We start from the raw sequence: 57,671 nt of genomic DNA on the forward strand, positions 1-57,671 counted from the left end.
TCAGCTGAAGCTACAGGCCGCAAAGGCCAGACTGTATGGCATGAATTTCTATGAGATCAGCATCGAAGAAGCCCAAAAGCTGAACCCGCTGGTCAATTACGACGGCATCCGTTGCGTGATGTTCGAGCCCGATGGCGGCAATGTGGACCCGTCGGGCGTGACCAACGCCTATGCGGTCGGCGCACGTCAACGCGGGGCGCAGATTCACCGTTTCACGCCGGTCACTGCAACCGAGCAGCAGGAGGATGGCAGCTGGATCGTCAGAACGCCAAAAGGCGACATCAGGACACGCTGGGTGGTGAACGCAGCGGGCCTGTGGGGGCGCGAGGTTGCGGCACTGGCTGGGATCGAGTTGCCACTGCAACCTACAGAGCACCAGTATTTCGTAACCGAATCCATGGCGGATGTGAAAAGCCACGGCACCCGCCTGCCATCTGTGTCAGACCGGGATGGCGAGTATTACTTGCGTCAGGAAGGCAACGGCCTGCTGGTCGGCGCTTATGAGAAAGACATGAGGTTCTGGGCCGAAGAAGGCACGCCGCTGGATTTTGCCCACGACCTGTTCCCTGATGATCTGGAACGGATCGAAGAGAACATGATGAACGCGATCGAACGCCTGCCTGCGGTCGGTGAAGCCGGGATCAAGCGTGTCATCAACGGCCCCATGATCTGGTCGCCGGATTCGAACGTTCTGATGGGGCCGGTGCCTGAGGTCGACGGCTATTTCTGCTGCAACGGTATCATCCCCGGCTTCTCGCAATCGGGCGGCATGGGCCTGATGGCGGCGCAGTGGATCATCGAGGGTGAAACGGAATACGACATGTTTGCCTGGGATCTGGCGCGTTTTGACAGCTGGGCCACCAAGGTGTTCACCAAAGCGCGCGTGGCAGATCAGTACAGTCATCGGTTCGCGATCCATTTTCCCAATGAAGAACGCAGCGCCGGTCGTCCGGCACGGGTTCGCCCGATCTATGAGGCGCAGAAGGTCATGGGTGCGGTTTTTGGCCTGAACGCCGGTTGGGAACATCCGCTGTGGTTTGCCGCAACGCCCGGCACCAAAGATACCAATGGCTTTACCCGTCAGAACTGGTGGGGACCGGTGGGTGAGGAATGCAGGATGTTGCGCGACCGTACCGGGATCATCGATATCTCGAACTTCGCCAAGTATCTCTGCAAGGGTCCGGGTGCGGCAGACTGGTTGAACGCCGTCTTTGCCAATACCATGCCCAAAACCGTCGGCAGATCCTGCCTGACCCCGCTGATCTCGAAACGCGGCGGTATTGCAGGCGACTTTACAGTTACCCGCGTGGCTGATGACGAGTTCTGGGTGATTGGCTCGGGCATGGCAGAGCGGTATCACAAGCGCTTCTTCAAACAGGTTCCGCTGCCTGAGGGAACCACTTTCGAAAGCAAAACCGAAACGATGTGCGGCTTTAACGTGGCCGGCCCTAGGTCCCGCGACATCCTGCAACTTCTGACCAACACATCGCTCGCAACCGAAGATTTCCCGTTCATGCGGTCCGCCAAGATTGAGCTGGCGGGAGTTCAGGTTCTTGCCCTGCGCGTCTCCTTTACTGGCGACCTGGGGTGGGAGCTGCATTGCGCCACCCAAGATCAAGCACGACTGTACAATGCCTTGATTGAGGCAGGCAAAGAGTTCGGGGCTGGCCCTGTTGGCAGCCGGGCACTGATGTCTATGCGGGTCGAAAAGGGCTATGGGTCTTGGAGCCGCGAATACAGCCCGGAGTACTGGCCGCATGAAGTGGGTCTTGATCGCCTCTGCAAATTCGAAAAGGACTTCCTCAACAAGGCAGCTGCGCAGAAAGTGTTGCAGAACCCGGCCCGGGAACACCTGGTGGTTCTACACCTGAACGAAGCGGATGTGACAGCATCTAACGCGGATGCAACAGGTGGTGAGCCGATCTTCAAGAACGGTGAAGGGATCGGCCGAGTGACCTCGGGCACCTATGGCTACACTGTCGGAATGTCGTTGGCCTTGGGATATGTAAAAAACGCCCAGCCAGGTGATGAGGTCGAGGTTATGGTTCTGGGGCGACCGCACAGGGCCACAATCCTGCATGAACCGCCCTTTGATGCCGCGGGAAAAGCGCTTAGGGCTTAAAACCGCAATAGCTCAAGGCCTTGTCCTTCGGGGTATTCCGTCACCTCTGCCGGGATGATCGCCAATCCATCCGCTTGTGCAAGCAAAGCAACACGACCACTGTAGGACGGTTCCATCAGACGCACTCGGGGCCGTCCGTCCGGTGTGTGACCGTCAATCTGAACCGGGCGATATTCCTGACGGCCCGCGGTGCGGTGCAAGGGTTCCGACAGAACTGCCTGTACGGCTGCCTGCGGGGTGTGGTGCAGACCGGCGCGGCGCGCCATCATCTGCGATCCGATTATCTGCCAGGCCACAAAAGCAGAAACCGGGTTACCTGGAAGGCCGATGTAAAGTGCACCGCCACGCCGACCAAACATGATCGGCTTGCCCGGTTTCATTGCGACTTTCATCACATCCGTCACGCCACCGATCTCAGTGAACAGACGCGGCATATGATCCTCATCGCCGACAGAAACACCACCGGTCGTGATGATCAGGTCAGAGGTTTCAGTCGCGTCCAGCAAGACCTGTTTCAAAAGCGCGGGGTCATCTTCAACCGGCCCCCGGTCCGTGAGTTCAATCCAGGGCTTCTGCAACAGCGCAAGCAGCATGTAACGGTTCGAGTTATAGATCTGCCCCGGGCCAAGGGGCTCACCCGGTTGGCGCAACTCACTGCCGGTTGAAAAGATCGCAACCTTCAGCTTGCGGAGAACCACGACCTCGCCATACCCGGCGGATGCAAGGGCTGCCACCTCGCGCGGGCCAATCTCGCAGCCGCGCCGCAGGATCGACGCTCCGGCATGAAGGTCTTCACCGGCACGCCGGATATGTTGCCCGGGCTTTGGACGGCGGCTGAAGCGAATTTGCCCCTCTACAACATCACAATCTTCCTGCATGACGATGGCGTCGTAATCAGAAGGAACAGGCGCTCCGGTAAAAATCCTCACCGCGCTGCCGACAGGTGCAGCATGAGACCCGCTGTCCCCCGCCGCGATGCGACCCTCCACCGGCATCTGGAACAGGTCGTCATCGCCAAGATCTGCGGTTCGAACCGCATAACCATCCATTGCCGAATTGTCGAAAGCGGGCATATCGACCTTGCTGAAACAGTCGCGGGCCAATATTCGCCCTATTGCAGCGGCCAAAGGCAGCGTTTCCGTTTCTGTGATCGGATCAGCAGCGGACAGGCCACGGTGCAGGGCCTCATCCACGCTCAGATACATATGCACGTGTCGATCACAGCCGCATCCATCAGCCATATCCAGCCTCCAACTCTGCGAACATATCTTCCACCCATTCTAAGGTGGGCTAGGTTCGCTCAACCGACACGACATCCGCGGTACTGTCATTGACATAGGTCACGTGTCACCGTGTGGCGCGCTTCGAAACCACGGGTTGGCTGGCTAATCGCGACTTAGTATACAGTGGCTTCTCGGATGGCTCTCAGGCCGGGATCAGCTCTTCCTGATATGCAAACAGCGCCGGTTGCCCACCCGTATGCAACAGCACAACCTTCTGACCCTGTTGAATGGTGCCGTTTTCACGTAATTCCAACAAACCCGCAAATGTTTTGGCCGAGTAGACCGGATCCAGAAAAATACCCTCGGCGCGCGCCATCAGTGCAAGCGCCTTCCGTGTGGACGGGCCTATCCGCCCATATCCAGGAGGTAATGCGCCGTCCCATGTGAGGATGTCTTTCATGACCAGAGCCGGGTCAAACTCCATCATACCCGCCAACCGTTCCAATACCTTTTGCAACCGCGCATGTTGCTGGCGACGGTCGCGGCGAACGCAGATGCCGTAAACAGGTGCCGTGTTGCCAGTCAGACGCAGCCCGGCCAGAAACCCGCCGTGGGTCGAACCGCTGCCGGATGGCACCACTGCGACGTCGAAATCGGCGATCTGATCCAGTAGTTCGGCAGCCCCGGCCACATAACCCAACGCCCCCAAGGGCGGATGATCGATGCCCAAGTGAATTACATATGGCTTTCGGCCTTCAGCGATCAGCTGATCTGCCCGCACGTGAAGGGCATTGTCGGCCCCGGCCTCGTCTTCTCCGGTATGGTAGTGCATGTGCTCGGCACCCAGAATCCGGGCCAGAAGAACATTCCCCGAGGAATAATAGTGCTCTCCCATATCGGGCACGCGCTCTTCCAATTGAAGCACGGCCTCCATCCCAAGCTTCGACGCAGCCATGGCAGCCGTGCGCACGAAATTGGACTGCACAGCTCCGGTGATCAGAATGGTGTCTGCCCCCTGTTTCTGTGCCTCACCCATATAGAACTCAAGCTGCCGGGTTTTGTTGCCGCCAAAGCTCAACCCTGTCAGATCATCCCGTTTGATCCACAGTTCCAGACCAAGCTGGTCGGACAGACGATCAAGCCGTTCGACCGGCGTGGCAGCTGTCATCAGTCTCGCGCGGGGATAACCGGCTAGTTTCTGTTCAATCGTCATGTCTGCGTTCCATCACCTCACCCATTCAGGATCGCGCCGAATAGGGCATATCCAGCAAGAATAGTAAGGATAGTGATTGCCGGAAAGATCGCAGACCGGAAATGGCCAGTTTACTGCCCAGAGAAACAGCCACACGGCTCTATTTCTCGCTCGGGTCGCTTTCCGCGTAATTCCGTAATACATCCATGTCTGCAATTTCCGCGTGGTTTCGGTTGATCTTCACCCCGACTGGTTTCAACCTCGAAAACGCTCGGCTCAGGCTTTCGGGTTTCATCCCCAGACGTCCGGCGATCAGCATCTTGTCATACGGCAGTTCAACTTCGCACTGGCCGGCATCGCTATCACACAGATTCAGCAGGAATTCCGCGACACGCTGCGCACCTGTCTGGGCCTTGAGCTGTTCGAGCTGCGCCACAAGGGAATGCAGGTGCGTGAATGTGGCCGCCAGAATCGACACGCAGATTTCCGGATCTTGCTTCATCAGCGACAGCAGCACCGGACTTGGAATGTGCATGATCTCGCAGGGAGATACCGCCTCGGCCGAAACGGGATAGGGCACATTGCGCAGCGCAACGGCTTCACCAAAGCTTTCACCGCGCGTGAAAACACTCACCACGGCTTCGGCACCGGTCGGGGAAATGCGAAACAGCTTGACCCAACCAGCCAGTACAACATGTACGGCCCTGGCTTCTTCCTCTTGCAGAAAGATTGTCTCGCCCCGGTCGTATTGCCGCCAGACGGCCTGACGCAGCAGAGTATCGACGTGTTGCTCTGGCAGGCTTCGCAAGAGCAGTGACTGCCGTGCAACTATCTTTTGTGCCTCGTGTGACAAGAAGGCAGCCCCTTATTCGTCCGTTCCGGGAACACCCCCGGATGATCAACCCCGTGACATGCTATGCCAAAGCCAGCGCGGGGGTGCCACCCTTTTCTCGGTCTCCAACTTGACTATTGTCATGTAAGGGCGCGAACCACTGGCATAGGTTCAACGAAATTTCAGTTATCCGGGGAGCACGCCAGATGGACTTCGAGCAATTTTTTAGCCACAGCCTCGACACTTTGAAAGACGAAGGCAACTACCGGATTTTCATCGACCTGCAACGCCGCTGTGGCGCGTTTCCGAACGCGCGCCAAACCGACGGACCGGTCCAGCGGGATGTGCGGATCTGGTGCTCCAATGACTATCTGGGCATGGGGCAGCACCCTTCGGTGGTCTCTGCCATGCACGACGCACTGGAACGCTGTGGAGCAGGCGCTGGCGGTACGCGCAATATCTCGGGCACCACGCATGATCACGTTCTGCTTGAGGCTGAGCTGGCCGATCTGCATGGGAAAGAAGCGGCATTGCTGTTCACTTCGGGATATGTGTCGAACTGGGCTGCTTTGGGGACATTGGCCGCGCGAATTCCCGGGCTGATCGTGTTTTCTGATGCGCTCAACCACGCCTCGATGATCGAAGGTATCCGGCATTCGCGTGCCCAGAAGGTGATTTGGAAACATAACGACCTGGCGGATTTGGACGCCAAACTGGCCGCAGCTGATCCCAACGCACCCAAGATGATCGCCTTTGAATCGGTTTATTCCATGGATGGCGATATCGCCCCCATCAAGGAAATCTGCGATCTGGCGGACAAGTACGGCGCGATGACCTATCTGGACGAGGTTCATGCCGTCGGCCTTTACGGCCCGCACGGGGGCGGAATTGCCGAACGCGAAGGATTGATGGATCGCCTGACGGTCATCGAAGGCACGTTGGGCAAAGCGTTCGGCGTGGTTGGTGGGTATATCGCAGCCTCAGCCGCGCTGTGTGATTTTGTCCGCAGCTTTGCCAGTGGCTTCATCTTCACCACTGCCCTACCCCCATCGATTGCAGCCGGCGCCGCCGCATCGATCCGGCATTTGAAGCATTCAAGTGCCGAGCGTGATTTGCAAAAAACCCGTGTGGCGCAGGTACGCGCCCTTTTGGATGCAGAAGGCATTCCGCATTTGACCAACCCCAGCCATATCATCCCGGTGAAGGTTGGCGACCCGGTGAAGTGCAAGTTCATTTCAGACACGCTGCTTGAGGAGTTTGGCATCTACATTCAGCCGATCAACTATCCCACAGTTCCAAAAGGAACCGAGCGCCTGCGGATCACACCGTCACCCGTTCATACGGACGAGGATATCGATCATCTGGTGGGCGCATTGTCGGCGCTGTGGCAGCGCTGTCAGATCGCGCGGATGCCAATGGCCGCACAATAACCTAAGCGTCCCTTTGCTTGGTAACCTGCCGCCCCTTTTGGGGCGGCTTTTTTCAGATCAGGTAAAGTGCGAAGATCACGGCAGAGAACCCCGTCAAAACTATGGTGAAACCCCGCAGCCAGCCCGGGCTTTCAGCCAGGTCCAGATATCGGGCCAGGATCACACGGGCTTTGATCAAGGCAAGGAGCAGGATACCACCTGCAATGAGTTCGCCAGGCGTTTTCATCAGGGTTAAAAGCGTTGAGGCCAGACTTAGTGCCAGAAGCACCAGCCATGCGCTGGTGAGTGAGTTCGGACGCCTCCGGAGGGAGTATTTAGCAAAAGATGAAATTGCCGACATCTTGGTTATCCCAGAAGATAAATAACGGGAAACAGCAGGATCCAGACCAGGTCAACCATGTGCCAGAACTGTGCGCCCGCCTCGATGTTACGAGGATCATCGCGCCACGCGACCAGCAGCAGAATGCCCACCCCGGCCAGAACATGCGCCGCGTGAAACCCCGTCAACAGGTAGTAGAACATGAAAAACGGGTGGGTTTCATAGGTAATGCCTTGCCCCGCCTTTCCAGCGTATTCCACGCTTTTGACAACCAGGAATGCAATCCCAAGTACAGCCGCACCTGTCAGGGCCAGCCTGGCCTTGAACCGGAATGCTGCGCGGCGCCAGTTCAGGGCCTGTGCGGCCAGATAACCAGATGTGACCAGTATTGCAGTATTGAAGGCTGCCCCTGTTCGATAAAGATGCGACTGCGCCTCGGCAAAGCCTGCAGGGTCGGTCAGGCGAACGCCCATGAACGCGATCAGCCCGGCACCAAAAACCAGCAGCTCACTGATAATCAGAACCCACATCAGCAATTCGCCCGGAAGCTCGTCGATGAAAGAAGTTTCGCTCATGCTCCGACCAGTTGGCGGTAGATCTGCGGTAGGGCCATGGTCAAGCGGTGTGGGTCAGGAATAACCGCAAACCCACCCTGTCCGAACATGCGCGGGAACCAGCTTTTGCCGGTTTTGTCGATGGTGACGCCAAAAACCGATTGCCCGGCGCGGCGTGCCTCGCGCACGGCCATGCAGGTGTCTTCAATACCGTGGCGCCCTTCGTAATGGTCAAGGTCATTGGGTTTGCCATCGGTGATCACCAGCAACAGGCGGCGTTTGCGGGTCTGGCTTGCCAAATCCTTTGAACAGTGGCGGATCGCGGCCCCAAGCCGTGTGTAATGACCGGGTCGCAGCGATGCGATACGTTGTTCAACTCTGGCGCCCATAGGCTCATCAAACCGTTTGCATCGCTGGATATAGACGCGCTGACGTTTCAGCGAACTGAAGGCATGAATGGCGAAATCGTCGCCGCAGGCGTTCAGGCCCCAGGCCAAAGCGGCCAGAGCTTCACGTTCAATGTCGATCACGGCGCGACCGGTTACGGCACTTTCAGTGGAACGGCTGACATCCAGCAGGATCGAGACTGCCAGGTCGCGCGCCTCGGGGCGGGATTGTTGCCAAATGCGGTCGTTGCTTTCGCCACTGGCCATGCGGTCAGTTTCGGCACGCACGGCGGCTTCGATATCCAGCTGGTCACCGTCCAGATGGCCGCGTGTCATCACACGACCGGGGCGCAGCGCCTCGAACTGGCGTTTGACCGCGCGGATGCGGCGGGCGGTGGCAGGGTCCTTGCCGAAGGCGGCAGCGTCGTCGCGGATATCCGCATCCGACAGCAGGACGTTGACGTGATCTGGCAGATACCGGCCCGAGCGCACGTCCCATTCGGGGTAGAGGATGCGACCGGACAGACGCTCGCGATTCACATCCTCGGGTGCCAGATCAAGGTGCAGCTTCAGCCGCGTTGGGGGGGCTTTTGATATCTGACCAAGGCCAATCTCTTCCTGATCATCGGCCGCTTTCTTGGCGTTGTCGGGATCGTCATCGTCGATGCGGCGGTTGATGTTCAGGAACTCGGCCCAGCTGAGGATGGCTTCGAACTTGTGCAGGATGAAACTGTCGCTGCGCTCGGCTTGATCCGATTTGCGACGGCGGGCGCGGTGGGTTTTCTCACCGGATTCCTCGGGCGGACCTTCGGTTTCGGGGTTTTCCACCTCGTTATGTTCGGAAAAGCCAACCGCGCGCAGTTCGGGCCATAGGGGAACCGGGCGCATAGGCTGATAGCCGCGGGGGGCGATCAGGTCCTCGTCCAGTGTCAGAAGCTGCTCGGCTTTCGCCGACAGCGGTTGAGGGTCACACAGCCTATGTTGGATAAGTTCTTCGACTGCCGCCTCAACCGGTGGCAGGTTGGGGATATCGCGCTGATGCAGCACGCCCTTGCAAAGCTCGGTGTAAAGCGGACGCAGGCCGGGGGCGTCGTCCAGGGTCGCATCAACCATGCTCTGTGCGGCGATCAGTGCGCGCAAGTCGGCGCGCAGCGGATCGTCTTCATCAATTCGTGTTCCGGCATGGGCAGCCGCAGCGGCCAGCCAGACATACAGCGCGCCGTTTGCTTCGCGGGCTGGAAAAACCGCCAGCCGGTCCGGTAGGCGCAGAACTTCACCGTCGAACGAGGCGCGTGGCATCAGTTCTGCCTCTGTCGCCAGACGACGACGCCAACCCAGACGGTGGTGTGAAACCTCGGGCGAGACCGGGCGCAACTCTACGCCCGGACCACCGCCCAGCCCTCGAAAGAGGACGGCCAGCCGCCCCGCGACCTCAGAGAGGTCGACCGCGGCTCCATCGTGCACCAGGGGTGCATCGAGGCGGCTGGCAAGGGTGTGCCACAGTTTCCCGATCGTTTCTTCGGGTTCCCATGGCTCAAAATCGATCTTGACCATCGGCCGGCCTCACCCAAAGACAGCCGTAACAAGATCGAGGAGCCCGCGTTTGATATCCTCGTCATCTGTCAGAGGTTCGATCATGGCGGCAAGGATGGCGCGGTCGGTGGACATGCCTTGTGCGATCAGTGTCGCGGCATAAACAACCAGTCGGGTGGAAACGCCTTCCTCAAGATCCTGACCCTTGAGCCCGCGCAGCTTTCCCGCCAGCCGCACCAGCGGCTTGCAACGTTCCAGCGGCAGACCGCTTTCCTGTGCAACCACTTCGGCTTCCATCTGCGCGGACGGGAAATCGAACTCCAAAGAGATGAAGCGTTGCCGAGTCGAAGGTTTCAGGGTTTTCAGGATATTCTGGTAACCGGGGTTGTACGACGCCACCAGCATGAAGCCAGGTGCGGCCTCAAGCTCTTCGCCGGTGCGGTCGATTGGCAGGATGCGCCGGTCATCGGTCAGCGGGTGCAGAACGACAGTGACGTCTTTACGGGCCTCGACCACCTCGTCGAGGTAGCAAATCGCCCCTTCGCGCACTGCGCGGGTGAGCGGGCCATCGACCCAGACGGTTTCCCCGCCTTTCAGCAGATAACGGCCAATCAGGTCGGCAGCCGCCAGATCATCATGGCAGGCGACGGTATAAAGCGGGCGGCCAAGTTTTGCGGCCATGTGGGCCACAAAGCGGGTCTTTCCGCAGCCCGTCGGACCTTTCAGCAGAACTGGCAAGTCGTTGTTATAAGCCGCGGTGAACACATCGCATTCATCGCCTTGGGGCAGGTAGAAGGGGGCGTTTGCCGCCCCCTCTTTCAGTTTTATGGAGCCATCCATATCCATTACTCCGCGGGGGTTTCAGCGGCGCCGGGTTCAATAACTTCTTTCCGGGGAACCCAGATCGAATAGATGAACAGCAGCGCACCAAGGACCACGACGATACCGGAACCCAGACGCATCCAGTAGAAGATTGCGATCTGGTCTTGTACGTCCATGAAGTAATCTCCGACCACACGTTGCATGTGCGTCTGCACGGTTCCGCCGAAGGTCAGCACGAAGGTCATAAAGACCATACCGCTGGTCATCAGCCAGAACGATCCCATGTTCAGCACCTGATTGTAAGGATCACGGTTCTTGAGGATCGGCATCGCATAGCTGAAGATCGCCAGGTTGAGGCAGACATAGGCACCGTAGAAGGCCAGGTGACCGTGGGCCGCAGTGATCTGTGTGCCGTGGGTATAATAGTTCACCCCGTGCAGCGTATGCAGGAAGCCCCAGACGCCGGCACCAAAGAAGGCAAGCGTTGCACATCCCAGAGACCATAGCAGAGCGGCCTTGTTGGGATGGTCACGACGGCCCTTCCAGACCATGACGAAGGCAAAGGCCATCATTGCGAAGAACGGGATCACCTCGAGGCTTGAGAAGATCGACCCAATCCACTGCCAGTAACCGGGGGTACCGATCCAATAGTAGTGGTGACCTGTTCCAAGAATGCCCGAGAACAGCGCGGCGGCGACAATGACATAGAGCCATTTTTCAACCACCTCACGGTCCACACCAGTCAGCTTCAGCATCAGGTAGGCCAGAATTGAGGCCATGATCAGTTCCCACACACCTTCGACCCACAGGTGGACAACATACCACCAGTATTGCTTGTCCAGGGACAGGTTGCCCGGGTTGTAGAAGGCAAACAGGAACAGCAGCGCCAGACCCCACAGGCCCAACAACAGGATATTGGTGATTGCAGTCTTCTTGCCCTTCAGAACGGTCATCGACACGTTGTAAAGGAACATCAGCGCGGCGACGACGATACCGGCCTTGACCCATTTGGGTTGCTCAAGGAACTCGCGCCCTTCTTTGCCCAGCAGCCAGTTGCCTTCGAACAGGTTGAAGACATAGGTCAGAACCACGCCCAACGTACCGACCACAAGGATGATCAGCTGCAGATAAGCCAACTTGGGCGAATGGATTTCACGCTCGGCTTCTTCCGGAATAAGGAAGTAGGCTGCACCGAAGAAGCCCAGTATCAACCAGACGATCAGCGCGTTGGTGTGCAGCATCCGCACGATGTTGAACGGCAGAAGCTCGCTCAGGAAGTTCGGGAATACATAGATGAAGCCGGCCAGCAGACCGCCGATCACCTGTATCGCGAACAGTGCCATGGCTACCGCAAAGTAGGCATAGGCGATTTTTTGGGATTCGTATTTCATTGCTCCATTCCCCTTCTCAGCCAGCCTCGTTGGGCGGCCAGTCCTGAGCGTCGATATTGTCCGTCCAGATCAGGAAGTTGGTCAGATCCCGGATCTCTTCGTCGCTGAGGTTGAATTGCGGCATCTGCCGACGACCGGGAATGCCGGTGGGTTGTGCCTCCATCCAGCCCTTGAGAGATTCAAAGGCCGATTCCGGGTCGTCCAACACGCCCCAACGTGTCATCACATTGCCGACCTCAGGGGCAAAGTACGCCCCTTCGCCAAGGATCGTGTGACAGTTGATACAGGCGTGTTTTTCCCAAACATGTTTACCCCGAACCACACTTTCGTCGAGCTTCGCGGCATTTTCAGAATTGACGATATACAGGTGTGAATGGGCTGATAGAGCCAGAAAGATGAGGATGAAGAACAGTGACCCGCCATAGAAAATATTGCGAGCCATGCTCTTTGTCATGACTTCTCGCATCGCGCTCTCCTTTGCGCAGATTAGCTAGTGCAGGCAACATGACGTGCGGGTCACAGGGCTGCCTTAACGAAAGTCAAGACTTCTAAAGTATCCTCAGGAACGAGATCAGACATCCGCAAACAGCGAAAATAACGAAATGACCTTGGGATTGCCTTTAAATCTGAGGCAATTGTGAACACTTTCGCGTCGACTTTTTGACATGAAGGACCTATTCAACCACCTGAGAAAAAGGTGAAAAATTCCGTTTCAATGATTGATGGGTGAAAATGGCGAACTATTCCTATATAGGTTATACCCCTGGTGTAATCACGGTGAATACGATTGGGCCGGACACGGTTACGTTGGATGTCAATTTTGATCCCGACACGGATCGACGTTTGTTTAGTGTGACTGACGCAGCTGGTGGTTTTATTCAAAACGGAGGTGGAGCACCTGTTGTCGATACAGGGGATGTTTTCAACGGTGACCGCTTTGACGACGAAGACGGCGATGACCTGACGCAGACCGGTACTATCACCACCCTCGATGGTTCGACCACCTTTTTGAGTGGCTCAATATACCTGGAAGAATCCTACATTCTGTCCAAACCAGGCGGAGGCACAATTACTGTATATCGCGTCGAAGTTGACGGCATATTGGGCGGCTATATTACCTCTGAACCTCTTGTGCCCGGCACGACCTACTCGATGAACATCGTGAATGTCACGCCGACCAATGCGCCCGACACAACTGACCCTGCTGCCATCATTGACGTGCCGTGCTTTGCTGCCGGAACACTTATCATGACGCCAGAAGGTCCGATGCCCATCGAGGATCTGAAGGTGGGTGACATGGTCGTCACTGCGGACAATGGACCGCAACACATACGTTGGATCGGAACGCGAAACCTATCGCATGAAGAGCTGGTGAAAAAACCCAAGCTGCTTCCAATCCTCATCAAGGCCGGGGCCTTGGGGTGTGACTTGCCAAAACGCGACCTGCTTGTTTCGCCACAGCACCGCATGCTGGTTCGATCCCGAATCGCCGTCAGAATGTTTGACGCAGAGGAAATCCTGGTCCCCGCTCGTATTCTTGCCGCCAGCCCTGGTATCAGCGTTGCAGATGACACCGTGTCAGTCACATATTTCCATCTTTTGTTCGACCGCCATGAAATCATCTACGCAGAAGGTGCCCAGTCAGAAAGCCTTTTTGTCGGCGCACAGGCTCTGTCCAGCGTTCCCCCAGAAGCAAGGGCGGAAATCTTCGACCTGTTTCCGGAACTTGAGACCCCAAGGTACGTTCCTCAAGCTGTGCGGCACATACCTGAAAACGGAAGACGCGCGCGTGCGCTCGTGTCCCGCCATGTAAAGAACGAACGCCCCTTGATATTCTGAATAGCAATACGCGGTTAAGGTTCCGTGTCAGCCGTGCTTCGCTGCGCGCGGCCCTGTCAGCGCAGGCCACATGGCAAACAGGTACAACCCGATTGCGGCAATCCATAACCCGTCAGCCGTCAGCATGGCCGTCATATATCCACCTGCCAGCCCGGACCCCAACCAGCGGACCAAAGCCGCCGCCGCCATCAGCCCATATCCGACCGCCATTGGCGACGGTGCAACAAGGGGCCGGCCGCTGTGGCCAAGGGCGGCGCGGCTCATGACGGCAAGGGTCATGCCACCAACGCACCCGATCCCCAAAATGTGAAGCGCGCCGATCTCATTACCATATCCGATGACGGCAGACCCCCACAGCAACAACCCAAGGGCCAGCATCATCAGGCCCAGGTGCAAAGCAATCAGGATCGGCTGCCGCAGCGCCCAACCCGCTCTCCACCGTGCCATGCGCATCAGTTGGGCGCCGCCCAACAGCAACGCGCAGATACCCGCCAAGGAAACACTACCCAAGGTCAGCACCAACAACGGCAGCATAAGGGCAAGCGCCATCACGGCCTTTTCCAGCACCGCGTTTGAAACCGGCCACAGGGCTTCGGGCACACCGTCGCGTTTCATTGCATTGCGCGTAAAGGCTGGAGTGATACGCCCCCCCAGTATCGCTATCATTGAACACAAGGTCAGCAGCCCTGCGCGCACCCCGGTATTCAACGTGTCTGTGGTGAGTCCAATCCATTCCAGATGAACCATCAGGTTGGCCACCCATACCAAACTCAGAAGATAAATAAATATCATGTTCTGTGGCTTGGGCCTGCGTACCAGCTGGCTGGCAATTTTCAGGACAAGAATTGGAACAAAGCTCAGGTCGATAATTGCGACGGTAGTCGGAGAGAGCGACCCTGATAACCACACAGCCAGCCGCCCCGCCATCCAGATCAGCGCTACGACCGTGACAAAACGCGCCCGCACTTCGGGCGTCCCGGTCCAGTTCGGAACTGCCGTCAGAAAGAACCCACCCAGCGCTGCTGTTGCATAGCCAAAAATCATCTCATGGGCATGCCACATAACCGGGGGCATTCCATAACTTTGCTCGTCATAAGGTAAAAGCCCATCCAGTGAGGCCAGCCAAATACCCCAGGCGACACCAGCAAATACGCCATAAAGACCGGCGGAAAGGAAAAATACCCGAAATCCTTCGCTGAAAATGCGCGATATTGCAGATGACATGCCTGCTCTCCATGGCCCATCTCGTCCTTCAACAAGCAGTACTGTCCGACGGGATTGGGGCACTTAACCGAAATCAAGACGTCAAAAACATGTGCGAAAAAAACAGGTTTTATTGCTGAAATCTGCACCTGGTTTTTGTCCAAAGAACGAAGTTAGCGCCGCGCCCGTTGACTTTGGTCAAGGATGACAATCCCGTGATGGATCAGTCTCCGCATTGCCTCACCACGCAAATGGAGAGTGATCATGTCACTTGGAATCAGCTACAACAAGACCGGCCGCGCTTTTGGGGTCGGATTGGCAATGTTGTTGGGCAGCGTCGCTGCTCCAGCTTTTGCCGACGAGCCAACACTTAGCGACGAAGCCTTTGAAGCTTCGAAACAACTGTACTTTGAACAATGTGCAGGCTGCCACGGGGTTTTGCGCAAAGGCGCTACCGGTAAAAACCTGGAACCGCATTGGAAGAAGACCGCAGCCGACGGCACCGTAACCGAAGGCGGCACCCTGAAACTGGGTCAGGAACGCCTTGAGAAAATCATCGCCTGGGGAACTGAAGGCGGGATGAACAACTTCTCGGACATCATGTCTGAGCAGGAAATCAAGGATATGGCGACATACATCATGATGGAGGCCCCAAAGCCGCCTGAAATGTCGCTGGAACAGATGAAGGCAACCCGCAAGGTCTACGTCGAAGAAGCGGACTATCCGACCGAACCGCTGCACGGCCGCAACTGGGAAAACTTCTTTGTCGTCATCGAACGTGACGTCGGCAAGGTTGCAGTCATTGACGGCGACACGAAAGAAGTGCTGACGCATATTCCGACCGGCTATGCCGTGCACGTCCTGAAGGCTTCGGAGCATCACAACATCACCGAACCCGAAACGCCGGGCCGTTTCTGGTATACAATGGGCCGTGACGGCAAGATGACCAAGATCGACCTCTGGCAGACGCCGGACAAGATGCTGGTTTCGGAAGTCAAGATCGCCTATGACGCGCGCGATGTCGCCGTGTCAGGTGACGGCAAATACGTCATCGGCGGTGGGTACTGGCCGCCTCACTTTGCAATCGTTGACGCGCAGACCATGGAGCCGGTCAAAGTCGTATCGACCCGTGGCACCAACGTAGATGGCGAGTATGTGGAAGAAGCCCGTGTGGCCGCTATCTACACCACGCCGAACGAACCCACCTGGATCGTTGCCGTGAAAGAGCTGGGGCAGCTCTGGCAGGTTGACTACACCGACCTCGACAACTTGCGGATCGACAAGATCAACTCGGCCAAATTCCTGCATGACGGGTTCTTCGACCCGACAGGCCGGTACTTCCAAATCGCGGCTAACGCATCGAACAAGATGGTCGTTGTCGATACTGAAACGCACAAGCTTGAGGCGATGATCGACACCGCTGCCCTGCCGCACCCCGGCCCGGGCGCGAACTGGATTGACCCAAACTGCGGACCTGTGGCGGGCACAACCCACCTGGGTGTCGGTACCGTGACAGTCTGGGGCAACGACCCAGAAGGTCATCCGGATCAGGCCTGGAAAACCTGTTACGAGGTGGAAACCGACGGCCCCGGCCTGTTTGTCCGCACCCACCCGAACTCGGATTACATCTGGGCTGATCAGACCAAACACCCCGAGCCGGAAATTCAGCAATCGGTTCAGGTCATCTCGAAAGAGACCGGCGAGATCGTGAAAACCATCCAGATCACCGAAGACGAAGGCAGTGCCGCTGTTCACTTCGAATTCAACGCCGATGGTACCGAGGTCTGGGTTTCCAAGTGGAACCTGTCGGACTCGAAGGAACCCAACGGTCAGATTGTGATCTTCGACGCCAAGACATTGGAAGAGATCGGTCGGATTGACGGACTTTACGCCCCGACCGGCAAATTCAATGTCTACAACCGGTCGAACCACGTCACCTGACGGGTTCGCAACCTAAACCGGAAAGGGCGGGCCCCTCGCCCGCCCTTTCCTCGTTTGACAGATCCGCCAAACTCACCGGCCTGCCACCTAAGGCCAGAAAAGACAGCCAAAACGGAGCCCGGATATGACTTCCGAACCGGATAAGAAAAAACCGATCTGGCGCCGGTATTTCCTGTGGGGAATGCCCGTGGCCGGTATTGCTGCGGCTTTCGCCGCCGGCATCATCTTCTGGGGTGGGTTCAACACCGCCATGGAAGCCACGAATACCAAGGAATTCTGTGTCTCGTGCCACGAGATGCGAGATTTTGTTTATGCGGAATACCAGGGCACGATCCACGACGTGAACCGGTCGGGCGTTGGTGCGGTCTGCTCGGACTGTCACGTGCCCAAGGACTGGACCCACAAAATCATCCGCAAAATAAAAGCCTCGAAAGAGCTTTATGGAAAGATGGTCGGCACCATCAACACCCGCGAGAAATTTGAAGCCAAGCGCATTCATCTTGCCATGAATGAGTGGGAGAGGATGAAATCGACGGACTCGCGTGAATGTCGAAACTGCCATGACTTTGAATCGATGATGCCCGAATTCCAGCGTCCCCGTGCGCGTCAGCAGCACCTGAACGCAATGGAAACCGGTCAGACCTGTATCGACTGCCACAAGGGCATTGCCCACTCGAACATCCGAGACCGCGCAACCGACGAGTATCTGGAGGAGCTTGAGGCGCCAAATCCGGCCTTCATCCGACAAATACCGCCAGAATACCTTGCCAGTCTTGAGCGGATCGAAGCCAAGGAAGCTGCCGAGGCCGAGGCTGAGAAAGCTGCAAAGAAAGCCCAGCAGGAGGCCGTTCAGGCCCAGATTGCGGCAGCAGTTGACGCGGCTGTCGCGGAAGAGCGGGCAACGGCTGCAACCGATGGTTCGACAACACCTGCCGGCAGTGAAAGCGGCGATGTCGGTGGCAACATCGAATGGAATGCGGTGGCCAGTGCGGAACTGAAACTGTTCTATCCAGGCCAGGCGTCCTTTGAATGGGTGCAGAACGGAAAAACCCATGGCGGGGCCCGTCCGCTGACCAAAGGTGGCGATCAATGTTCGACCTGTCATGCCAAGGAACTGGATGCGATTGGTAACAAGATCGTTGCTGGTGGCGAGCTGGAACCCACTCCGATCCCCGGCAAACGCGGTGTGATCGACGCAACCGTTCAGGCGGCACATGATGACGAAAACCTGTACATCCGTCTGCAATGGCCGGATTCAGGGCACAACCCTGCTCCGTTTGTTGATGGCGGCAAAATGGACCCCGAAAACCAAATCAAGGTCGCAATGATGATCACCGGAACCGGCATCGAGCTGGGCGATCAGGTCGGGTGCTGGGCGTCGTGCCACGCCGACAACACCTATATGCCCTTTGCGCCTGAGGCGGATGCAATTGCCGCAAACGGGGATGTTTCCGGTCGCCTGACCGCTCAGGACACCGTGACCAAGTACCTCAGCGAAAGCCGCACCGAGATCGAAATCAAAGGCAGGGGCGGCAAGGCTTTGGGCGGTTGGGACAAGTTGCAGGCCGCAGAACAGATCGAAGAGTATCTGGCTGATGGCACCTATCTTGACCTGATGCGTGTCTACGCGGACGGCAGCGCTACAAATGGCTATCTGCTGGAACAGCGTGTGGTCAATGATGGTGAGATCGCGGCCTCGGCAAACCTGTCAGGTGGCGTGTGGACTGTTGTCTTTACACGTCCGCTGAACTCGGGCGCGCCGGGCGACATTCCACTGGAGGCAGGCCGGACCTATACCGTCGGTTTTGCCATTCATGACGATTTCGCCAACGCAAGGTTCCATCACGTGACGCTGAACACCAGCCTTGCGCTGGATGATGACAGCGCGCTTATCAACGTGGTCAAGCAATAACAGTTTGGGGCCGGTTCACCCGGCCCCAAACACCTTGGAAAGGAGACATGGACCATGAAACCCCACCGCCTTCTTCCCGCGCTGCTGCTTCTTGCCGCGCCAGCCTGGTCAGATGAAACCGCCGAAATCTGTGCTGAAGCCGAAGAGCGTTATGTCGAGCTGTTCGGACACCCCTCGGCCTCGGTCGAGGACGCCAAGGTGGTTTTGATGTACAACTACAATTTCTGCCCGTTCGAACTGACCGTAAAGGCAGGTACAACTGTCCGATGGGTGAACGTCGACAAGCGCACCAGCCACAGTGTGTTGCTGAAAGACGGCAGCGAACCCGAAAGCGACCGGCTGTTCCCGGAAGAAACGGTTGAAATAACCTTCCTGACACCGGGCCCTCAGGATTATCTCTGCGGGCCCCATTGGGAGACACAGAACATGATCGGGATGATCACTGTCGAGCCCTGATCTGAGCTACTCCTACAGACTGAAAACGGAGCGCCGGCGCAAATCCCGCGCTCCTTAACTTATGTCAAGGAGGTTGGTTTTCGATTGCGCCAATCTGCCCTCATGACACGCCCGGCCTACCCAGCAACGTCCCGCAAAAGCATTGGACTCGCGCAGGAAACCCCGGGTTTCGAAGACATTCAGACCCAGCGAGTTTGAACATGAGCGGTAAGGTTTTTCTGATAGGTGCAGGCCCCGGCGACCCTGAACTAATGACGCTGCGTGCCCTGCGAATGCTGCAGGAAGCAGATGTGGTGGTCTATGACAGACTGGTGTCTGCCGACATCCTGAATCTGCACGCCGAAGGCGCGCGGCTGATCCCTGTTGGGAAAGCGCCCAAATGCCACACCGTCCCACAGGACCGGATCAACGAAATCCTTCTGGAAGAGGCCAGCGCAGGTCACACGGTCGCCCGTCTGAAAGGTGGCGATCCGATGATCTTTGGCCGCGGCTCGGAAGAAGCCGCTTATCTGATGGCCCATGGCGTGGCGGTCGAATACGCACCGGGGATAACGGCGGCGCAGGGCGCGTCCTGCTCGACCGGCGTGCCGCTGACCCATCGCGGTCTGGCCACCTCGGTTCAATATGTCACCGGACACCGGCAGGCAGACAAAGTGCTGGATCTGGACTGGAAACGCCTGGCCGACCCAGACACGACGCTGGTGGTCTATATGGGAGTGGCCAACATCGGCCAGATCGCCATGGGGCTGATGACCGAAAACCTGCCGGGATCGACGCCGGTTCTGGCCATCGGAAATGCAACGACACCTAATGAAAGCCGCCTGGTTTCACGGCTGGACCAATTGGCCAACGACGTGCGCACCTCCGGGCTGAAGGCGCCAACGCTTTTCATCATCGGCAAGGTTGTTTCACTTTATGCCGAACAGCCCGTGGCGGACATTCTGGAACGGGCCCATGGCTAAGCTGGGGTGCAGAAAACATGTGCCGTGCCCCGCGCCGAACAGAAATGTGCCTGGCCGCACGGGGTGGGTCGCCCGAACCTTTCTGACAACTGCGGTTCTGGCTGCAACGTCCGCCTTTGCTGCCGATGTTATTGATCCCAACGCACTGAAAAGACTTGTCCATCAGGATTGCGGTTCGTGCCATGGGCTGTCGCTGAAAGGCGGCCTGGGGCCCGATCTGCGCTCGAAAACACTGGAGCATTATGACGCCGAGGTTTTGACCGGCGTCATCCTTGACGGCATCCCCGATACGGCGATGCCCCCGTGGCGGCCTCTGATCAGCGAAGAAGAGGCCGAATGGATTGCCCGATACCTGCTGGAACAGGAGGCACGATGAAATACCTTATCCTCAGCCTTGCGGCGACATTGATGATGACCGCGGCCCAGGCCGAGCCGATGGCGACAGGAGACCTTGGGCTGGTGATCGAACGTGCCAGCGGATCGGTCCTGTTGGTGGACCAGTCCGACCGTGCCGCTCTGGCCCGGATAGAAGGATTGGGCGACCTGTCCCACGCCTCGTTGGTCTATTCACCGGATGAACGTTTTGCCTTTGTCTTTGGCCGCGACGGTGGATTGACCAAGGTTGACATTGTCACCCGCCAGATCGTGAACCGCGTTGTGCAGTCCGGAAACGCCATTGGCGGCGCGATCTCGGACGATGGTACGCTTGTGGCGGTATCGAATTACGAACCCGGCGGTGTGCGCGTGTTTGATGCGCAAACGCTGGAGATGGTGGCTGACATTCCCACTGGCAGCAAAACGATTGGTCTGGTCGACGCGCCGGGCCGCCGCTTCGTTTTCACCATGTGGGACACGGGCGAAACATGGATCGCGGATTTTGCACAGGGGGCGCCTGAGATCACCAGGATCACCGATATCGGCAAGAACCCCTATGACGCGCTAATCACTGCCAATGGCCGCACCTATATCGCCGGCCTGTTTGGCGAGGATGGCCTGACCGCGCTTGACCTGTGGTCCGACAACCCGGAACCGATCCGCGTTCTGCCCGGCTATGGCCGTGGTCAGGAGGAAATGCCGGTCTACAAGATGCCCCATCTGGAAGGTTGGGCGCTGACAGGGTCCGAATTCGTCTTGCCCGCCGTTGGCCACCATGGGGTTTTGTGGGTAGACGCCGCCACTCTGACCGAGACCGGACGCACACAAACCCACGGACAGCCGGTCTTTGCCATGGCCCGCCCGGACGGGCGACAGGTCTGGGTTAACTTTGCCCACCCGCTGAACGATACCATTCAGGTCATCGATACTGTCAGCAAACAGATAATTCACGAGTTCAAGCCCGGCCCGGCCGTTTTGCACATGGAGTTCACACCACGCGGGCACGAAGTCTGGATCAGTGTGCGCGATGCGAACAAGGTCATGGTTTATGACACGCGTAGTTTCGAAAAACTGCGTGAGATCGAGGCCGAAAGCCCGTCCGGCATCTTCTTTACCGCGCGTGCGCACAAAACGGGTCTGTAAGTCATGCAACACATTACAGACCCGATCGACCGTCGCTTACTGGATGAATTTCAGCGCGATTTCCCGGTAATCGAACGCCCGTTTCAGGTTCTTGGAAACGCAGTTGGGCTTGACGAAAGCGAAGTCATCCACCGCCTGACCAGAATGCGCACCACGGGCCGCATCACGCGGGTTGGCGCAACCATTACACCCGGCGTGGTGACGGCCAGTACGCTGGCGGCAGTCTCCGTCCCGGAGGAGCGGCTGGAGGAGGTCGCCGCCCTGATCGACGCCGAACCGGGTGTAAACCACAATTATCAGCGCGAGGACGCCTGGAACCTCTGGTTCGTCGCAACCGGCCCTGATCGGGCACATGTGGATGATACCCTCACACGGATCAGCCGGGTCACCGGGCTGCGTGTTCTGGATTTGCGGCTGGTGCGCCCTTTCAACGTTGATCTCGGGTTCCGCATGATCGGCGGGGTCAAAACCGTGCCCACAGCACGTCAGGTGGATGCGTCTGCGATGCGCGAGGGTGATCGGTGTCTGCTGCAGACGCTGAGCTCGGGTTTGTCTCTGGTCGCCGAACCTTATGCAGATTTGGCACATTCACTGAACCGGGACGTTGATGATGTGATGGCGCGAGTCATCGCGTTGCATACTGCCGGTATCATTTCGCGGCTGGGCGTCATCGTACGTCACCGGGCTCTTGGCTGGTCCGCCAATGCGATGGTTGTCTGGGACTTGCCAGCAGAGCAGATCGACACAGCCGGCCCCGCTTTGGCGGCTTTCCCCGGTGTGACATTGTGTTACGAGCGCAACCCGGTGCCCGGTGTGTGGCCATATCGCCTGTATTCCATGATCCACGCGCGGTCCCGCAGCGAAGCATTGGACGTACTGGCCCGTGCGACGGCCTTGCCCGAACTGACGGGTGCACGGAACAAGGTTCTGTTCTCAACCCGCTGCTTCAAGCAGACTGGTGCGCTGATTCAAACCAAGGAGGTCGCCGCATGACGCTGGACCAAACCGACCGTGCGATTCTGAACCGTATGCAGGACGATCTGCCACTGGTTTCACATCCTTACGCAACTGTCGCCAAAGAACTTGGACTGACCGAGGCCGAATTACTGGCACGCCTGACGCGCATGAAAGAGTCCCGTGTCATCACACGTTTTGGGCCGTTTTTCGATGCCGCAGCAATGGGCGGTGCCTTTTGCCTCTGTGCGATGGCCGTTCCGGCTGGGGAATTCGAAGCGGTCCTGACCAAAGTCAATGCACATCCCGAGGTCGCCCATAATTATGAACGTACGCACCGGCTGAACATGTGGTTCGTTTTGGCCACGGAAACGCCCGAAGGGATCGAGGCCGCAGCCGATGCAATCGAACGGGAAACGGGGATCGAGGTTCTTTGTTTCCCCAAACTTCAGGAATTCTACATCGGCTTTCGGGTGGCGGCATGATCGACGCAACAGACAGACAGATTATCCAAGCACTGCAGGGCGGATTGCCGCTGGTTACCGCCCCATATGCTCAGGTTGCTGATGATCTGGGGATGCAGGAAGCCGACCTGCTTGAGAGGCTGTCAGCCCTCAAAGCACGCGGCGTAATCCGCCGCATCGCAGCCGCCCCTAACCACTACAAGCTGGGAATGACCTCGAACGGCATGACTGTCTGGGATGTCGAAGATGACCGCATCGCCGAATTGGGCGCTCAGATCGGTGCTCTACCCTTTGTCACCCATTGCTATGAACGCCCGCGCGCCTTGCCCGACTGGCCCTATAACCTGTTTGCCATGGTTCACGGTTCGGATCGGGATGAAGTCGAGGAAAAACGCGCCCAGATCACTGCGATCTTGGGTGACGCCTGCCGGGCCAAGGATATCCTCTATTCCACGCGCATCCTGAAAAAGACCGGTTTGCGCCTGAAAAAGAAAGGCTGAGACGATGTTTCGCCTGACCGAATACATGCACCAGCTGGTCAAACCGACCCCGGTGCGAAAACGCCGCCCCGGCCCTGTGAAGCCGGTGGTGATCTGGAACCTGACGCGGCGCTGCAATCTGAAGTGCCGTCATTGCTATACCGTCTCGGCGGATGTTGCGTTCCCGGGCGAGCTCAGCCACGAGCAAGCCATGGTAACCCTTGAGGATCTGGGCCAGTTTCGCGTCCCGGCCCTGATCCTCTCGGGTGGGGAACCACTGGACAGGTTCGATTTCTTCGACATTGCCAAACGTGCCCGAAACCTTGTGCCGATGCTGGCGCTGTCGACCAACGGGACACGAATTCATGATGAGACCGCCGACATGATTGCCGATGTCGGATTCAACTATGTTGGCATCTCGTTGGATGGGATCGGGGCCACGAATGACTGGTTCCGCGGTGTTGAAGGGGCTTTTGCAGACGCCCTGCGCGGTGTGCGTGAATGCAAGAGGCGCGGCATCAAGGTTGGCTTGCGGTTTTGCCTGACCGAAGGCACGCAGCATCACCTGCCGGACCTGCTTCAGCTATGCGACGACGAGGGCGTCGACAAGTTCTACCTTTCGCATCTGGTTTATGCCGGGCGCGGTGACAAGAACCGCGGCGAGGATGCCGAACATCAGCGCACCCGCAAGGGAATGGATCTGCTGTTGGAGCGCGCGTGGGAGGCTGCCTCGGGCGGTCGCCCGCTGGACATCGTGACCGGCAACAATGACGCAGATGCGGGGTATTTCCTGAACTGGATTCGTACGCATTTCGACGCTGACAAGGCCGCGCATGTCCGCGAGCATCTGGCCGCTTGGGGAGGAAATTCCAGCGGTTTGGGCGTGGCCAATATCGATAATCTGGGCCGGGTCCATCCTGACACGTACTGGTCCGATTACACAGTAGGCAACGTTAAGACGACATCGTTTTCCGAGCTTTGGACCAGCGACGATCCGATGCTGGCTATGCTGCGCACGCGTCCGCGCCCCCTTAAAGGGCGCTGTGGGGCTTGCGAGCTAAAGGATGTCTGCGGTGGCAACACCCGCATCCGAGCCCTGCAACTGACCGGTGATCCCTGGGCCGAAGATCCGGCCTGTTACCTGACAAACGAAGAAATCGGTGTTGACGACGCAGGCGAGCGTCTGCAGGTTACGCCGTTCCGGGGGAAAAGCCATGATCCGGCGCATCAATTCTTTTAGTTCCGTCTGCTCTGAGCCTTCGACATGGGCGCCAGAGACACCTAAGGGGGCCTCCGGCGGGAGTATTTTTGAAAAGATGAAGCTCGTGTTGATGTGTTCTGTGCTGGGCGCTAGTGGTGCCTGGGCGGATGCACCAACGGATTATGCTGAACATTGTGCGTCCTGCCACGGTGAAAACCGCTTGGGCGGCGTCGGCCCGGCCTTGATCCCCGAGACGCTCCAGCGCATGCGCGGGCCCCGCATCGCAGCGGTAATAGCCGAAGGGCGCGCGGCGACGCAAATGCCTGCTTTCTCGCACGAACTTGACGCTTTGCAGATTGAAGAGCTGGCCGGCTGGCTAAAATCACCGCTGGAAACCGACCCCGAATGGGGCGAGGCCCATATCATGAACAGCCGCACGCTGGATGACGGTTACATCCCCGTTGAGGCGCCAGTGTGGTCAAGTGACCCGATGAACATCACCCTGGTGGTCGAAACCGGGGATCATCATGTCAGTGTGCTGGACGGTGACACGTTTGAGGTTCTGGACCGGTTCGAGACACCCTTCGCGGTTCACGGCGGGCCGAAGTTCAGCCCGGACGGGCGTTACGTATTCATCATGTCCCGGGATGGCTGGGTTCAGAAATACGACATCTGGGCCCTGCAACAGGTGGGGCGCGTACGGGCAGGGCTTAACAGCCGTAACATCGCAATGTCCGGCGACGGCAAGTGGCTGGCCGTTGCGAATTATTTGCCCAACAGTCTGACTTTGCTGTCGACCGAAGACCTGTCGGTGGCAAAAGTCATTGCGATCAAAGGAAAAGCGGGAAAATCCAGCCGCGTATCCGCGGTGTATCAGGCCCCCCCGCGTGAGAGCTTTGTTCTGGCGCTCAAGGATGTTCCCGAGATCTGGGAGGTCTTCTACGGAGCCAACCCGCCGCAATCCGGGCTGGGTCACGACTTTCGCATCGAAGGGCAGTTCAAGAACCCCGATCCTTTCCCGGTGCGCAAGATCACAACGCCCGACTATCTGGACGATTTCTTTTTCGATCAGAGCTATGAATACGTCATGGGTGCCGCGCGCGATGGCAAGGGCGGACAGGTGATCGACCTTGTTATTGGGCACAAGGTGGCCGATCTGGACTTGCCGGGGATGCCGCATCTAGGCTCGGGGATTACGTGGAAGCATGGCGATACGACCGTTATGGCCACGCCGCATCTGACTGACGGCACGGTGTCGGTGATCGACATGGGGACTTGGGAAACCGTCAAGCGGATCAAGACCGAAGGGCCGGGATTCTTCATGCGGAGCCACGAGAATTCGCCTTACGTCTGGGCCGATGTCTTCTTTGGCCCCAACAAGGATGCCATGCATGTGATCGACAAGCAAAGCCTTGAAATCATAAAGACTTTGCGCCCTGCCCCGGGCAAGACCGTGGCACATGTAGAGTTCACAAAGGATGGCCGCCACGCGCTTGTATCGATCTGGGAAGATGACGGCGCGGTGATCGTTTATGACGCACAGACGCTGGAAGAAGTGCGCCGCCTGCCGATGCGTAAACCATCTGGGAAGTACAATGTCTGGAACAAAATCACCTTCTCGGAAGGCACCAGCCACTGAGGGCAAATGGCCGGTCTGGAAACTGGCCATTCTGCTTTATCCAGCCACCATGTTGACCGTGGCTATTAACCTGTTTCTGGCCGGGCTGATCCTGCACAGTGCCGGATTCTCAGCGATAAAACCGGTTCCGGCGATCCTGTGGTCAATCCCGTTGGGCGTTCCGGCGACATGGTTGGCCGGGCGCTGGGTTCGAGGGTTGATGGATGAAGCTGACGGGTAGCTGCAAATTCGCGAGCACCTGATCTAAGTCAAGTCTCCGCCTAACAGAATCCCATAGGGTTCGGGAAAGAACGCCGAGTTGGATTCTCAATGCCCACCTTCCACCCCTCGCATAGCTTGTTTGATCGCGTGTCCCGTGCGGTGTGTGGTTTGGTGGGCATTTTCCTGTTGCTTTTGCAAATGCTTGGTCCGGTGCTGGCGAGTCCCGGTGAGAGCATGTGGGTGGAGATCTGCTCGGAGGCGGGCGCGGTCTGGGTCCAAGTTGACCTTGAAGAAGGGGACGACGATCCAACCGCGCCCTGCCCGAAATGCGCGGACTGTGCGCTTTGTGCGGTGACGACGTCAGCACCGATGCCGGGCGCTTTGCTGTCCGCAAGCGTCGGAAATGTTCAAAATGTACGCAATGAACATGGGGAGCAGTGCATTTTGTACAGCCCCAAACACCTGTGGCCCGAAACCCGGGGGCCCCCGTTTGCGACCCGAGAAGAATCTGAACGCGCCCCGCGCGCGTCCATGGCGTCTACCCAATTGATCGGAGGTGCGCCGTGGTCGTAAGTCGCGCAATCCATTTCCTTCTGGCCCTCGTTCTGTCCTGCAGTGTTGCAATCAGTGCACGCGCCGACAGTCTTGCCAGCTTTCTTCCCGACATTGATCCGGCTGACCTGGCCCCGGGTGCCGACGCGTTTGGCCCGGCACGTAGCGACGTGAAGGTTGCCCCGGTCCTTCGGGGTGGCGAGACGATCGCATGGGCTTTTCTGACTTCGGACTTTGTCGGCACGACCGGCTATTCCGGCAAACCCATTCACGTGGTTGCCGCCATTGATGCGGACGCTGTTCTGACCGGCGTTCAGCTGGTCAAGCATTCCGAACCCATCGTGCTGATCGGCATTCCCAATTCGCGCATGGTCGAACTGACCGAAGGCTATGCGGGCCTTGACCTGAAACGAGAGGCCGAGACCGGGGGTGAGGGGCATGACCTCGACATTATCTCGGGCGCGACCGTGACGATCATGGTGATCGATGACAGCCTTGTGCGCGGCGGGATCAAAGTGGCCCGCGCGCTGGGGCTGGGTGGATTGTCTCCGGTACAAGCTGGAGGTCCGCAACGCGAAGTCGATATGGCGCAGGATGCCATTTACGACTGGACCACATTGTCGGGAGACGGCTCGGTCCGGCGGATGACGCTGGATGTCGGGCAGGTCAATGCCGCCTTTGAAGCCACAGGGGATCAGCGCGCGATCAAGCGACCCGAACCGGGCGAGCCGGATGACACCTTCATCGACATGCATATGGCGCTTGTTTCGGTCCCGTCGATCGGCAAGTCGCTGCTGGGTGAGGCTGAATACCAGAACCTGACCAACTGGCTGGATGAGGGCGAACAGGCCATTCTGGTTCTGGGCCGCGGGGCCTATAGCTTCAAGGGATCCGGCTATGTCCGGGGTGGGATATTTGACCGGATTCAACTCATCCAGGGCGACAGCTCGGTGCGGTTCTTTGACAAGCAGCAGCGCCGTCTGGGTGAGGTTGCAGCGCCAGATGCCCCCAGCTTTACCGAACTGGATATCTTCAAGATCCCCGCTGATGCCGAGTTTGACCCGGCCGAGCCGTTCCGCCTGCAATTGCTGGTGCAGCGTGCCGTCGGGGCGGTTGAAAAGACCTTTCTGACCTTCGATCTGGGATACAAGCTGCCGGAACAGTACCTGTTGCCCGTCACCACCCCATCGGTTGTGGATGATGCAACCGGCGAAGCGGCCGCCAAGGCGGCCCTGTGGCAGCGTATCTGGAAGGATCGCACCGTCGAGATCGCCGGGCTTGGTGTCATGCTGCTGGTGTTGACGGCGACGTTCTTCTTCCAGTTCCACGCCACGATGAATGCGCGCGTCTTTTACTGGTTCCGCATCGGGTACCTGACGATGACCCTGTTCTTCATCGGCTGGTATGCCAATGCGCAGCTGAGCGTGGTGAACCTGATGGCGCTGGCGGGCAGTTTACGCACGGGGTTCTCGTGGGACGCGTTCCTGCTGGATCCGCTGGTCTTTATCCAGTGGTTTGCCGTGGCCGCCGCCCTGTTGTTCTGGGGTCGTGGAGCCTATTGCGGCTGGCTGTGCCCGTTTGGCGCGCTTCAGGAGCTGACCAATAAGATCGCACGGGCGTTTAAAGTGCCGCAATGGACTTTGCCCTGGGGTCTGAACGAGCGGCTCTGGCCTGCGAAATACATGATCTTTTTGGGTCTTTTTGGTCTGAGTTTCGTGTCGATCCCGCTGGCCGAGCAATATGCCGAGATCGAGCCGTTCAAGACCGCGATCATTCTGAAATTCATGCGCGACTGGCCGTTTGTGGTCTTTGCGCTGGTCCTGCTGGGGATCGGGCTGTTCATCGAACGGTTCTATTGCCGCTATCTTTGCCCGCTGGGCGGAGCGCTGGCGATCCCTGCCCGTATCCGCATGTTCGACTGGCTGCGCCGCTACAACGATTGTGGCACGCCCTGTCAGACCTGCGCCAATGAATGCCCCGTTCAGGCGATCCACCCCACTGGTGAGATCAATCCGAACGAGTGCGTCACCTGCCTGCATTGTCAGGTGCTCTATCAGTCCGAGGACAAATGTCCCGTCGTTATCCGCCAACTGAAACGGCGGGCCAAGACCGGGTCGGTCACACCTAAGACCCCCCTCGGGCAACCACCGGCGAACCATCCAAACGCCAAACCGAAAACCGTTTCCTAAAAGGAGGAACGACCATGTCGGACCAAGAAAACAAACTGAACATCACGCGCCGCGGTATGCTGGGGGCCACTGCCACCGGTGCCGTCATCGCCGGGACCGGTCTGGGATCGACCCTGATGACCGCGAAAGAGGCCAGCGCTGCCGCCAAGCAGCATCTGGAGCCGGGCGAGCTGGACGAATATTACGGCTTCTGGTCGTCGGGCCAGACCGGCGAACTGCGCATTCTAGGCGTGCCGTCCATGCGCGAGCTGATGCGGGTGCCGGTGTTCAACCGCTGCTCGGCCACGGGCTGGGGCCAGACCAACGAGTCGCTGAAGGTTCTGACCGAGGGCCTGCTGCCTGAAACCAAGGAGTTCCTGGCTGCAAACGGCAAGGTCACCTATGACAACGGCGACCTGCACCACCCGCATATGTCGTTCACCGACGGCACCTATGATGGCCGTTATCTGTTCATGAACGACAAGGCCAACACCCGCGTGGCCCGTGTGCGCTGTGACGTGATGAAATGCGACAAGATCATCGAGATCCCGAACGCGCATGACATCCACGGCCTGCGTCCGCAGAAATTCCCGCGCACCGGCTATGTCTTTGCCAACGGTGAGCACGAGGCCCCGCTGGTCAATGACGGCCAGATCCTTGATGATCCGTCACAATATGTAAACATCTTTACTGCCATCGACGGCGACACCATGGAAGTTGCATGGCAGGTGATGGTGTCGGGTAACCTCGATAACACCGACTGCGACTATCAGGGCAAATACGCCTTCTCGACCTCGTATAACTCGGAAATGGGTATGAACCTGGCCGAGATGACCGAGAACGAGCTGGACCATGTGGTCGTGTTCAACCTCAAAGGTATCGAAGAGGCCGTAGCGGCCGGGAACTATCAGGAACTGAACGGCGTCAAGGTCGTGGACGGGCGTAAAGAGGCGGGTGGAAACCTGACCCGGTACATCCCGATCCCGAACTCGCCACACGGTGTGAACGCAGCGCCTGACAAGAAACACATCATGATCAACGGCAAGCTGTCGCCGACCGTGTCCGTGATCGATGTGGAAAAGGTCGATGCGCTGTTCAGCGAAAACGCCGATCCGCGTTCCGCTGTTGTCGCCGAGCCGCAGCTGGGTCTTGGCCCGCTTCACACGGCGTTCGACGGCAAGGGCAACGCTTATACCACCCTGTTCCTGGACAGCCAGGTGGTGAAGTGGGACATCGCCAAGGCGATCGAGGCCTATGCGGGTGCTGATGTTGACCCGATCGTCGACAAGGTCGACGTGCATTACCAGCCGGGCCACAACTCGACCTCGATGGGTGAAACTGCCGAAGCCGATGGCAAGTGGCTGATTTCGATGAACAAGTTTTCGAAAGACCGCTTCCTGAACGTAGGCCCGCTGAAGCCCGAAAATGAGCAGCTGATCGATATTTCCGGCGACAAGATGAAGGTGGTCCATGACGGCCCGACCTTTGCCGAGCCGCATGACTCGATCATTGTTCACCGGTCCAAGGTGAACCCGGTGAATGTCTGGGACCGCAACGACCCAATGTGGGAAGAGGCGCGCGCGCAGGCTGCCGCTGACGGCGTCGATCTGGACGAAGGTGCCGAGGAACCGATCCGGGACGGCAACAAGGTGCGGGTCTACATGACCTCGACCGCGCCCGTGTTCAGCATGGAGAAGTTCACCGTCAAACAGGGTGACGAAGTGACCGTTTATGTCACCAACCTGGATGACGTGGACGATGTGACCCACGGCTTCTGCCTGTCGAACTTCGGTATCGCGATGGAAGTTGCACCGCAGGCCACGGCCTCGGTCACGTTCATTGCCGACCGTCCGGGCGTGCACTGGTTCTATTGCCAGTGGTTCTGCCACGCGCTGCACATGGAGATGCGCGGCCGGATGTTTGTTGAGCCGCGGAGCGCATAAACATGCGTTGGCCCCTGCTCATACCGCTCCTGCTCGGCTCGCCCCTTTGGGCGGCGGACTGGGATGTGCCCAACCGGGCGGGGGCCATCAACGAGATACTGGCGCAGGCGGCGGATGGGGACACCCTTCGCCTGAGCCCCGGCGATTACGTCGAGCAGTTGGTTCTGGACCGGCCCGTGACCCTCGACGGGCTGGGACAGGCCACCATCGACGGACAAGGCCAAGGCAGCGTGATCACAGTGACCGGGCCGGGCGTGACCCTGCGCGGGCTTACGGTGATCGGATCAGGCTCGGATCATGACGGGATCGACAGCGGCATCCAGCTGACCAAGACGGCGCGCGCGCCGGTGGTCGAGGATAACGTGCTGCTGGGCAATCTTTACGGCATCGACATACACGGTGCGAAGGACAGCATCGTACGACGCAACCGGATTGAAGGGCGGCAGGATCGCCACATGAACGCGCGTGGCAATGGTGTCTATGTCTGGAACGCGCCGGGTGCGGTGGTTGAAGGCAATGACATCCGCTATGGCCGCGACGGGATCTTTGTGAACTCGTCCAAGAAGAATACCTTTACCGGCAACCTGTTCCGCGATCTGCGGTTTGCCGTTCACTACATGTATGCCGACGACTCGGTCGTCAGCGACAATGTCTCGATCGGCAACGATCTGGGCTATGCGGTGATGTTCACGACCAATGTGCGGGTCGCCAACAATGTCTCGATCGGGGACCGCGAACATGGCGTGATGCTGAATTACGCCAACAAGAGCGTCATCACCGGCAATGTGGTGAAAGGTGCCAAGGAAAAATGCACCTTCCTCTATAACTCGAACAAGAACGAATTCACCGACAACTGGTTCGAGGGATGTGGCATCGGTATCCACTTTACCGCTGGCAGCGAACGCAACCGCATTGTTGGCAATTCATTCATCGGAAACCGGACGCAGGTGAAATACGTCTCGACCAAGTGGGTCGAGTGGTCCGAAGACGGGCGCGGCAATTACTGGTCCGATTTTGCCGCCTATGATGTGGATGGCAACGGTATCGCCGATGTCCCCTATCGACCCAATGACAGTATGGACCATGTGCTGTGGACCCAACCCGCAGCCAAATTGCTGCTCGGCTCGCCTGCCGTGCAGCTGGTGCGCTGGTCGCAATCGGCCTTCCCGGCACTGTTGCCGGGGGGTGTGATGGACAGCAACCCATTGATGCAAGCCCCTGAACCCCCAGCTATGAAAAAGGTGCCTCATGACGGATAAGGCCCTGTCAACTGACCATGTCAGCAAGAACCGGGGGAAAACCCGCGTTCTTGACGATATCACCCTGTCCCTTGCCCCCGGTCAGCGCGTGGCGCTGCTGGGCCATAACGGCGCGGGAAAGTCGACCCTGATCAAATCCATCCTTGGCCTGACGCCCATTCGGGACGGAGCCATTCGGATCGGGGGTGCCACCCCCGGCAGCGCGCAGGCGCGACGGGATACGGCCTATCTGCCCGAGGCGGTCTCGTTTCACCCGGCGTTGACCGGGCGCGAGCAGCTGACGCTGTTTGCAAAACTGTCCGGGTCAAAAGCCGATGTTCCCGGCCTGCTGGAGCGCGTTGGCCTGAGCGACGCATTGGACCGCCGGATCGGTGCCTATTCCAAGGGGATGCGGCAACGACTGGGGCTGGCGCAGGTGCTGCTGGGACAGCCGAAAGTGGCGCTGCTAGACGAGCCGACATCCGGCCTGGACCCGATCTCGCGGCAGGACCTTTATGCCATCATTGATGAATTGGCCGCGCAGGGTACCGCCGTGCTGATTGCCAGCCATGCTTTGACCGAGGTTGAGGCGCGCACCGACCGGATCGCCATCATGCGCAAGGGTCGGATGGTCGCCGATGACACGCTGAACAACCTCTCGGCGCTGGCCGGGCTGCCGATCCGCCTGAAGGTGCGTGCCAGCGCCAATGCGGATGCCTTGGCCGCCGAACTGGGCGGCAACCGGATCAACGGCGCGTCCGTTGAGCTGCTCTGCACACCCGAAGACAAGATGGAGGCCCTGCGCCGGATCGCCGGGTTGGGCGATGCGGTGGCGGATGTGGAAATGACACCGCCCAAGCTGGAGGACCTTTATCGCCACTATGCACAGGAGGAGAGGACATGACCCGCTTCCTTGCCATCACCCGAACTGAAATGCTGATCCTGCGCCGCAACCGCTGGCTGTTGGTTGCCACGCTGATCATGGTGCTGTTCGCCTTGGCGCTGACCTTTGCGGGCAGTGCGCCCACCGGCACATTGGGTGTCGATATGCTGACCGTATCGGTCGCGTCGATGACCACGTTGTCGGTCTATCTTGCGCCTTTGCTGGCGCTGATGATTTCCTTCGATGCCATCGCGGGCGATGTGGACCGGGGCAGCCTGTCGCTGCTGCTGTCCTATCCGGCCGGGCGCGGGGAAATCCTGTTGGGCAAGTTCTGCGCCCATCTGGCCGCGCTGGCCTTTGCCATGACCGTCGGTTTTGGCACCGCAGGTGCGGTAGCCGCGTACTTTGGTGGTGCGGGGCCGGAAAGCCTGATGGCGCTGGTGCGACTTGTCCTGACCTCGATCCTGCTGGGCGCCGTGTTTCTGGCGCTTGGATACCTGCTGTCCGCTTTGGCGAGGGGCGCCACGGCGGCGGCGGGTCTGTCGGCCGGGCTTTGGCTGGTTTTTGTCGTCCTTTATGATCTGGGCCTGTTGGGGGCTGTCGTCATGGACAAGGGCGGCGCCTTCACCCAATCCGTCTTTCCATGGGTGATGGTGGCCAACCCGGCCGATGCTTTCCGTTTGTGGAACATCGCCGCGACCGAGGGTGTTGCCATGGCTTCGGGCATGACCGGGGCCGCACAGGCCCTGCCGGTCTGGGCCGCGCCCGCGTCGCTGCTGATCTGGCCGGTGCTGGGCTTTGCCCTTGCAAGGCTGGCTTTCCGGAGGGTTGAGCCATGAGACGTCTTGCCCTGATCGCATTGCTCGCACTGGCGGCCTGCAAGGAAGAGCTGGCCGAGGCCCCCGACCCGGTCGATCTGACACCCGATGCGCTGAGCTATTTCTGCCAGATGAATGTCGCCGAACATGGCGGCCCCAAGGGGCAGGTTCATCTGGAAGGCTATCCGGCCCCGCTTTTCTTTGCACAGGTGCGGGACATGGTGGCCTATCTGAAAAGCCCCGAGCGCGATGCGGATATCACGGCCATCTATGTCAGCGATATGGGCGTTGCGCCAAGCTGGCGGCAGCCGGGGATTTCGAACTGGATCGCTGCGGATGGTGCGACTTTTGTGGTTGGTGCCGATGTGGCCGGCGGCATGGGCGCGCGCGAAGTGGTGCCTTTTGCCGATCCTGCCGATGCCCAGGTTTTCGCGGATACCTATGGCGGGACCGCGATGCGCCTGCCCGACATTCCTGATGCCGAAGTGCTTGGCCCGGTCGATCTTGATCTGAAGTTGGAGACCCCCGTATGACCGCCCTGTCCCGTCGCCGATTTCTAATCATTTCGGCCGCCTGTGCGGCCTCCCCGGCCATGGCCTTTGACACGCACTGGCGCGGCACCGCCCTTGGGGCTGCCGCCAGCCTGCGGCTGGTCGGGCTGACAGATGCCGAGGCCGCACCAATCATTGCCGCCGTCGAGGGTGAGGTGACCCGGCTGGAGGATATCTTCAGCCTGTACCGTCCGCAGTCACAGCTGAGCCGCCTGAACCGCGACGGTGTTTTGACCGAACCCGCGCCTGAGCTGTTGAATGTGCTGAGCCTGAGCAGTGCGCTGCATCAGGCATCCGGCGGCGCATTCGACCCCAGCATTCAGCCCCTGTGGTATGCCTTGGCAACAGGCGCTGGCCCCGAAGATCTGGCTGCCGCCCGCGCTGCTGTGGGCTGGGAACGGGTGTCTTTCGATGCCGCGTCGGTGCGACTGCCGGTGCCGGGTCAGTCGGCCCTGACGCTGAACGGTATCGCCCAGGGAGCGATCACGGATCGGATCGCTGCGCTGCTGCGTGGCTTTGGCCTGCGTGATGTTCTGGTCGACATGGGAGAGGTTGCCGCCTTGGGTGTGCGTGGCGACGGCACGCCCTGGAAAGCCGGGTTGGCCGCGCCGGACCAGCGGGTTTTGAAACGGGTCGCGCTGCGTGACCGCGCGGTCGCGACATCATCGTCGCTGGGGACGCAGCTGGGACAGGGTTTGGGCCACATCATCACCCCGGACGGGCCTGCAAACCGGGACAGAACGGTTTCGGTTTCTGCCCCTGACGCGGTGATCGCAGATGGGCTGTCTACTGCGATATGCGCGGCGCCCGAAAGCCAAGTAGCTGAAATCTTGAGATATTTTATCGGAGCCCGTGTCGAGCTGAATGTATGACGCATGGTCGCAAATCTCAGGTGGGTCAGGAAAATTCACCAAGAACATGATATTCGCGAAAAACATGATATAGGTCAATTCGTGCGCTGCTTCGCGCAGTTAGGAAGTAAGGACGCGAACCAATCTATCCACACTCGAGTCGCCAGCCATGAGCCAGTTGACCAGCAGACGCGCTTTTCTGAGCGCACGTATCCTACGGGAGGATCCTGATGCGATTCGACCGCCGGGCGCGGGCGTGACAGGCTTTGCCGATCTGTGCACAGGCTGTGAAGACTGCGCCGGGGCCTGCCCGGAAGACATCATCACATTCGACGACAGCGGCTTTCCGGTTCTGGATCTTTCCGCAGGCGGCTGCACCTTATGCGGTGCATGTGCCGAAATCTGCCCGACCCCGGCGCTGTTGCCCGAGCGTGTGGCCGAGTGGCCGTGGCGCGCACGGATCGAGGCCGCAAGCTGCCTGTCGATGAACGGGGTGAGCTGCCGCCTGTGCCAGGACACTTGCGAACAGGAAGCCATCCGCTTTCGCCTGCAACTGGGCGGGCGGGCTGAACCGGCGCTTGAAACCGAAACCTGTATCGGATGCGGCATATGTTCTGCCGCCTGCCCTGCCGGGGCCATCACGATGCACCGCCCCGCCCCTTTGCACCCGGAGGTGACCCAATGAATATCTGTGGCTGTCTTGTCCACATCGCCCCCGATCACACCGACGCCGCGCGCGCGGCGATAACCGGCACCGATGGCGTCGAGCTTCATGCGGAGGCCGAGGATGGCCGGTTCGTCGTGGTTGTCGAGGATACAGCCGACCGGCTGGCCTCGGAAACCATCATGGATCTGCACCAGATCCCCGGCGTGATCTCATTGTCGCTGACCTATCACCATTTCGAAGATCCCGCGGAGGTTGCTCCGCGTCCTGATGCTCCAAGCCAACCGTCCAGCAGGAGGCCCATGCAATGACCATCTCTGAATCCCGTCGTACATTCCTGAAAGCGTCCGCAGCGGCTGCCACGGCCTCGGCTGCCGGCATCCCACTGGCCGCTGGTTCGGCCAGCGCTCAGGCCGCCGCGTCTGATATCCGCTGGGACAAGGCCGCCTGCCGGTTCTGCGGTACGGGCTGTTCGGTTCTGGTGGGCACCAAGGATGGCCGCGTAGTCGCAACGCAGGGCGACCCGGATGCGCCGGTCAACCGGGGTCTGAACTGTATCAAGGGCTATTTCCTGTCCAAGATCATGTATGGCAAGGACCGCCTGACCACGCCGCTTTTGCGCAAAACCAACGGCGAATATGACAAGAATGGCGAGTTTGAACCGGTCAGCTGGGACGAAGCCTTTGACGTCATGGCTGCCAAGTGGAAAGAGGCGCTGGCCAAGAAAGGCCCGACCAGCGTGGGCATGTTCGGTTCCGGTCAGTGGACCGTCTGGGAAGGTTATGCGGCGGCCAAGATGATGAAGGCCGGGTTCCGGTCGAACAACATCGACCCCAACGCGCGTCACTGCATGGCGTCGGCCGTGGTCGGCTTTATCCGCACCTTCGGCATCGACGAGCCTATGGGCTGCTATGACGACCTTGAGCACGCGGATACGTTTGTTCTGTGGGGGTCGAACATGGCCGAGATGCACCCGATCCTGTGGTCGCGTCTGACCGATACGCGCCTGACCAAGCCGGGATGCGAAGTGCATGTTCTGTCGACCTTCGAGCACCGCTCGTTCGAGCTGGCCGACAATGGCATGGTGTTCAACCCGCAGACCGATCTGGCGATCCTGAACTATATCGCCAATTACATCATCCAGAATGGCGCGGTGAACGAAGAGTTCGTCAAGAACCACGTCAATATCACCAAAACAGCCACCGATATCGGTTATGGCCTGCGCGACAATCATCCGCTGCAACAAGAGGCCGCGAACCCCAATGTCGGCAAGATGGAACCGATCAGCTTTGAGGAATATGCCGAGGCGGTATCGGAATACACGCTGGAATACACTTCGGAACTGTCCGGTGTTCCGGCGGACAAGCTGGAGCGTCTGGCCCAGCAATATGCCGACCCGAACCGCAAGGTCATGAGTCTGTGGACCATGGGGTTCAACCAGCATACCCGCGGGTCGTGGGTGAACTCGTTGATGTACAACGTGCACCTGCTGGTGGGCAAGATTTCCGAGCCCGGAAACTCGCCCTTCTCGCTGACCGGTCAGCCGTCGGCCTGCGGGACCGCGCGTGAGGTTGGCACCTTTGCCCACCGTCTGCCTGCCGACATGGTTGTCATGAATGACGAGCACCGCAAGATTTGTGAAACCGCCTGGAACGTGCCTGCGGGTACCATTCCGGCCAAGCCCGGCTTTCACGCCGTGCTGCAGCACCGCAAGCTGAAGGATGGCGATCTGAACGCCTATTGGGTGCAGTGCAACAACAACATGCAGGCCGCACCGAACATCAACGAAGAAGGCTATCCCGGGTATCGCAACCCCGAAAACTTCATCACTGTATCAGACCCCTACCCGACCGTCACGGCCGTGTCCGCCGACCTGATCCTGCCTACCGCCATGTGGGTCGAGAAGGAAGGTGCCTATGGCAACGCGGAACGCCGTACCCAATTCTGGCGGCAGCAGGTCAAGGCACCCGGCGAGGCCAAGTCGGACATGTGGCAGGTGATGGAATTCTCGAAACGCTTTACAGTCGAAGAGGTTTGGGGCGAAGAGTTGCTGGCCACCATGCCAGAGCATCGCGGCAAGACCATGTACGAGGTTCTGTTCGCCAATGGCAGCGTCGACAAGTTCCCGCTGTCCGAAACGGCCGAGGGCTTTGACAACGACGAATCCGAGCATTTCGGGTTCTACGTTCAGAAGGGTCTGTTCGAGGAATATGCCAATTTCGGGCGCGGCCACGCGCACGATCTGGCGCCTTTCGAAATGTACCACCAGGCGCGCGGTATGCGCTGGCCGGTCGTGGATGGCAAGGAAACGCTGTATCGTTTCCGCGAAGGCTATGACCCTTATGTGCCCGAGGGCGCGGGCGTGAAGTTCTATGGCAAGAAGGATGGCAAGGCGAGCATCATCTTTGCGCCTTACGAACCTGCGGCCGAGGAACCGGATGCTGAATATGATCTGTGGCTGTGCACCGGTCGCGTGCTGGAACACTGGCATTCGGGGTCGATGACGCGCCGTGTGCCAGAGCTGCACCGCGCCTACCCAGCGGCTGTGGTTTACATGCATCCGCAGGACGCCAAGGATCGGGATCTGCGCCGGGGTCAGGAGATTGTTCTGTCCACCCGTCGGGGCGAGGTCACCAGCCGGGTCGAGACCCGTGGGCGCAACAAGGTGCCGCGCGGTCTGGTGTTCATGCCGTGGTTTGATGAAGGCCAGCTGACCAACAAGCTGACGCTGGACGCGACCTGCCCGCTGTCGAAAGAGACCGACTTCAAGAAATGCGCCTGCAAGGTCGAGCGCGCATAGGCAACAAGGATCGTACGGGTAAATCCTCATGTCTTTTGCCGACAAACCCCTTTCGCCGCAGCGGCGCCGGTTCCTGCAGGATTCGGCGCGGGCGGCGGGCGGCTGCGTGGTCGCCGGGACGGTGCTGGCCTATCTGGCCCGCGACGCCCGCGCCCTGCCAGCCGAGGCTTTGCGCCCGCCCGGCGCGCTGCCGGAAAAGGAGTTTCTGTCGGCCTGCATCCGCTGCGGATTATGCGTGCGGGATTGCCCATACGATACCCTGAAACTGGCCGAGTTGGGCTCGGACGCGGTGGCGACAGGAACGCCCTTTTTCACCGCCCGGGATATTCCCTGTGAGATGTGCGACGACATCCCTTGTGTCGCCGCATGTCCGACCGGGGCACTGGACCCCGCGTTGGACAATATCGACAATGCGAAGATGGGGGTCGCGGTTCTGGTCGATCAGGAGAACTGCCTGAACTTCCTCGGGTTGCGCTGCGATGTCTGTTACCGCGTCTGCCCCGTCATCGACGAGGCGATCACGCTGGACACCACGCACAACACGCGGTCGGGCCATCACGCGATGTTCATCCCGACCGTCCACGCCGACCGCTGCACCGGTTGCGGCATGTGCGAGAAAAGCTGTGTTCTGCCCGAAGCCGCCATCAAGGTGCTGCCTGCCCGGCTGGCGCGGGGCAGTTCGGCAGAGCATTACCGCAAGGGCTGGGAAGAAAAGGCCGCGAAAGGCGCGCCGGTGGTCGAGGGGATCATCGATCTGCCGGACCGTTTGCCCGGACCGGGCACGGACAATCTGGTCACGCCCGGCGGCTTTGCGCCGGGATATGATCTGCCGGGGGTGGGACAATGAGCGCCCGCACAGATATGCCCACAGGTCACGAGGCCATCGCCAGCAAGGGCTGGATCGGCGCGCATCGCTATCTGCTGCTGCGCCGTGCAAGCCAGCTGTTCTTTCTGGTTCTGTTTCTGCTGGGCCCATGGTTCGGCATCTGGATCGTTCAGGGCACGCTGGCCGGGTCGCTGACGCTGGACGTGCTGCCTTTGACCGATCCGTTCATCCTGTTGCAGAGCATGGTTGCAGGCCACTGGCCCGAGGTGACGGCACTGATCGGCGGGGCGATCGTTCTGGTGATCTACGCGCTGATCGGCGGGCGGGTCTATTGTTCCTGGGTCTGCCCGATCAATCCGGTGACGGATGCGGCCAACTGGCTGCATCGCAAGCTGGACCTGCCGAAGGGCTGGCAACCAAAGCGCGGCACGCGCCTGTGGATTCTGGCAACCGTCCTGCTTGTTTCGGGTCTGAGCGGCATGATTGCGTGGGAACTGATCAACCCGATCACCATGCTACATCGCGGGCTGGTCTTTGGAATGGGCTTTGTCTGGGCCCTGATCGCCGCCATCTTTGTCTTTGACGTCTTCGTCTCGCGCCACGGATGGTGCGGGCACCTGTGCCCGGTGGGCGCGTTCTATGGCCTGATCGGAGCAAAAAGCCTGCTGCGGATCAGCGCCACAAACCGCGCCGCCTGCGATGACTGCATGGATTGTTACGCGATCTGCCCGGAAAATCAGGTGATCTCGCCAGCGCTGAAGGGCAAACCGGGAAGTACCCCGCTGATCCTGTCACCCGACTGCACGAATTGTGGCCGCTGCATCGATGTCTGCGCGGTCGACGTCTTTACCTTTACTCACCGGTTCGACGACCACGTCGTCCAACCTTTCGATCCAGTTGCCGCGCCCGAGCCGCGCGCCGCCAGACCTATCTAGGGGAGTGCCAAGATGAAAAAATCGATCGTTACAGGCGGAATTGCCCTTCTACCCGTATTATTGCTGAGCGGTTGGGCCGTCGCGCAATCTGCTCAGGTTGAATCCCTGCGTGGTGCGGACGTGGATGAGCCGGTGCCGCTGGACCAGATTCACCGCAATGTCGAAGGGCGGCAGCAGCGCAATTACCGGCAGCAACCGCCATTGATCCCGCATTCGGTCGAACAGTACCAGATCGACATCCGTACCAACCAGTGCCTGTCCTGCCATGACTGGACCAAAGCCGGTGACCGCAACGCACCAACGCTGTCGATGACCCATTATCTGGACCGCGAAGGCCGCGAACTGGATCGGATCGCCGGAACGCGGTATTTCTGCAACCAGTGCCACGTACCGCAGGCCGACGCCCCGCCGCTGGTCGACAACGTGTTCCAGCCCTCCGCCGGCAATTGATCCAACGCAAGACTGAAAGGAGCACCGACATGGCCGACTCCCCTGAAAACCGCGGCTTGCTTGGTCGCCTCTGGAACGCGATCTGGACGCCGACGGTGTTGTTCAGTTCAGGCTTTCTGGTCCTGGCCGGATTTCTGGCCGGTATCCTGTTCTGGGGTGGATTTCACTGGACCCTTGAGCTGACGAATACCGAAGAATTCTGTACTTCGTGCCACACGATGGAAACGAACCTGGGCGAATATCGCGAAACGGTCCATTACAACAACCATTCCGGCGTTCGTGCGATCTGTTCCGACTGCCACGTGCCGGATGAATGGAGCCACAAGATCAAAGCCAAGATCATGGCCGTCAAAGACGTCTATCATGAGCTGGCCGGAACCATCAGCACACCCGAGCAATACGAGGCGCATCGCCTGAGCATGGCTTCGGCCGTGTGGAAGAAGATGAAGGAATCGGACAGCCGCGAATGCCGCAACTGTCATAACTTCGACTACATGGACTTTACCATTCAGGAAACACGGGCCGCGTCGGAACACCAGCGCGCCATTGACACCGGCATGACATGTATCGACTGCCATCAGGGCATCGCGCATAATCTGCCCGCAAACTATCTGGAACAGTACCAGAAAATAAGCGAGGCCGTGGAGGGCGAGGTTCTGCAGGAACATGCATCCGCCTCTGGCGACGACATTCGCGCGTTTCTGAACAACAGCTCGAATTGATGTGGGGACGGACATGCTAGACTTACTTGGAACAATCGGCGCCAATGTCCTGGGCCTGCCCGGCATACTAGGGCTGGCGCTTGGAATGATGACCCGCAAGCTGTGGTTGGGCGCGGCACTGGGGGCCGTTGTCGGCATGCTGGAAACGCTGGTTTTTGCGGGCTTTCAGTTTGCTCATGTGGAAGCGGTGGAACTGGGCATCTCGGTTCTGGTCGGGCTTTGCGCGGGCAGCCTTGGCACTGCCATCCGCCTGAAAGGCGCAACCGTCTGAAGAAGATACCGGTTCTGCCCATTTGGTGGAACCGGTATCCTGTCAGGTAAACTTTCCAGCGCCAAAGCGGATGCTTGTGTCGCACGCGACGCGACTATTGACGTAGGGGAAGCGCTTAAGGCGCGCGTCAGTGTCGAAAATCGGCAGGGTCTGATTTTCGCATTTCCACAACTTCGATAAAAGCGCACGAGGCCCTAGCGCCTATGGGAAAACACCCTTCCCCATTACGCGCGGCAAGGCAGTATGCCGGGCCCAGTTTTGCGCGTGAAAAATCAATATGAAACTGAAAGCCAATGATTTGACACGAAAAACTCAAAGTGGAGTGGAATTTCAACGCTACATCTGCCACAGCAGATAACAAGTTAACAATGGTGTCCCTGCGTCATGTGGATTGAACGTAAATTCCTCTCTATTTTTGCTTATACAAATACAATATGTTTTGAGGGGAGTAAGGGGAGAAGGAAAATGGGCGGGGGCGCAGAACGATGACGGGGGTCCTTGAGGCATCGCCGCGTATCTCAAAAGTTCTTCGACTGGCTGATCTGGAAAACCATGCCACCCTGTTTCGGCAGGAAGGCGTGGATGATGATATTCTGGACGAGTTGACAGATCCCGAACTGCGCGATCTGGGGCTAACGGTTGGCGAAAGAAAGCGGTTTCGCAAGGCGCAGGCCCGTCTGAAATCTGAGGAGGCATCGACCCGGCAGGAGCTTAGGTCCGAAGCCGAGCGGCGACAGCTTACGCTGGTTTTCTGCGATCTAGTGGGGTCCACGCAGCTGGCCCAGCGGTATGACCCGGAAGACCTGATGCAGATCATGAACCTGTATCTGGATACGGCGATCGGCACCCTGAAACAGCATGGCTGTCACCTGGCCTACAGGCAGGGTGACGGGATCATGGTCTATTTCGGATATCCAAAAGCCATGGAGGACGATGCCGAACGCGCCGTTCGCGCCGTGCTGGAGACCATTGAAGCCGTACAAAACCTTGAAAACAGGTTTGGCGAAAAACTGGATCTGCGGGCGGGAATTGCCACCGGTATGGTCGTTGTGGGGGTGGTCTCGTCGACAAGTCTTGGGTCGCAGGACTTTCTGGTCGGTGAAACCGCGAACCTCGCATCCCGCCTGCAAGGTCTGGCCGAGCCGGGCGAGGTGGTCGTTTCCGCAGAGACGTGGCGGTTGACACAAGGCGCATTCGAATTCGAGCCCCGTGGCAGCCACAACCTGAAAGGATTTGACAATCAGCGCACTGTCTATCGCGCCATTTCCGAAAGCGTCGCGACCAGCCGGTTCGATGCGCGTGTCGGACAGTCAGCTGTTGATCTTGTCGCCCGGGGCGACGATCTTTCAGTCCTAACGCAGCTTTGGAAAGATGCACAGGCGGGGTCCGGCAGGTTCGCGTTTGTCGGCGGCGCCGCAGGCATTGGCAAGTCGCGGCTGATCAAGTCCCTGTCTGAAACAATTGGCGTCAAACCCTTTACGTTGCAGTGTATTCCGCATCTGGCCAGCCTTCCGCTTCATCCGATCGTGGGAGAGTTGAGGCGGGTTTCAGGCGACAAGTCCGATGATAGCATCCGGCGCGCGATTTCCGACTTTGTTCAGGCCGCCTCTCGTCTGAGCGACACGGATTTGCCTGTTCTTCTGGATATGGCCGGGGTCGAAACGGGCGCAGCGCCGGATCCCGACCCCCTGAAGAAGGCCCGCAAGTCGCTGGACGTTTTGTTGCGCAGCATTGGCAGCCTGTGCGACAGGCGCGGCACCTTGCTGCTGGTGGTGGAGGACGTGCACTGGGCTGACGCAACCACGCTGGACGTGCTGGAGGCGCTGGCATCAGGACTGGACGGGTTCCCGATACTGGTGGTCCTGTCGCATCGCCCTGAATATGAGCCGCCAGAGCATTACGAAGGCCGCGCGGCCCGCATCGATCTGACGCCTCTGGCCAGCAGTGAAGCCTCGGAACTGGTCCGGCGCGTGGCCGAGCCATACAGTTTACCGGTCATCCTGATCAGGCAGATTGTCGAGAAAGCCGATGGCGTGCCGCTTTACATCGAAGAGATGACCAAGGCGGTTCTGGACCAGCTGCCGCAAGATGCGCCGATCAACGCCGAGGTTCTGGATGCCCTGAGTATCCCCGCAACCCTTCAGGATTCGTTGATGTCGCGTCTTGACCGGATGGAAAACGCCAAGCCCATTGCGCAGCTTGGGTCTGTTATCGGGCGCAGTTTCACCTCGGCGATGATCCAGGCGGTGGCGCAGGAAGACATGGATGTGGAAAGCGCGCTGATGCAGCTTATGGCGGCTGGCGTTGTGCTGATCACGGGCGAAGCCGGAACGGCCACCTATACGTTCAACCACGCGCTGGTTCAGGATACGGCCTATAACTCGCTGCTGCGCGAAGACCGGCAGAAGGTTCACCTGAAAATCGCCCGGGCCTTGCTGGCCGGACATAACGCATTCGGAAGCCCCGCCCCCGATACCGTGGCGCATCACTGCGACCATGGCGGGTTGAAGGATGAGGCGGTGTCCAACTGGTTTACGGCAGGTGAACAAGCCCTGTCGCGATTGGCGAACCTGCCTGCGATCTCTGCCTTTCGCGCGGCCCTGCGCAATATCGGAACGATGCCCGCCAATGCCGAGCGTGACGGGTTCGAGCTTCGGGTGCAGATGAATATCCTGCCGGCTTACATGGCGATTTATGGATGGTCCTCCGATCAGGTCGGAGAGACAGCCGCCCGCGCGATGGAGCTTGCCCATGCCTTGGGCGATGGCGAAACCCTTTTTGCGGCCACCTTCTGCCGCTGGACCAATTTCTTTGTCGCGGGCCAGATGAACCGCGCAATGGAGATGGGACAAGCCCTGGACGCGATGGCCGGTATGAGCGGCGACACTGTTCCCAACGTGCTGGCAGCCCGCGCGCTGAGTTTCACGCATTACTTCCGTGGGGAATTTGCGGATTGCGAGCAGCAGCTTGACCGTGCCTTTGCCCTGATCACGCCCGAGCTGGACATGGCCATGATGCCAATGACCCAGTCCTCGACCACGGCGTCATTGCTGGCCATTCAGGGGTGCCTGCTGTGGCAGCAGGGCAAGTTCGATGAGGCGGAGGCCGCGCGCTTGAAAGCCATCGACGTCAGCCGGGCACTGAACCACGCGCCCAACCTTGTCTACATCATGGGCGCGTGCAGCATGTTCCTGCCCTACGCAGGCGAATGGGACCGGCTGGACGTCACTATGAAGGAAGCCCGCAAGATCGCCGACGAGGAAGGGTTCCTGTATCTTCACGCCATGCAGGATATCTACATGGGTCTTGCGCAGGCGGGAAAAGGCGACATCGAGGGCGTTCCGGCCCATATCGAAGCGTGCATGAACCTGATCTCAAAGTCTGGTGGAAACTTTACTTTTCCACAGAATCAGATTGTTCTGTCTGAGTTGATGATCGATCAGGGGGATATTGATCAGGCCCTGGACCGGCTGGAAACCGTGTGTACCCCCGGTTGGGAACGAGGAGAAACGCTGAACAAACCGGAATATCACCGCGTGCGGGCCAAGGCCTTTGCTGCCAAGGGTGATCGGGACAGCGCGATTGCCGAGGTTGAACTGGCATTGGCGCTTGCCAGCGAATGTGGTGCCGTTGTTCAGGAACAACGCGCCGGGGCACTACTGGACAGTTTGACGAAAGCCGAATGAACGAGACGGACTGCCCGGCCAAACAGGGCAGCATCACCAAGAGGGATTTACAATGACCGATGCATTGGATTGGAACACCGAACAGTGGAATGCCGTTAACAAGGCCGTCCATGATGAGGCGCTGCGCGCGCGGGTGGCTGCGAGTATTCTGCCGCTTTATGGGCCGCTGCCAGCGGACACGCAATCTGTTCCCCTGAACAAGCTGGGTCTGATTGACAACGCGTCAGGCGCGGCCAAACGTCTGGAAGTAAATGATTATGACACCCTGCGGCTGACGACGGTTTCCGTCAACGTCTACCTGAAAGGCGCGCAGGTGGCTGATCCGGAACTGGCCGCGGCCATGATCATGTTCCGCCGGGCCGCCGCCGTCGTGGCCAAGGTTGAGGATGACATCATTTTCAACGGCCAGCCGGGCACCGGCGAAGCGCCCAGACATGCCGGTGGCGCACCTGCCGATCTGCCGCCGATCTACACCGTCAGCGGGGGCGGTAAATATCCGGGGCTGTTGGAGGCTGGCGAAGGTCAGTCCATATCGATCAACGGGAAGAAAAAGCCCTGTTCCGGCCCCGAGGTTTTCGAGGCCGTGGTCGCGGGCATCAATAAACTGGAAGCTCACGGATACCTTGGGCCTTTTGCCTGCGTGATGGGCAATGGGCTGTTTCAGGCCGTGACCACGCCGATTGAGAACTCGATGGTGCTGCCGCGTGACAGTATTCTTCCGTTCCTTGACGGCCCGCTGCTGCGATCGGGCACCCTGCCCGCAAACAAGGCTGCACTTGTATCACTGCAAGGTGCGCCGGTCGAGATTGTCGTGCCTTCGGATATCGCGGTGAAATATCTGCAAACCTCGTCTGACGGCGAACATATCTTCCGCGTTCAGCAGAAATTCCATCTGAGGATCAAGGAAGCACAGGCGATCTGCACCATCACGTGTTGACCGGAGATCTGGTCATGGGGGAGTTTACAGACCGGGGCGTGACATTGCGTTGGTCCGAGCTGATCAACGAAAATGGGCTTAATCGGGTGCTGATCGAAGCCGGACCCGCCGTGTCTTCGCATGACGTGGTGCGCGTGATCTGTTCCGAAGATGGCGGCCCCGAGCGCGCCATTCGCGGCTGGCCCTTGCAATGCGACCCCAAGACCGGGTTTCAGCAGTTTGCAGCCATGCTGCCATCTGTGACCCAGGAAAAGACATTGACCTGGCGACCGGTGCTGACGACCGGTGGTCGCGAATATGATCCCGGCCGCGGAAAGGCCCCCGAACCTGCGCCGCCACGCCCGGCAAAGCCAATCACGCAAGTGCCCGCGCTGGAACATGTGGGCAGGTTTGTGGTGCCGTTCAACGACGAGTTCTATCCTTCGGGTGAAACGCCCGACGGTATCTGGCTGCATTTCGGGATCAAAAACGGCGGAACGGTTGACGGGCCTCATCTGAAGGGGACGATCGATCCGCTGGGGGGCGACTGGATGCGCGTGCGGTCCGACGGTGTGGGGCTTTTGCACGCCCGAGCGCTTATTCAACCGGTTGAAGGAGGCGCGCCGATCCTGTTTGAAGATACCGGCGTGTGTGACTTTGGGCCGGATGGGTATGCCGGGCTGGCGAAGGGCAATCTGCCCGCCTCGGCCCCGGTCCGGCTGGCACCGCGATACCTGACATCAAACCCGAATTATGCCTGGATGAACAGGTTGCAGGGTTTCGGCGTCGGGGAAGCAAGCCTGTCCGATATCACCCTGCGCTTTGACGTCTATTCCGCGAAAGGAACATCCGATGGCTGAAAAGGTTGTCATACTGGGCGGTGGCGTGGCCGGAATGAGCGCCGCGCATGAGCTGATCGAGCGCGGGTACGAGGTCGAGATTCACGAGCGCCAGCTGATCCCCGGCGGCAAGGCACGCAGCATCCCCGTGATGAAGGGCGAAGGCGATCACGGGTCCAAGGCGAAACACATCAAGGCGCTTGAAAAATGGGCCGAGATGGACGGTGCCAGTTATCCCCCCGGCGTAAAACGCCCCTGGCTGCCCGGCGAGCACGGGTTCCGGTTCTTTCCGAATTTCTACCGCCATATCACCGATACGATGGCACGCACGCCCTATTACGGCAAAGGCACCTGTTACGATAATCTGATGCCCACCACTCAGGTTCTGGTCAGCCAGTTCGATGACCCAGGCATCATCGTTCCCGAACGGTTTCCCCGCACGCTGAAAGACGTGGCCGACGTGCTCAAGACGGTTGCATTCACGCTCTCGCCCCGGGACCAGATCGCCTATGAGGATGTCGAACATTTCATCGCCTGCATGTGGCGCATCGCGACATCCTGCAAGGAGCGCCGGTTCGATGAATATGAACGCATCGGGTGGTGGGATTTCATCGGTGCCGAGCAGCGCTCGGAAGCGTATCAGAAGTTTCTGGCGATTGGCCTGACCCGTTCGCTGGTGGCCGCCAAGGCGACAACTGCCAGTACAAAGACCGTGGGCGACATTGCGGTTCAACTTCAGCTGGGTATCGCGACGCCCGAGCCACATGGCAACCGGTTGTTGAACGGCCCCACCAACCTTGTCTGGATACAACCGTGGCTGGATTACCTCAAAAGCAAGGGGGTCGTGTACAAGTTCAACTCAAAGGTCACGGGCATCGACTGCCAGGATGGCCGCATCGTCAGCGCGACGGTTGAACAGGATGGCGAAGAAAAGCAGGTCACCGGGGATTGGTTCATCAGTGCGATGCCGATCGAACGGATCGCGCCCCTCATCACCCCTGCGATGACGGCAATCGACCCGTCTCTGGCCAAGCTGCCCCTGCTGGCCGAAGACGTGCAATGGATGAACGGAATTCAGTTCTATCTGACCAAGGATGTTGAACTGACCCATGGCCATGTCATTTTCATTGACAGCCCCTGGGCCCTGACCGCGGTTTCACAAAAGCAGTTCTGGTCGGCCATCAACTTTGAAAACTGGGCAGAAGGCAAGACCAAGGGCCTGCTTTCAATAGATATCTCGGAATGGGACAAGCCGGGGCTGAACGGAAAAACCGCGCGTGATTGTAGCCGCGAGGAGATTGCGCACGAGGTTTGGGAACAGCTCAAGCGCAGCGTCAACGTGGATGGCCAGACCGTCCTGCGCGACGAGGACATGCATTACTGGTTCCTTGATCCGGATATTGTGCAGGATCCCAACGACCCCAAGCGCCAAACCAATGTGGAGCCGCTGTTGGTCAACCGCATCAACAGCTGGCGGTTGCGCCCTGAGGCGGCCACGTTGATCCCGAACTTCATGCTGGCGTCGGATTATGTGCGCACCTACACCGACCTTGCCACCATGGAAGGGGCAAACGAAGCGGCACGTCGGGCGGTCAATGCCATCCTGCAACGCGGCGGATCAAAAGCAGAGCCCTGCCAAATCTGGGATCTGCACGAGCCGGATATCCTGAAACCGCTGCGCGCCTATGATTTTGCCCGCTATCAGGCCGGCCTACCCTGGGACAACCGGTTTGCGGTTGCGGTCGAAGCCGCGCTGAGGATGGGACAGGATTCCGTGGGTGTTGAGCGTGGCGGCGAAGGGCCTCTTGCCGTCATTGCAAAACCGGCTACGGAATACTCAAAACCCGGCGGGATTACCGAAGACCCTGCGATTGCGGACGCGTTGCGCATGATCTGCCCTCCGAAAGAGCTGCTTGACCTGATCGTGGCCTACGAGCCGACGGCTGATCTTCCGATCCCCGGAGAGGAGATTGCAGAGGATGTTGCCTTTGATCTGGGCCGGGACAGCGGCCAGTCGGGGGTGTTGTCCAAAGCCTTGCCGCTGACGGATGCACCTTTTTCGGCGGCCGGACCCAACCTTGCCGAGACGGGCAGGAACGAGACCAAAACCCGTGTGATCATCACCCAGAAGGGATGACCCTTTGGCCACTGGCACAGCACATTTGGATCCTGCGGCACAGCAGGATTTTCTAAAAACGCTGACCTCTTACGGGGATCGGGCCCGTGAGACGCTTTTGCAGCTGTTGCCGACGGGCGAGCCGCAGGCCTATTTGTACGGGCCGATGCGAGATTACATTGAAACCTCGGGCAAGGGGTTGCGGCCCGCACTGTTGCTGGCCACCTGCGAGGCTTTCGGCGGTGACAGCGAGACCGCGAGGGTGTCAGCCGCTGTTCTTGAACTGCTGCACAACGCGTTTCTGATCCATGACGATATCGAGGATCAAAGCGATTTCAGGCGCGGGCGCGCGTGTATGCACAAGCGTCTTGGGGTCCCTTTGGCCATCAATACCGGTGACGGGATGCAATCGCTGGCCCTGCGCCTGTTGCGCCAGAACCTTGGGCCACTTGGCCCTGAAACCGGCATGCGCGTGGTGGACGAGTTTGATCATCTGTTGCAGCAGTCCATTGAAGGTCAGGCACTGGAGCTTGGCTGGATACGGGACAACCGGCTGAACGTGGATGCATCGGATTATCTGACGATGTGTCTGAAAAAGACCTGCTGGTACAGCTTCATTCACCCCATGCGCATCGGGGCGCTGATTGCCCGACCGCATGATGTCGCGTCCGGGGTGTTGAACCTGGACGATTTCAACGCGTTTGGGTTTTTTCTGGGCGCCGCGTTTCAGATACAGGATGATGTTCTGAACCTCGTGGGCTCGCAGGACAAATATGGCAAAGAGATCGGCGGGGACATCTACGAAGGCAAACGCACGCTGATGCTAGGGCGGCTTAGCTTGCAGGCGGACGAGCCCGAAAAAGCACGCCTGTCGGATATGCTGTCAAACCCGCGCGACAGCCGCTCGACGCAGGATGTGGGCTGGGTTCTGGATCGCATGGATCACTATGGCTGCATCAGATATGCACAGGACGCGGCCAATGACTTGCTGGCCTCGGCCCGTCAGGAGTTTGCGCAGGTTTTTGCGGCCACCGAAGAAGTACCCCGCGCGTTTCTGGGCCATTTCATGGACTACCTCGTAACCCGTCAGGTTTGAGCGTTCGCCACCTCATACATCACGAGGATCGAAGTTTGCACTGTACCCGTGCAGGCAATCCGGCCGTGATATTCGCCGGGATCGGCAAGGTCCGGCACGGTTACAATGACGGCAACATCCGTTGACTCGCCGGGGTTTAGCTGGATTTGCCGGGGAACAACATTAACCCGGTTTGCTGGAAGAGTGTCGCCGTTCCGGTTGATCAGGTCACCCGGTTCGAACTGTAATGCGACAGGCCCGCCACCGTTTGGTGCGTCAAAGGACAGCAAAATGGTCGCGGTGCCGCCGGGGTAGCAAGTTTTGCGGCACGCAAATGGCCCCTCAAGCGGCTGTTTCGTGCCCCGTTCAGCCCCAAGCACGCGGCGTGCGATATCCGAGATCGGTTGCGCGTCCGGCTGCGGAGCGATCGGGCTGACCGGAAGCGGCGTGCTAACGTATGGTTTTCGTTCGAAATAAGGCATACCCAACTGTGCACCTGTGACGCGGATCAGTAAATGGGAAATTTACCGGATCCGCGCGACAAACACACCGTGTTTCTATTTGCCTTTCCAGACCGGATCACGTTTTTCAGCAAATGCACGCGCGCCTTCAAGCTGGTCCTCACTGGAATAGAGGACATCCACGCTGCGCAATTGCCGTTTGGTGATGCGGTTCATGGCGTCCTGAAACTTGGCGTCTTCAGCATCGCGCACGATTTCCTTGATGGCCGCATAGACCAGCGGCGGCCCTGACGCCAGCAGGCGGGCGAGTTCCCACGCGCGGTCCATCAGCTGATCAGCGGCAATAATCTCATTCACCAGACCCCAGCGGTTGGCTTCCTCGGCATCAAACCAGCGGCCTGTCAGCAGCAGCTCCATCGCGATGTGATAGGGGATGCGCTTGGGCAACTTGACGCTGGCGGCATCCGCAACAGTGCCCGAGCGGATTTCCGGCAAGGCAAAAGTGGCGTGATCAGCGGCAAGAATCATGTCCGCGGACAAGGCCAGCTCCAGCCCGCCACCGCAGGCGATACCGTTGACGGCGGCAATCACGGGCTTGTTCAGGTCGCGCAGCTCTTGCAGGCCTCCGAACCCACCGACGCCGTAATCTCCGTCCACCGCGTCGCCGTCGGCGGCAGCTTTCAGATCCCAGCCGGGGCAAAAGAATTTTTCGCCCGCACCGGTCAGGATGGCCACACGCAGGTCCGGGTCGTCGCGGAATTCAGCAAAGACTTCGCCCATTCTGCGGCTGGTGATCAGATCAATCGCGTTTGCCTTGGGGCGTTCCAGCGTGACCTCGAGGATTGAACCATCGCGGCGGGTTTTGATCGGGTCCATATCTCAGGCCTTTCTTATCAGGGCGTCCACGGCAACAGCCTTGTCCGGCGTGCACAGGAGCGGGTTAATCTCGACCTCGCCAAGCGTGTCGGCATTTTGCATGACATAGGTCTGAACGGCCTCGACCGCGGCAACAATCGCATCCATATCAGCCGCCGGTTGGCCGCGATAGCCCGCCAGCAGTGGGGCGATCTTCAATTGACCGAGGGCGGAGCGGATGTCTCCGGGCGGGCTGGGCACCAGCAAGGATACCGTGTCGCGCAGCAGTTCGGTCAGCACGCCCCCTGCCCCAAGGGTCAGAACAAACCCATGCGCAGGGTCACGCACCACGCCAATCAGAAGCTCGGCAACGGTTCCGGTGACCATCTCTTCGATCAGGATGTCTTCGGTGCCGATATCAGCCGCGACAGCCGCGACGTCGCCGGCCCGGATGCCCAGCCGAACGGCGCTGTGTTCGGATTTATGCGCAAGCCCGACACCCTTGACGGCAAAGGGGCCTTCCATCTGGTCCGCTGCGGCACGGGCAGCTTCCGCGCCCCGCACCGTCCGGTTTTGCGGGATGCGTAGGCCGCATTCCGCCAGCGCCGCCTTCGAGGCGCCTTCGGTCAGGATTTGGGTTGGTTCCATCATACCCGGCTGCAAAACGGGCGTTGCGGATGGGGCCTTGACCTGCCCTGCGGCGCGGGTCGCCGACAGCGCCTCGCGCAGCCCCATGAAGGGTACAACACCCCCGACCATCAGCTTTTGTGCGATGTCTTCCGGTAAAAGTTCCGGCAAGGTGGCGACAATCGCGAACCGGGCGCCGGTTTCTGCCCGTACGTTCAACGCTGCCTGCGTTGCGCAGGCCCAATCGGTGGAGTCGGTGGTCGGGTAGTCGACGATCGAGAATGTCATGTCGATATCGTCGCCCGTCATGCCCGACCAAGCCCGCGTCATCGCCAGTTCGTCACGCCAGATATAGGTGTGATAATCCAGCGGGTTGTTCAGCGCGACCATGGGCCCGAGCGCGCTGCGCAGGCGGGTCAGCTTTTCACCGCTCAGCCGTGGAAATTGCAGCCCAGTGCCAACGGCCATATCGGCAATCAGGCTCGCCTCGCCCCCCGAACAGCTGATCGAGGCGATGTTGCCCCCCGGCAGCGGCCCGTAGCAGTGCAACAGTTTGAGTGTTTCAAGGAAGTCAGGCAGCGCCGAAAGGCGTGGAATGCCAAGCCGGTCAAGCAGCGCCTGCGCCCCGGCATCGCTGCCCGCCAGTGACGCGGTATGGGAAACGGTTGCCGCCTGCGCCTGTTCCGATGCGCCGACCTTGAGGGCAACCAGCGGGACGCCTTTTGCATGGGCTTTGGCGGCCAGTGCTTCCCATTCGCGGACGTTCTTGAAGCCTTCGATATGCAGGCCCACTGCGGTCACGCGCGGGTCATCGATCAGGGCCGAGGCGATCTGCGCCTGACTGGTCTGAGCCATATTTCCGCAGGTCACCATATAGGCAATCGGCAGCCCGCGTTTCTGCATGGTCAGGTTGATCGAGATGTTCGAGCTTTGCGTCAGGATCGCCACGCCCTTGTCGACGGGCACAACCCCGTGCTGATCCGGCCACAGCAATGCCCCGTCCAGCGCGTTGATGAAGCCATAGCAGTTCGGGCCCAGAATGGGCATGTCACCGGCCGCGTTGATCAGTTGATCCTGCAAATCCCCGCCGGTGTCGTCCTCGGCCACGGCTTCGGAAAAGCCCGAGGCGAAGCAGACAGCGCCACCCGCACCCATGCTGGACAGGACTTGAACCGCTTCAACCGTGGCGTGGCGGTTGATGCCGATGAAAACCGCGTCAGGTGCGTCGGGCAGGTCTTCGATATGGCCATAAACCTTGTGGCCCGAAATGTCAGAAGCCTTGGGATGGACCGGCCAGATCTGACCAGCATATCCCATGCGTTCGGATTGCAGAATAACCTGTTGGCACCATGCACCGCCGCCAATGACAGCGATGGATTTCGGGCGCAGCAGCCGGGTCAGGTCTTTGGTCATGGTCAGGCGCCCAGCGGACGCAGAAGATCGCGGCTGATGATGTGGCGCTGAATCTCGCTCGTGCCGTCCCAGATCCGTTCGACCCGGGCGTCGCGCCAAAACCGTTCGATCGGGAAATCATCCATCAGGCCCATGCCGCCGAAGATTTGCAGCGTCGTGTCGGTGACCCGCGCCAATGCCTCGGAGGCATAGAGCTTGGCCGAGGCGATCTCGCGGTTTGCGGGCAGGTTCTGATCCAGACGCCAAGCGGCGGCAAGGGTCAGCCAGTCGGCGGCGTCAATCTCGGTGATCATGTCGGCAATCTGAAAGCCCACACCCTGAAACTTGCCGATGGGCTGGCCGAATTGCTTGCGCTCGGCGGCGTAGTTCAGCGCATAATCAAAGCAGCGCCGCGCGCGCCCGACCGAAAAGGCCGCAACCGTCAGCCGGGTCGCGTAGAGCCATTCGTTCATCACGGCAAAGCCGCCATCGACCTCGCCCAGAACCTGCGCATCAGACAGGCGACAATTATCGAAATACAGGATACAGTTTTTATAACCCCTGTGGCTGACGGATTTGTAGCCGTCGCGCACTTCAAAGCCCGGTGTGCCGCGATCCACCAGGAAGGTGGTGATGCGTTTTTTGGGGCCTTTCGGGGTCTCATCCACGCCGGTGGCAACGAAGACAATGAAGAAATCGGCGTGTTCCGCGCCCGAGATGAAATGTTTCGATCCGTTGACGACCCAGTCGCCACCGTCGCGCACTGCCTGACATTTCATGCCGCGCACGTCCGATCCGGCATCCGGTTCGGTCATCGCCAGGGCGTCCATCTTTTCCCCGCGCACAGCGGGCAGCAGATAGCGTTCGCGCTGTTCGTCGTTGCAGGCCATGAGGATGTTCTGCGGGCGGCCAAAGAAATGCGTCAGCGCCATCGACCCACGGCCCAGTTCACGCTCGACCAGCGTAAAATCCAGATGCGACAGGCCCGCGCCGCCCACTTCTTCGGGGAAGTTGCAGGCATAGAACCCAAGATCGATACATTTCTGCTTGATCTCATTGCCAAGCTCCAGCGGGACCGTTCCGCTGCGTTCCACCGCGTCTTCATGCGGGTAGATTTCTTTTTCTACAAAGCTGCGGACCGTCGAGACGATCATGTCCTGTTCTTCTGTCAGACCAAACTGCATGGCGCGTGTTCCCTGGATCGGTGGTTGACCAACCAAACGCCATCGCTCATGGTCACGACATGCAGAGATAGATCAGTTTCATGCTAAATTCGAAAATATTATCGCAGCAGTACAATGTCCTTCTGTTCAACGGGTTCTCGAACCATTGCCTTGCGAACATGGTCGAACCGTTGCGGGCGGCGAACACCCTGTCGCAGCAGGCGTTATATGCGTGGCGCTTCTGTTCGCTTGACGGCAACCCTGTTCAAAGCTCAAGCGGCCTTGTCGTCACCCCGAACGGGGCCATCGGCGATCAACAGGGGGATTTTCTTGTTGTCATGCCGTCATATGGATACCTGAAGCTGGATACGCGGTCGACCATGCGTGCCGTGCTGGCAGCGGCCAAGAAACACAAGCATCTGGCCGGGCTGGATACGGGAAGCTGGCTGCTTGCCAGTGCCGGATTGCTGGATGACCACAGGGCGACCATTCATTGGGACGAGTTTTCGCGGTTCGAGGAAAGGTTTCCGGCGGTGGAGGCCGTGCGGGAAAGGTTTGTCATTGATGGCAATCGGCTGACCTGTTCCGGAGCCATGGCAGCCTTCGATCTGGCCCTGACCTTGATCCGCCGGGATCACGGCCCGCTGCTGGCGATGGAGGTCGAGCACCTGTTCATGAGCCGGAACGGGCGTGGCCATTATGACCTGCCTTTGAAATCCGAGGACACGCTGGTCAATCGCGCGCTGACTGTCATGCAGGCGCATCTTGAAGCACCGCTGTCTGTCCGGAGTGTGGCCCGGAAAATCGGATGTTCACAGAAAAGGCTCGAAACGCGTGTTCAGGCGGAACTGAAAACAACTCCGCAAGCGCTGTACCGGCGTCTGCGCCTGAACCGCGCGCGTAATCTGGCCGAGGATACGGAACAATCCATCGCCGAGATCGCGGGGCGCTGTGGATACGAAAACGCCAGTGCCATGACCCGTGCGTTCAAGGCCGAGTTCGGTCAGACGCCGACCGCATTTCGGAACGGAAACCTGTCGGGGCAGTGAACCGGGATTGGCAGGGTTCCGGTTTCAGGTGTCGAACTCGGAAACATCCCTTGCTTTTGTCGTAGCGATTTAAGGCAGCATCCGTTTGCTGGTCAAAATGTGACAAACGTTTTAGGGAGGCAATTTTCGCGAAACGCGGACAGCCGATTTATGTTAGCGCCGTAGTCCGCCCGTCAAAGCGCTGGAGAATATGCGTGGACAGTGCGCCCACGCAAGTCAGTTTTGGTGCGGGCGATCAGGCCGCAGCGATCTGGCTTGCCTTTTCAACCAGCACTTCGGCCTGACGGATCGAGGCATAGTCGATCAGACGGCCATCCAGAGACACGGCACCTTTCCCATCCGCCTCGGCCTCGGCCATGGCGACAAGGATACGCCGTGCCTTGGTAACTTCGGCATCCGAGGGCGACATCACCTCATTGGCAAGTGCGATCTGGCTGGGGTGGATGGCCCATTTCCCCTCGCACCCCAAAACGGCGGCACGTTTTGCGGCGGCCTTGTAACCGTCGGGATCCTGAAAATCGCCAAAAGGCCCATCAATCGGACGCAGCCCGTTGGCGCGCGCCGCAACCACCATGCGGGCAAGGGCGTAGTGCCACATGTCGCCCCAGTGGTTCAGGCGGCCTCCGTCGGCATCCGGGTCGGTCAGAACCGAATAGTCCGGGTTTACACCCCCGATGATTGTGGTCCGCGCGCGAGTCGAGGCGGCATAATCCGCGACACCAAAATGAAGGCTTTCATTGCGCTTTGATGCGGCCGCGATCGCGCTGACATTCTGCATACCAAGCGCGGTTTCGATGATGTGTTCGAACCCGATCCGTTTCTTGTATCCCTTGGCGTCTTCGATCTGGGTCACCAGCATGTCGACCGCATATACATCTGCAGCTGTCCCGACTTTTGGGATCATGATCAGGTCCAGACGCTGGCCCGCCTGTTCGACGACATCCACGACATCCCGGTACATGTAATGGGTATCCAGACCATTGATCCGCACCGACATGGTCTTGTTGCCCCAGTCGATATCGTTCAGCGCCTGAATGATGTTCCTGCGCGCCTGTTCCTTTTCATCGGGCGCGACGGCGTCTTCCAGATCGAGAAAGATGACATCCACGTCCGATTTCGCGGCCTTCTCAAACATTCCGGGCTGGCTGCCGGGCACGGCAAGCTCGCTGCGGTTCAGGCGGGCGGGGGCTTGTTCAATTGGGTGAAAGCTCATGGTTGGGACCTTTCGGCTTACAGGTTCGGGTAGA

The 57,671-nt window shown here is 59.2% G+C and carries 51 protein-coding genes; 36 read left to right on the forward strand and 15 right to left on the reverse strand.

The genetic code is table 11. From position 1 onward, the window contains the following. Window positions 1-2,122 (forward strand): GcvT family protein (locus AC2FLZ_RS11845; protein ID WP_496882198.1); only part of this gene is annotated, 2,122 nt, incomplete at its 5' end. On the opposite strand, the gene AC2FLZ_RS11850 is transcribed toward AC2FLZ_RS11845, so the two are convergent. The 3 genes from AC2FLZ_RS11850 to AC2FLZ_RS11860 form a co-directional block, all read right to left on the reverse strand. Then, a complete protein-coding gene (locus AC2FLZ_RS11850) occupies window positions 2,119-3,363 on the reverse strand; it encodes a molybdopterin molybdotransferase MoeA (protein ID WP_496882199.1) in 1,245 nt (414 codons plus the stop codon). The two genes, AC2FLZ_RS11845 and AC2FLZ_RS11850, sit on opposite strands and share 4 nt — an antisense overlap. A 184-nt stretch (window positions 3,364-3,547) precedes the next feature. Beyond that, entirely contained in the window at window positions 3,548-4,558 is a 1,011-nt protein-coding gene (locus tag AC2FLZ_RS11855) for a D-cysteine desulfhydrase family protein (RefSeq protein WP_480555366.1), read from the reverse strand. Between the two features lie 139 nt (window positions 4,559-4,697). Then, a complete protein-coding gene (locus AC2FLZ_RS11860; RefSeq protein ID WP_480477349.1) occupies window positions 4,698-5,390 on the reverse strand; it encodes a Crp/Fnr family transcriptional regulator in 693 nt (230 codons plus the stop codon). A gap of 185 nt (window positions 5,391-5,575) precedes the next feature. On the opposite strand from AC2FLZ_RS11860, the gene hemA reads away from it, so the two are divergent. Beyond that, window positions 5,576-6,799, forward strand: a complete 1,224-nt coding sequence (gene hemA / locus AC2FLZ_RS11865; protein WP_496882200.1) for a 5-aminolevulinate synthase — start codon at window positions 5,576-5,578, stop codon at window positions 6,797-6,799. Between the two features lie 52 nt (window positions 6,800-6,851). Here hemA and AC2FLZ_RS11870 read toward each other — a convergent pair whose 3' ends face one another. Genes AC2FLZ_RS11870 through AC2FLZ_RS11895 form a run of 6 tightly spaced genes read right to left on the reverse strand, consistent with a single transcriptional unit; the run spans window position 6,852 to window position 12,270 of the window. Then, window positions 6,852-7,139 carry a cytochrome C oxidase subunit IV family protein gene (locus AC2FLZ_RS11870; protein ID WP_480606839.1) on the reverse strand — a complete coding sequence of 96 codons (288 nt, stop codon included), beginning with the start codon at window positions 7,137-7,139 and terminating at the stop codon, window positions 6,852-6,854. Window positions 7,140-7,144: 5 nt separating this feature from the next. Continuing rightward, window positions 7,145-7,693, reverse strand: coding sequence for a cytochrome c oxidase subunit 3 (locus AC2FLZ_RS11875; RefSeq protein ID WP_480477355.1), 549 nt, complete (start codon window positions 7,691-7,693; stop codon window positions 7,145-7,147). Further along, window positions 7,690-9,612 carry a nitric oxide reductase activation protein NorD gene (locus AC2FLZ_RS11880; RefSeq protein WP_480606841.1) on the reverse strand — a complete coding sequence of 641 codons (1,923 nt, stop codon included), beginning with the start codon at window positions 9,610-9,612 and terminating at the stop codon, window positions 7,690-7,692. The genes AC2FLZ_RS11875 and AC2FLZ_RS11880 overlap by 4 nt, the downstream gene beginning before the upstream one ends. 9 nt (window positions 9,613-9,621) lie before the next feature. Next, window positions 9,622-10,431: a CbbQ/NirQ/NorQ/GpvN family protein gene (locus AC2FLZ_RS11885; RefSeq protein ID WP_480477359.1), complete on the reverse strand. Its 810-nt coding sequence runs from the start codon at window positions 10,429-10,431 to the stop codon at window positions 9,622-9,624. A gap of 5 nt (window positions 10,432-10,436) precedes the next feature. Further along, window positions 10,437-11,804, reverse strand: a complete 1,368-nt coding sequence (locus AC2FLZ_RS11890) for a cbb3-type cytochrome c oxidase subunit I (RefSeq protein ID WP_480477361.1) — start codon at window positions 11,802-11,804, stop codon at window positions 10,437-10,439. A gap of 16 nt (window positions 11,805-11,820) precedes the next feature. Continuing rightward, the gene (locus AC2FLZ_RS11895; protein WP_209597154.1) at window positions 11,821-12,270 is read right to left on the reverse strand and encodes a c-type cytochrome; all 450 of its coding nucleotides are present in this window, start codon (window positions 12,268-12,270) and stop codon (window positions 11,821-11,823) included. 266 nt (window positions 12,271-12,536) lie between these two features. Between AC2FLZ_RS11895 and AC2FLZ_RS11900 the strand changes: the two genes are divergently transcribed. Beyond that, window positions 12,537-13,643, forward strand: a complete 1,107-nt coding sequence (locus AC2FLZ_RS11900) for a Hint domain-containing protein (RefSeq protein WP_496882201.1) — start codon at window positions 12,537-12,539, stop codon at window positions 13,641-13,643. 27 nt (window positions 13,644-13,670) lie between these two features. Here AC2FLZ_RS11900 and AC2FLZ_RS11905 read toward each other — a convergent pair whose 3' ends face one another. Further along, window positions 13,671-14,867, reverse strand: a complete 1,197-nt coding sequence (locus AC2FLZ_RS11905; RefSeq protein WP_480555370.1) for an NnrS family protein — start codon at window positions 14,865-14,867, stop codon at window positions 13,671-13,673. A gap of 243 nt (window positions 14,868-15,110) precedes the next feature. Between AC2FLZ_RS11905 and AC2FLZ_RS11910 the strand changes: the two genes are divergently transcribed. From AC2FLZ_RS11910 to AC2FLZ_RS12065, 32 genes are all read left to right on the forward strand, one after another. Then, entirely contained in the window at window positions 15,111-16,787 is a 1,677-nt protein-coding gene (locus AC2FLZ_RS11910; protein WP_480477367.1) for a cytochrome D1 domain-containing protein, read from the forward strand. A 124-nt stretch (window positions 16,788-16,911) separates the two neighbouring features. Further along, entirely contained in the window at window positions 16,912-18,699 is a 1,788-nt protein-coding gene (locus tag AC2FLZ_RS11915) for a NapC/NirT family cytochrome c (protein ID WP_496715973.1), read from the forward strand. A gap of 54 nt (window positions 18,700-18,753) precedes the next feature. Then, the gene (locus AC2FLZ_RS11920; RefSeq protein ID WP_480520494.1) at window positions 18,754-19,155 is read left to right on the forward strand and encodes a cupredoxin domain-containing protein; all 402 of its coding nucleotides are present in this window, start codon (window positions 18,754-18,756) and stop codon (window positions 19,153-19,155) included. A 200-nt stretch (window positions 19,156-19,355) separates the two neighbouring features. Beyond that, window positions 19,356-20,117 carry a uroporphyrinogen-III C-methyltransferase gene (cobA, locus tag AC2FLZ_RS11925; protein WP_480477373.1) on the forward strand — a complete coding sequence of 254 codons (762 nt, stop codon included), beginning with the start codon at window positions 19,356-19,358 and terminating at the stop codon, window positions 20,115-20,117. A 46-nt stretch (window positions 20,118-20,163) separates the two neighbouring features. Continuing rightward, window positions 20,164-20,493 carry a c-type cytochrome gene (locus AC2FLZ_RS11930; protein WP_480477375.1) on the forward strand — a complete coding sequence of 110 codons (330 nt, stop codon included), beginning with the start codon at window positions 20,164-20,166 and terminating at the stop codon, window positions 20,491-20,493. Next, window positions 20,490-21,635: a cytochrome D1 domain-containing protein gene (locus tag AC2FLZ_RS11935; protein ID WP_496882202.1), complete on the forward strand. Its 1,146-nt coding sequence runs from the start codon at window positions 20,490-20,492 to the stop codon at window positions 21,633-21,635. Before AC2FLZ_RS11930 ends, AC2FLZ_RS11935 begins: the two co-directional genes overlap by 4 nt. Before the next feature lie 3 nt (window positions 21,636-21,638). Further along, complete coding sequence (gene ahbB, locus AC2FLZ_RS11940) at window positions 21,639-22,628, forward strand: siroheme decarboxylase subunit beta (protein WP_480520490.1); 990 nt, start codon at window positions 21,639-21,641, stop codon at window positions 22,626-22,628. Then, window positions 22,625-23,074 carry an Lrp/AsnC family transcriptional regulator gene (locus AC2FLZ_RS11945; RefSeq protein ID WP_480520488.1) on the forward strand — a complete coding sequence of 150 codons (450 nt, stop codon included), beginning with the start codon at window positions 22,625-22,627 and terminating at the stop codon, window positions 23,072-23,074. The genes ahbB (AC2FLZ_RS11940) and AC2FLZ_RS11945 overlap by 4 nt, the downstream gene beginning before the upstream one ends. Next, the gene (gene ahbB / locus AC2FLZ_RS11950) at window positions 23,071-23,553 is read left to right on the forward strand and encodes a siroheme decarboxylase subunit beta (RefSeq protein ID WP_480494078.1); all 483 of its coding nucleotides are present in this window, start codon (window positions 23,071-23,073) and stop codon (window positions 23,551-23,553) included. The genes AC2FLZ_RS11945 and ahbB (AC2FLZ_RS11950) overlap by 4 nt, the downstream gene beginning before the upstream one ends. A gap of 4 nt (window positions 23,554-23,557) precedes the next feature. Then, window positions 23,558-24,772, forward strand: coding sequence for a heme d1 biosynthesis radical SAM protein NirJ (gene nirJ / locus AC2FLZ_RS11955; protein ID WP_496715975.1), 1,215 nt, complete (start codon window positions 23,558-23,560; stop codon window positions 24,770-24,772). Window positions 24,773-24,863: 91 nt separating this feature from the next. Then, on the forward strand, window positions 24,864-26,372 hold the full coding sequence (locus tag AC2FLZ_RS11960) for a cytochrome D1 domain-containing protein (protein ID WP_496882203.1): 1,509 nt from the start codon (window positions 24,864-24,866) through the stop codon (window positions 26,370-26,372). Beyond that, window positions 26,329-26,592, forward strand: a complete 264-nt coding sequence (locus AC2FLZ_RS11965; RefSeq protein ID WP_480606857.1) for a hypothetical protein — start codon at window positions 26,329-26,331, stop codon at window positions 26,590-26,592. Before AC2FLZ_RS11960 ends, AC2FLZ_RS11965 begins: the two co-directional genes overlap by 44 nt. Window positions 26,593-27,136: 544 nt before the next feature. Continuing rightward, complete coding sequence (locus AC2FLZ_RS11970) at window positions 27,137-29,314, forward strand: 4Fe-4S binding protein (RefSeq protein ID WP_496715860.1); 2,178 nt, start codon at window positions 27,137-27,139, stop codon at window positions 29,312-29,314. 14 nt (window positions 29,315-29,328) lie between these two features. Then, window positions 29,329-31,236 carry a TAT-dependent nitrous-oxide reductase gene (gene nosZ, locus AC2FLZ_RS11975; protein WP_480484303.1) on the forward strand — a complete coding sequence of 636 codons (1,908 nt, stop codon included), beginning with the start codon at window positions 29,329-29,331 and terminating at the stop codon, window positions 31,234-31,236. Between the two features lie 2 nt (window positions 31,237-31,238). Next, entirely contained in the window at window positions 31,239-32,495 is a 1,257-nt protein-coding gene (locus AC2FLZ_RS11980) for a nitrous oxide reductase family maturation protein NosD (protein WP_480477393.1), read from the forward strand. Continuing rightward, a complete protein-coding gene (locus AC2FLZ_RS11985) occupies window positions 32,485-33,378 on the forward strand; it encodes an ABC transporter ATP-binding protein (protein WP_496882204.1) in 894 nt (297 codons plus the stop codon). Before AC2FLZ_RS11980 ends, AC2FLZ_RS11985 begins: the two co-directional genes overlap by 11 nt. Beyond that, window positions 33,375-34,196 (forward strand): ABC transporter permease, encoded by an 822-nt coding sequence (locus AC2FLZ_RS11990; protein WP_480477397.1) that lies wholly within the window; start codon window positions 33,375-33,377, stop codon window positions 34,194-34,196. The genes AC2FLZ_RS11985 and AC2FLZ_RS11990 overlap by 4 nt, the downstream gene beginning before the upstream one ends. Further along, window positions 34,193-34,708, forward strand: coding sequence for a nitrous oxide reductase accessory protein NosL (locus tag AC2FLZ_RS11995; protein WP_480625443.1), 516 nt, complete (start codon window positions 34,193-34,195; stop codon window positions 34,706-34,708). The genes AC2FLZ_RS11990 and AC2FLZ_RS11995 overlap by 4 nt, the downstream gene beginning before the upstream one ends. Further along, complete coding sequence (locus AC2FLZ_RS12000; RefSeq protein WP_480623129.1) at window positions 34,705-35,598, forward strand: FAD:protein FMN transferase; 894 nt, start codon at window positions 34,705-34,707, stop codon at window positions 35,596-35,598. The genes AC2FLZ_RS11995 and AC2FLZ_RS12000 overlap by 4 nt, the downstream gene beginning before the upstream one ends. A gap of 148 nt (window positions 35,599-35,746) precedes the next feature. Further along, a complete protein-coding gene (napF, locus tag AC2FLZ_RS12005; protein ID WP_480520467.1) occupies window positions 35,747-36,262 on the forward strand; it encodes a ferredoxin-type protein NapF in 516 nt (171 codons plus the stop codon). After that, entirely contained in the window at window positions 36,259-36,552 is a 294-nt protein-coding gene (locus tag AC2FLZ_RS12010; RefSeq protein WP_480520465.1) for a chaperone NapD, read from the forward strand. Before napF ends, AC2FLZ_RS12010 begins: the two co-directional genes overlap by 4 nt. Beyond that, on the forward strand, window positions 36,549-39,041 hold the full coding sequence (napA, locus tag AC2FLZ_RS12015) for a nitrate reductase catalytic subunit NapA (RefSeq protein ID WP_496882205.1): 2,493 nt from the start codon (window positions 36,549-36,551) through the stop codon (window positions 39,039-39,041). Before AC2FLZ_RS12010 ends, napA begins: the two co-directional genes overlap by 4 nt. A gap of 28 nt (window positions 39,042-39,069) precedes the next feature. Continuing rightward, entirely contained in the window at window positions 39,070-39,888 is an 819-nt protein-coding gene (gene napG / locus AC2FLZ_RS12020; RefSeq protein WP_496882206.1) for a ferredoxin-type protein NapG, read from the forward strand. Further along, window positions 39,885-40,802, forward strand: a complete 918-nt coding sequence (gene napH / locus AC2FLZ_RS12025; protein ID WP_480477411.1) for a quinol dehydrogenase ferredoxin subunit NapH — start codon at window positions 39,885-39,887, stop codon at window positions 40,800-40,802. The genes napG and napH overlap by 4 nt, the downstream gene beginning before the upstream one ends. Before the next feature lie 12 nt (window positions 40,803-40,814). Continuing rightward, on the forward strand, window positions 40,815-41,252 hold the full coding sequence (locus AC2FLZ_RS12030) for a nitrate reductase cytochrome c-type subunit (RefSeq protein WP_480477413.1): 438 nt from the start codon (window positions 40,815-40,817) through the stop codon (window positions 41,250-41,252). Between the two features lie 29 nt (window positions 41,253-41,281). After that, on the forward strand, window positions 41,282-41,974 hold the full coding sequence (locus tag AC2FLZ_RS12035) for a NapC/NirT family cytochrome c (RefSeq protein ID WP_480477415.1): 693 nt from the start codon (window positions 41,282-41,284) through the stop codon (window positions 41,972-41,974). A gap of 13 nt (window positions 41,975-41,987) precedes the next feature. Further along, complete coding sequence (locus AC2FLZ_RS12040; protein ID WP_480520455.1) at window positions 41,988-42,245, forward strand: hypothetical protein; 258 nt, start codon at window positions 41,988-41,990, stop codon at window positions 42,243-42,245. A gap of 485 nt (window positions 42,246-42,730) precedes the next feature. Next, a complete protein-coding gene (locus AC2FLZ_RS12045; protein WP_496852840.1) occupies window positions 42,731-45,931 on the forward strand; it encodes an adenylate/guanylate cyclase domain-containing protein in 3,201 nt (1,066 codons plus the stop codon). 52 nt (window positions 45,932-45,983) lie between these two features. Continuing rightward, window positions 45,984-46,868, forward strand: coding sequence for an encapsulin (locus tag AC2FLZ_RS12050; protein WP_480555386.1), 885 nt, complete (start codon window positions 45,984-45,986; stop codon window positions 46,866-46,868). A gap of 14 nt (window positions 46,869-46,882) precedes the next feature. After that, window positions 46,883-47,707: a DUF3237 domain-containing protein gene (locus tag AC2FLZ_RS12055; protein WP_480494059.1), complete on the forward strand. Its 825-nt coding sequence runs from the start codon at window positions 46,883-46,885 to the stop codon at window positions 47,705-47,707. Beyond that, window positions 47,700-49,823 (forward strand): hydroxysqualene dehydroxylase, encoded by a 2,124-nt coding sequence (locus AC2FLZ_RS12060; protein ID WP_496882207.1) that lies wholly within the window; start codon window positions 47,700-47,702, stop codon window positions 49,821-49,823. The genes AC2FLZ_RS12055 and AC2FLZ_RS12060 overlap by 8 nt, the downstream gene beginning before the upstream one ends. Before the next feature lie 4 nt (window positions 49,824-49,827). Beyond that, complete coding sequence (locus tag AC2FLZ_RS12065; RefSeq protein WP_496882208.1) at window positions 49,828-50,898, forward strand: polyprenyl synthetase family protein; 1,071 nt, start codon at window positions 49,828-49,830, stop codon at window positions 50,896-50,898. Here AC2FLZ_RS12065 and AC2FLZ_RS12070 read toward each other — a convergent pair. From AC2FLZ_RS12070 to AC2FLZ_RS12085, 4 genes are all read right to left on the reverse strand, one after another. After that, window positions 50,889-51,359 carry a hypothetical protein gene (locus AC2FLZ_RS12070; protein WP_496882209.1) on the reverse strand — a complete coding sequence of 157 codons (471 nt, stop codon included), beginning with the start codon at window positions 51,357-51,359 and terminating at the stop codon, window positions 50,889-50,891. The genes AC2FLZ_RS12065 and AC2FLZ_RS12070 overlap by 10 nt on opposite strands. A gap of 75 nt (window positions 51,360-51,434) precedes the next feature. Then, a complete protein-coding gene (locus AC2FLZ_RS12075; protein ID WP_480623125.1) occupies window positions 51,435-52,214 on the reverse strand; it encodes a carnitinyl-CoA dehydratase in 780 nt (259 codons plus the stop codon). A gap of 3 nt (window positions 52,215-52,217) precedes the next feature. Next, window positions 52,218-54,233, reverse strand: a complete 2,016-nt coding sequence (locus tag AC2FLZ_RS12080; RefSeq protein ID WP_496882210.1) for an acetate--CoA ligase family protein — start codon at window positions 54,231-54,233, stop codon at window positions 52,218-52,220. Window positions 54,234-54,235: 2 nt separating this feature from the next. Then, window positions 54,236-55,396 (reverse strand): acyl-CoA dehydrogenase family protein, encoded by a 1,161-nt coding sequence (locus tag AC2FLZ_RS12085; RefSeq protein ID WP_480520441.1) that lies wholly within the window; start codon window positions 55,394-55,396, stop codon window positions 54,236-54,238. 80 nt (window positions 55,397-55,476) lie between these two features. Between AC2FLZ_RS12085 and AC2FLZ_RS12090 the strand changes: the two genes are divergently transcribed. Beyond that, entirely contained in the window at window positions 55,477-56,424 is a 948-nt protein-coding gene (locus tag AC2FLZ_RS12090) for a GlxA family transcriptional regulator (protein WP_496882211.1), read from the forward strand. Window positions 56,425-56,659: 235 nt separating this feature from the next. On the opposite strand, the gene AC2FLZ_RS12095 is transcribed toward AC2FLZ_RS12090, so the two are convergent. After that, entirely contained in the window at window positions 56,660-57,637 is a 978-nt protein-coding gene (locus AC2FLZ_RS12095; RefSeq protein WP_496716277.1) for an HpcH/HpaI aldolase/citrate lyase family protein, read from the reverse strand. Window positions 57,638-57,671 lie beyond the last annotated feature (34 nt).

The sequence above is a fragment of the Ruegeria sp. YKSF131 genome (assembly GCF_059612645.1).

What these genes read in the sequence shown, in the direction of transcription:
- AC2FLZ_RS11850 (WP_496882199.1), bottom strand. Translation starts at nt 3,363, where the DNA reads ATGGCTGATGGATGCGGCTGTGATCGACACGTGCATATGTATCTGAGC.
- AC2FLZ_RS11855 (WP_480555366.1), bottom strand. Translation starts at nt 4,558, where the DNA reads ATGACGATTGAACAGAAACTAGCCGGTTATCCCCGCGCGAGACTGATG.
- hemA (WP_496882200.1), top strand. Translation starts at nt 5,576, where the DNA reads ATGGACTTCGAGCAATTTTTTAGCCACAGCCTCGACACTTTGAAAGAC.
- AC2FLZ_RS11870 (WP_480606839.1), bottom strand. Translation starts at nt 7,139, where the DNA reads ATGTCGGCAATTTCATCTTTTGCTAAATACTCCCTCCGGAGGCGTCCG.
- AC2FLZ_RS11875 (WP_480477355.1), bottom strand. Translation starts at nt 7,693, where the DNA reads ATGAGCGAAACTTCTTTCATCGACGAGCTTCCGGGCGAATTGCTGATG.
- AC2FLZ_RS11880 (WP_480606841.1), bottom strand. Translation starts at nt 9,612, where the DNA reads ATGGTCAAGATCGATTTTGAGCCATGGGAACCCGAAGAAACGATCGGG.
- AC2FLZ_RS11885 (WP_480477359.1), bottom strand. Translation starts at nt 10,431, where the DNA reads ATGGATGGCTCCATAAAACTGAAAGAGGGGGCGGCAAACGCCCCCTTC.
- AC2FLZ_RS11890 (WP_480477361.1), bottom strand. Translation starts at nt 11,804, where the DNA reads ATGAAATACGAATCCCAAAAAATCGCCTATGCCTACTTTGCGGTAGCC.
- AC2FLZ_RS11895 (WP_209597154.1), bottom strand. Translation starts at nt 12,270, where the DNA reads ATGCGAGAAGTCATGACAAAGAGCATGGCTCGCAATATTTTCTATGGC.
- AC2FLZ_RS11900 (WP_496882201.1), top strand. Translation starts at nt 12,537, where the DNA reads ATGGCGAACTATTCCTATATAGGTTATACCCCTGGTGTAATCACGGTG.
- AC2FLZ_RS11905 (WP_480555370.1), bottom strand. Translation starts at nt 14,867, where the DNA reads ATGTCATCTGCAATATCGCGCATTTTCAGCGAAGGATTTCGGGTATTT.
- AC2FLZ_RS11910 (WP_480477367.1), top strand. Translation starts at nt 15,111, where the DNA reads ATGTCACTTGGAATCAGCTACAACAAGACCGGCCGCGCTTTTGGGGTC.
- AC2FLZ_RS11915 (WP_496715973.1), top strand. Translation starts at nt 16,912, where the DNA reads ATGACTTCCGAACCGGATAAGAAAAAACCGATCTGGCGCCGGTATTTC.
- AC2FLZ_RS11920 (WP_480520494.1), top strand. Translation starts at nt 18,754, where the DNA reads ATGAAACCCCACCGCCTTCTTCCCGCGCTGCTGCTTCTTGCCGCGCCA.
- cobA (WP_480477373.1), top strand. Translation starts at nt 19,356, where the DNA reads ATGAGCGGTAAGGTTTTTCTGATAGGTGCAGGCCCCGGCGACCCTGAA.
- AC2FLZ_RS11935 (WP_496882202.1), top strand. Translation starts at nt 20,490, where the DNA reads ATGAAATACCTTATCCTCAGCCTTGCGGCGACATTGATGATGACCGCG.
- ahbB (WP_480520490.1), top strand. Translation starts at nt 21,639, where the DNA reads ATGCAACACATTACAGACCCGATCGACCGTCGCTTACTGGATGAATTT.
- AC2FLZ_RS11945 (WP_480520488.1), top strand. Translation starts at nt 22,625, where the DNA reads ATGACGCTGGACCAAACCGACCGTGCGATTCTGAACCGTATGCAGGAC.
- ahbB (WP_480494078.1), top strand. Translation starts at nt 23,071, where the DNA reads ATGATCGACGCAACAGACAGACAGATTATCCAAGCACTGCAGGGCGGA.
- nirJ (WP_496715975.1), top strand. Translation starts at nt 23,558, where the DNA reads ATGTTTCGCCTGACCGAATACATGCACCAGCTGGTCAAACCGACCCCG.
- AC2FLZ_RS11960 (WP_496882203.1), top strand. Translation starts at nt 24,864, where the DNA reads ATGTGTTCTGTGCTGGGCGCTAGTGGTGCCTGGGCGGATGCACCAACG.
- AC2FLZ_RS11965 (WP_480606857.1), top strand. Translation starts at nt 26,329, where the DNA reads ATGTCTGGAACAAAATCACCTTCTCGGAAGGCACCAGCCACTGAGGGC.
- nosZ (WP_480484303.1), top strand. Translation starts at nt 29,329, where the DNA reads ATGTCGGACCAAGAAAACAAACTGAACATCACGCGCCGCGGTATGCTG.
- AC2FLZ_RS11980 (WP_480477393.1), top strand. Translation starts at nt 31,239, where the DNA reads ATGCGTTGGCCCCTGCTCATACCGCTCCTGCTCGGCTCGCCCCTTTGG.
- AC2FLZ_RS11985 (WP_496882204.1), top strand. Translation starts at nt 32,485, where the DNA reads ATGACGGATAAGGCCCTGTCAACTGACCATGTCAGCAAGAACCGGGGG.
- AC2FLZ_RS11990 (WP_480477397.1), top strand. Translation starts at nt 33,375, where the DNA reads ATGACCCGCTTCCTTGCCATCACCCGAACTGAAATGCTGATCCTGCGC.
- AC2FLZ_RS11995 (WP_480625443.1), top strand. Translation starts at nt 34,193, where the DNA reads ATGAGACGTCTTGCCCTGATCGCATTGCTCGCACTGGCGGCCTGCAAG.
- AC2FLZ_RS12000 (WP_480623129.1), top strand. Translation starts at nt 34,705, where the DNA reads ATGACCGCCCTGTCCCGTCGCCGATTTCTAATCATTTCGGCCGCCTGT.
- napF (WP_480520467.1), top strand. Translation starts at nt 35,747, where the DNA reads ATGAGCCAGTTGACCAGCAGACGCGCTTTTCTGAGCGCACGTATCCTA.
- AC2FLZ_RS12010 (WP_480520465.1), top strand. Translation starts at nt 36,259, where the DNA reads ATGAATATCTGTGGCTGTCTTGTCCACATCGCCCCCGATCACACCGAC.
- napA (WP_496882205.1), top strand. Translation starts at nt 36,549, where the DNA reads ATGACCATCTCTGAATCCCGTCGTACATTCCTGAAAGCGTCCGCAGCG.
- napG (WP_496882206.1), top strand. Translation starts at nt 39,070, where the DNA reads ATGTCTTTTGCCGACAAACCCCTTTCGCCGCAGCGGCGCCGGTTCCTG.
- napH (WP_480477411.1), top strand. Translation starts at nt 39,885, where the DNA reads ATGAGCGCCCGCACAGATATGCCCACAGGTCACGAGGCCATCGCCAGC.
- AC2FLZ_RS12030 (WP_480477413.1), top strand. Translation starts at nt 40,815, where the DNA reads ATGAAAAAATCGATCGTTACAGGCGGAATTGCCCTTCTACCCGTATTA.
- AC2FLZ_RS12035 (WP_480477415.1), top strand. Translation starts at nt 41,282, where the DNA reads ATGGCCGACTCCCCTGAAAACCGCGGCTTGCTTGGTCGCCTCTGGAAC.
- AC2FLZ_RS12040 (WP_480520455.1), top strand. Translation starts at nt 41,988, where the DNA reads ATGCTAGACTTACTTGGAACAATCGGCGCCAATGTCCTGGGCCTGCCC.
- AC2FLZ_RS12045 (WP_496852840.1), top strand. Translation starts at nt 42,731, where the DNA reads ATGACGGGGGTCCTTGAGGCATCGCCGCGTATCTCAAAAGTTCTTCGA.
- AC2FLZ_RS12050 (WP_480555386.1), top strand. Translation starts at nt 45,984, where the DNA reads ATGACCGATGCATTGGATTGGAACACCGAACAGTGGAATGCCGTTAAC.
- AC2FLZ_RS12055 (WP_480494059.1), top strand. Translation starts at nt 46,883, where the DNA reads ATGGGGGAGTTTACAGACCGGGGCGTGACATTGCGTTGGTCCGAGCTG.
- AC2FLZ_RS12060 (WP_496882207.1), top strand. Translation starts at nt 47,700, where the DNA reads ATGGCTGAAAAGGTTGTCATACTGGGCGGTGGCGTGGCCGGAATGAGC.
- AC2FLZ_RS12070 (WP_496882209.1), bottom strand. Translation starts at nt 51,359, where the DNA reads ATGCCTTATTTCGAACGAAAACCATACGTTAGCACGCCGCTTCCGGTC.
- AC2FLZ_RS12075 (WP_480623125.1), bottom strand. Translation starts at nt 52,214, where the DNA reads ATGGACCCGATCAAAACCCGCCGCGATGGTTCAATCCTCGAGGTCACG.
- AC2FLZ_RS12080 (WP_496882210.1), bottom strand. Translation starts at nt 54,233, where the DNA reads ATGACCAAAGACCTGACCCGGCTGCTGCGCCCGAAATCCATCGCTGTC.
- AC2FLZ_RS12085 (WP_480520441.1), bottom strand. Translation starts at nt 55,396, where the DNA reads ATGCAGTTTGGTCTGACAGAAGAACAGGACATGATCGTCTCGACGGTC.
- AC2FLZ_RS12090 (WP_496882211.1), top strand. Translation starts at nt 55,477, where the DNA reads ATGCTAAATTCGAAAATATTATCGCAGCAGTACAATGTCCTTCTGTTC.
- AC2FLZ_RS12095 (WP_496716277.1), bottom strand. Translation starts at nt 57,637, where the DNA reads ATGAGCTTTCACCCAATTGAACAAGCCCCCGCCCGCCTGAACCGCAGC.